The organism is Citreicoccus inhibens (genome assembly GCF_019039035.1).
In the GTDB taxonomy this organism is placed as follows: Bacteria; Myxococcota; Myxococcia; order Myxococcales; family Myxococcaceae; genus Citreicoccus; species Citreicoccus inhibens.
Genome location: NZ_JAHNZT010000002.1, coordinates 400,507 through 456,269, shown reverse-complemented (window position 1 = coordinate 456,269; position 55,763 = coordinate 400,507). Strand labels below are relative to the sequence as shown.

The following is a 55,763-nucleotide window of genomic DNA, read 5'->3' as shown; positions in this document are numbered from 1 at the left end:
CAGCGGGGCGGGGGAGTGGACGGTGAGCTGCGGACGCTCAGCGACCACAAGGTCCCCATCTTCTCGCTCGCGTCCGCGGTCTCTCGCCCGGATACCTACAAGGGCCGCTACGTGCTGCTGCGCGCGCAGGTCGCGGATCAACGGGAAGAGGGTGAGCGCCCCACCGTGTGGCTGGTCGAGCATGCGTTGGAGTCAGCGCCGTCGAACCAGGACCTCGGCGTCAGCTATCGCGTGGACTCGGACCGCACCACGTCCGGCGATGTGGCCGGGCGGAGCGAGCTCACGGGCGACGGCCACCTGGGCGGTGCGTTGTCCACGCGTGAGCGGGTCAGCCACTCGGCCAGCGTGAAGCGCTACGACAACCTCTCCGACGAGACGGGGCGCGAGGCGCTGGGACGTCTGGCCGCGCCGGATCCCTTCCTGGAACCGCGTCGCGATTACGTCATCCTCGCTCGCTTCGATGGCATGCGCCTGATGGCGGGCGCCGCCAGCGATGACGAGGAGGGCACCGGCATCCCAGTGCTCACCATCGTCAGCTATCACCTGCCGCAGTCGCTGGCCGTCTACTGACTCGCCCCCGCGGTGGGATGATCCGTCGCGGGAGTGCCGGGGTAGATCTCCACTTCCTCGGCGAGCCACTCGCCCTGCTCCTCGTCATAGAGCGTGTGGACCTGGGCGCCCGGTTGCAGCTGTGAGAGCTGCACGGGGTGCCCATCGAGCAGGAAGCGCGTGCTGGGGCCCACGACGAAGGGGCGCTCGACGCCGTCGATGTCCTCCGCGGAGAAGCCCGAGCCACCGGTGGCCGTGACTGTCCCCAGGAACTCCAGCTCCGCGGCGCCGCCACGGCCGGGCGCGAGCAACTCCTCCCAGGGAAGGGTCTGCGCCGTCGTTTGCCGCGCGCCTCGCGACCCTCCCGTGGCGTCTGCGATTGATCCCTGTCGCGTGCAGGCCGCGCCTGTCATTCCCACGGCCACGGCGACCAGCAATATCCACCCCGACGACCTCATGGCGCTCGCTCCTCCGGTGCATGCGAAAGATGGGAGGGGGAGGGTGGGAGACAATCCGACCGGGAGGCGCGTCGCCTCGTTCCGGACGAACGCGAGGAGCAGGCAGCCCCGACCGGCCCGAAGTGTTGACGGGCAGACATTCCAGCCACCCCCGGGGCACGCCTCGGGATTGGCGGATTCGCCATGGATGTCTCTAATTTCTTGAAAGGCTCGGATGTCTCCGGACAAGCCGCTATCGTCCCGAGGAATGGCAAGCACGGAGCGGGATCGGTTTGGCCGGTACGAGCTGGTGTCGCGGATCGGCCGTGGGGGTATGGCCGAGACCTGGCAAGCCCGATTGATGGGGGCCGCGGGCGTCACCAAGTCGGTGCTGATCAAGAAGGTGCTTCAGGAGTACGCCTCCGACGACGCATTCACCTCCATGTTCATCAGCGAGGCGCGCATCTCCGCGACGCTCTCGCACGGCAACATCGCGCAGGTCTTCGACTTCGGTGAGGTGGATGGCGAGTACTTCCTGGCCATGGAGTTCGTGGATGGCCAGCCGCTCAATCGCATCCTCAAGCGCGCGTTCCACTCAGGGCTGACCGCCATTCCCGCGCCCATCGCGACCTTCATCGCGATGGAGATGTGCCGAGGCTTGCACTACGCGCACACGCGAACGGCGGAGAACGGCGCGCCGCTGGGCATCGTCCACCGCGACATCTCTCCCGACAACGTCATCGTCAGCTTCGAAGGGCAGGTGAAGATCGTCGACTTCGGCATCGCGAAGGCGCGCTCGCTGAGTTCGGCGAACACCGCGCCCGGCGTGGTGAAGGGCAAGTACCTGTTCTTCTCGCCCGAGCAGGCGCGCGGCGAAGACGTGGACGGGCGCACCGATGTGTGGGCCACGGGCGTGGTCCTCTATGAAATGCTGTGTGGCAAGTTGCCGCTCGCCGGGCCGGAGTACCTGGTGATGCCCCGCTTGATGGAGGGGCAGTTTCCGCGTCCCCGACAGCTGCGTCCGGATCTGCCCGTGGCACTGGAGCGCATCTTGATGCGCGCGCTGTCCGTGGACTGGGAGCAGCGATACCCGTCGTGCCATGAGTTCGCGGATGCGCTGGCCGGGTTCCTCTACTCCGCCGCGCCGCGCTTCTCGGCGATGCACCTGGCCCATCTGCTGCGGATGCTCTTTCGCGAGGACCTCTCCGCGTTGGGCCGCGACACCAAGGTCCCCCCTTCGTTCGAGGAGGAGCTGTCGCTCTGGCGCGCCTCCGCGCCACCGAAGCCGCTCCCTCTCGAGCCTCCGTCCGCGCGTCCCACCACGGCGCGGGAGGAGGCGCGTGCGCTCGGCGCGCTGCCTCTCCCCGACACGGCCTCTCTCTCCGCGGCGCCCCATTCCATCGAGCCTGCGCAGTGGCGGTGGATCTGGCTGGGGACCGGCCTGTCCCTGGTCTTCCTGCTGGGGATGGCGGGGGTCTTCTCGGGGGCGCGTGAGTCCGCCGCGCCGCCCGCCGAGACGCGACCAGAGGAGCCTCGGCCCATCGCGCCGGCGCCCGCCCCCGATCCGCGCGCGCTCCTTCTGGCCGGAAACGTGGCGCCGGTCGCAGCCGCCGGACCAACAGCGACTCCTGTGAATGTCACGGCGCGCAGCGCGCCTCCCCCGAAAGTCGAGGAGCCAGACACGCTGACGTGGCCTGCGAACAGCATCCGCCTGGATGCGCAGCGCCACGTGCTCCTCGTGTCCGCGGCGAAGGCCGCCGTCATGGTCCTCAACGCGGACACGCACTATCTGCTGTCGGAGGCTGCGTCGGACTCCTCACGGGCCACGGAGTCGTCACCGCTCATCTACTTCCTGAAGGGCCCCCGCGTGTCCGCGGAGGACGCGGTGGGGGAACTCTCCCCACTGCCCACCGAAATCCATGGCGCCTCCATGTTGTACGTCTTCACCCTCGCGCCCGAGTTCGACCGCCCTCCCAAGAAGGAGCCCAGCTGGTCGATGAGCCTGACCCCGCCCAAGCTCGCCAAGGACCGGAACGTCAACGTCCTGAACACCGAGACCCACCGCAAGGCACAGCTTCGGGTGCAGCCCAATTGGATGAATGTGACGCACCACGGCGCCCTGTCGCTCGAGGGCCTCTCGGTCAGTGGGACCTTCCGTCTCAAGTTCGAGTCAGAAGGGAGCGGCGCGTTCACCGAGGGCCGCGGCAAAGGGGCGACGCAGGTGGTGGCCTGCCTGGAAGCGCCACCGCGCGCGGAGGAGTCACTCGCCAGGCCTGAACCGAAGCCGCACACCCTCCTGCTTCACGAGGGGATCGCGGGTGACATCACGGGCGTGAGAGCGCTTCGCTGCGGCGTCATCGATGATGACCCCGCCGACAACAAGGGGACCCTGCTGCTGCACGTGGAGAAGGTCACCCCAGGGGCGGACAAGGCGAGCGTGAATCGGGGGAGGGGAGAGGGGCCCGTCCCTACGGAGATCCAACAGCTGATCAACGAGGGGCGCGACCTCGTCCGCGCGAAGGAGTACTCGCTAGCGAACTCCGTGGCGAAGGACTGCGCGCAGAAGGCCCCGGACAACGCGGAGTGCCAGCTCCTGCTGGGACTCACTCACTGCCAACTCAAGAACCTGGAGGAGGGAACACGCCACTATCGGCGGTTCCTGAACCTCGCGCCCGCGAACCACCCGAAGCGGGGGTGGGTGAAGGCGCAGCTCTCATGGGCGCAGATGATGATGGGGCGTGGGCACTGATGGGGGGCCGGGCCCGGACGTGCGCCCGGCGAGGACTACGGCTGCTGCTGGCCCTTCGCGTGCTTGTAGAAGAGCACCATCGTGTAGCAGTGGAACTCGTTGTCGGAGGACTGGCACACGACGCGGTCCACGATCTCCAGATCCGCGTTGCTCTTGAGCCAACGGGTGACGTTCTCACCCAGCTCCTCCCGCTCCTTGGCCTTGGTGGCAGAGAACACCTTCACGCCCGTGAACATCGCCTGCCACTCCTTGTGCGGTGGTGAGAAAAGGCTGACCGAGGCTTATCGCACACGCCGTTCACAGGTGTCAAAAAGCCGGCTTCCTGGAACGTGAAGGCGGGGGGCGGCCCGGGGCGGGGGTGTGCAGGGCGCCGGGCGTGCCTAGATTTTCCCAGTCGTACCCGGTTCGGGTGGGGCAGCGCGGCGCACGGACGCACCGCGCGGGGGCGGGGGCGAAGGGGGAAGGCCGTGGACGTGAAGACCAAGAAGGACCTGGCGGTGGATTTCATCAACACCATCCGGACGATGGACCCGGGCGCGCTCAATGCCCTGATCGTCAAGGAGGCAGGGGAGGAGCTGGCCCAGTTCTTCCTGAACTACAGCGCCAACCTCATCTCCAAGGACCCGGCCCGCGTGCTGGAGAACACTTCCTCGCTGATGCTGATGGGCTACCTCATCCGCACCTACGAGGAGAAGAACACCCAGGCCAAGCAGGGCTCCTTCCAGGCCTACGCCTTCGCCTGAGCCTCGGGCAGCGCGCACGCGGCAGGCTCGACAGCTCCCAGGGAGCCTGTTAGGGAGCGGCGCCCATGCTCATCGACCTGCACGCCCATTCCCACCTGTCCAAGGGTTGCGAGTTGGATCCGCGCGCCGTGCTGGAGCGAGCGGCGCTGTTCGGACTGGATGGGGTGGCGTTCACCGAGACGAACACCCAGGACGGATGCGACGAGCTGTTCGACATGGCCGCCAGGTCGAAGCTCAAGGTCTTCGTCGGGTTGGAGCTGGTGACGGACCGCGGCCAGTACCTGTGCTTCTTCCCGAAGCCGGAGCTGGCACCCGAGCCCGTGCAGATGTGGGGCAGCAACCGCGAGAAGCCCTGGAGCGCCGCCGAGTGCCTGCCGAAGGTGAAGTCCCTGGGGGCCGCCATCGTCGCGGCGCGGCCGTATGATCGCGACAGCCCCAACCCCGCCATGGACTTCATCCGCACGCTCAACGTGCTGAGCGCGGTGGAGGGCTACAACGCCAAGGTGAAGCAGACCGCCAACGACCTCGCCGTCGAGGCCGCGGACGCCCTCAAGCTGCCCTGCGTGGGCGGCAGCGACGCGCGCGGCTCCCTGGACGAGGTCGGCCGCGGCGCCACGTTCTTCAAGCGCGACATCCAGACCCAGGCGCAGCTCGTCCAGGAGTTGCTCAAGGGCGAGTACTGGCCGGTGATGGCCGGAGAACTGCCCCGCCTCACGCGCCCAGGCGAGGCCCAGGCCGCGCGCAAGTCCGGAGGCGGCAAGCGCCGCCAGCAGCGCCGCCGCTAGGCCGTCACGGCAGCAGCGACTTCCCCGCCTCCTCGGCACGCACCAGTCGGCCGTCGGAGAGGTTCGCCACGCGACGCTGGGTGGGCCACGTCCACGCCTCGAGGCGCGCGGCTCCCTCCATGGAGCGACGCACCGTCTCGGGCGGGCCCCAGGCCATGCGCACCGCATCCGCGGGCATGGCCGCGACGAGCCGCTTCTCTCGCACCGCGTCCCTCACCAGCGCCGGCAGGGCCTCCAGCTCCGGCTTCAGGGAGCGCGGGGAGAGGTACTTCTCCAACTCGGCGCGGAAGTCCTCCGGCTTGTCGAGCTGCGGCGGCAGCACCAGGACGAGCGGCGGACCCTTGGGGGCGCCCTCCACCTCCAGATACACCCAGGGCCACGTGCGCGGCGAGTACAGGACGCGCTCCGTGACGACCCATGCCGTGGGGAACTCGACCTGGGTGATGCGCACGCGCGCCCCGGCAGGCACCGTGGCCTGGATGGGGCCCGGCGAGATGGGCTTGCCCTGGGTGTCGTTGAGGAACTCCACGTCCTCGGGGGAGTAGGGCGTCAGCAGGCGCCGGGACGCATCGCCGAAGAAGGGCGTGACGTAGCTGGAGACGCGCAGGTACTGCTCCGCGTCCACGCCCGTGAGGCGGTGCTCCAACGCCGAGCGATCCTCGGGGGACATCCGCGTGTACGACGCGCAGCCCGTTCCCAGGAGCATCGCGAGGGCGAGGAGAGAGAGTCGAAAGGAGCGAGCTGTCGGCATGGCACCTCCGCGCGAGGACAAGGGAGCGCGTGAGGTCTGCTTTAGCTCACCGCGCCGCGTGCGTCAGTGTCGCCGTGGAGGCGGCCGGCTTGCCTCGGCAGCCCCGCTGCGGAGGGCAGACGGGGCCTCGGCCCTGGAGGTCCGGCACGAGGAGGAAGCGACCGAGCCCCCGAGCGTCCGTCAGCTCCGGGTGACCGCACAGCGCGCAGTGGCGAGGGGGGCGACTGGAGGGCGGGAAGGGCACGCCCCCAGTCTGAGGCCCTCCGCGGGGCCTCGCGAGTTTTCCGCCAGGCCCTGCACGGAGGTCCAGATGTCTACGTCTTGGGCGTGGAGGACGTCGCCGCGGGAGCGGCCGCGGCCGTCGAGGACGACGCGCTGCTGCTCGAATCGCCGCCACCGCTGGTGCTGCTCGTCGACGTGGACGCCGAAGACGAGGAGGACGAAGACGACGAGGAGGAGCCCCCGTCCTTCTTGGTGGAGCCGTACAGGTCGGCGTACCAGCCGCCGCCCTTGAGCACGAAGCTGGAGCGGCTGACCACTCGGCTCAGCGAGCCGGCGGCGCCACACGCGGTGCAGGCCTCGGGAGTCGGATCCGAGATCTTCTGCAGCACATCAATGGTCTTTCCACAGCTCTGGCAGGAGTACTCGTAGATGGGCATGTTGCGTCCTCGTCAGGGCGAAGAGTGGGGAGTGCCGGGCGAGAGCTGCTTGCGCAGCGACTCACTCATGCCCAGGCGCTCGAAGGCGCGGGTGACCAGCTCGCCCGGGGCGCCATGCTTGCGGCCCACGGCCTCGGCGAGCGAGTGGAGATCCGTCGCGTCGGGCAGCTGATCGCGCACCAGCCGCTCCAGCTCCTTGCGGAGCGTGTCGGTGAAGCGCTTCTTGATGCCCAGGTCGACCAGGTACTTGTCCCGGCCGAGCAGGTCCAACCGCTGGGTGAGGTGGGAAGAGGTCGACAGGGCCTCGCGCCGGAAGCGCTCGCGCACCATCTCCACTTCCTCCGTCAGCAGCAGCGCGGCCGTCAGCCGCTGCAGCTCATGCGGGCTCAACCCGAGCGCCCAGGCCACGCGCCCCGAGGCGCCTCGGTGCGTGGAGTAGGCCTCGATGAGGTTGCCCTTCTCCTTGGCCTCCAGGGAGGCCATCAGGCCGTGGTCCCGGAGGACGTTCTCCATGTCCACCTGGGTCAGCTCGCCGCGCGAGCCGTTGAACCGGTGGGAGAGCGTCTTCAGGAGCGAGAAGCGGTGCTCCGCGGCCGCGATGGCCTCCTCCAGGAGGGCCTTGCCCTCCATGCGCGTCAGCTCGAAGAACGCGATGCGCGGGGCCTCCACGCGGGTGAAGCGCCCGCGCGGACGGGGCAGATCCTTCTTGGGGAAGGCGCTCTCGCTCGCCTCCTCATCCAGGGCCGCGACGGCCTCGGGCTCCGGCGCGATGCGCTTGCGCGGCGCGATCCGATCCGCGACCGACGGCTCGGGCTTGCGCGCCGCCTCGTCGGGATCGCCCGCGGGCACGGGCCGGGGGGCCGGAATCGCGAAGGTGGGCGCCTGGGGGGCCGGGGTGGGGGGAGGCGTCTTCTCCTCGCGCACGCGCGCCAGTTCCTGGACGACGTCGTAGTAGCCGCAGGTCTGTCGCTGAGCGGCCACTCCCGCGGCGGTGCCTCGGAGGATGTCCACCACGGCGAAGGGCCCCAACGGGGTCATCTCCGGGTCGACGTCGGTCAACGCGCGGACGCGGAAGTCATCCTCGTCTGCCAGGAGGGCAAGCGCCTCGCGGACATCGGCCGCGGGAGCCGGGGCCTTCGCGCGTCGGCAATAGTCCGACACGGCGACAGCCACGGGGGTGGGGACATCATCGGGCTGTCGTCTTCTCTGCCAGGGACTGGTCATGGAAAGTAGCGGAAAATTGCTCGTTTACGAGGGCGGTTGCCTCTATCTTCGCCGCCAGACAGGTGTCAATGAGCCAGTCCAACCTCAACTTAAACAGCCAGCGGACCGCGCAAGCCCTCGGCGGGGGCTTGCGGACGTTCTTGCGACCGGTCGCGCCGGCCGCATGGCCCCCCGGCGACCGGGGGATGACATCCTGCGTACAACACTCCGGGTCGCCATTTCCTTCGGCGTCTGGGGCATCCTTCCATGAAAGGTCCCCCCTCGCGCGGAGCACGGCACGTCGTTACAAGGGGGGCCGTCGGTCGGGGGGCGCCCGGCCGCTCCCCGAGGAGGCTCGATGCACGCTGGCACCCGTGGGGCGATTGAAGGCTCGCAGATGACCATGACTCACACTCACCCCGGACACGACGAGAACAAGGACGAGGTGCTGGCCCGCTACATGGCCCAGCATGGCCTGAAGAGCACCCGCCAGCGCAGCCTCATCATCGACACGTTCTTCTCGGTGGGGGGCCACCTGTCCGTCGAGGAGCTGTGGAACAAGGTCCGGGAGCAGGACGCCAAGGTCTCGGTGGCCACCGTCTACCGGACCATGAAGCTGCTCAACGAGTGCGGGCTGGCCCACGCGCGCAACTTCGGGGACGGCCAGACGCGCTACGAGGCCGCGGCGGGACGCGAGCACCACGATCACCTCATCTGCACGCGCTGCGGGACGATCGTCGAGTTCGAGAACGACCGCATCGAGGCGATGCAGGACGCGGTGGCGCGCAAGCACGGCTTCTCGGTGACGTCGCACAAGATGGAGCTGTACGGCCTGTGCCGCAACTGCCAGAGCGGGGGCCTGGGCCCGAAGACGGAGGCATGACGGTCATGCGGCGCGCGCTGGCGTGTGCCCTGGCCGGGCTGCTGCTGACGGCGTGTCACCTGCGCGCGAAGCCCGTGGACGCGGGGCCGGCCTTCCTCCAGGCCCTGGCCCTGCCCTCCGTGGGACCCACCCGGTACGACTACCGCAACCTGTCCGGCAAGGTCGTCCTGGTCTCCTTCTTCGCGACCTGGTGCTTCCCGTGCCTGGCGGACATGCCCACGCTGGAGGCGCTGCAAAAGCAGTACGGGCCGCAGGGCTTCCAGGTGGTGGCGGTGGGCATGGACATCGAGGAGGCCAAGGTCCTGGTGCCGTTCGCGGACCACTACGCGCTGAACTACCCGGTGCTCGTCTCGGATGCGTACATGCGCGCCGGGCAGACGGCCTACGGCCCCATCCGGGCCCTGCCCAGCACGGTGCTGCTCGACAAGCGGGGCAGGGCGGTGGCCGCGTGGCAGGGCATCGAGGGCCAGGCCGAGGTTGCCAAGGCCATTGAGAAGCTGCTGCGCCAGGACTGAGCGTCCGCGCACTCCCAGGTTGCTACAGGGCTGGAGCGGTTTTCTTGCGGGTGAGGGGACCGCTGGTACCTTCGCCAGCGTTCATGACGGCGCGGCGGAAACTCCTGGCGGTGGCGGCGATGGTGGCGGTGGCCTTGAGCCTCGCCTCGGTGGCGGATGCCAAGGGCTTCCGTCGTTACCTGTCCCTGCGTCAGGACGTCGAGTCGTTGCGGGAGCGCAACCGGACCCTGGCCGCGCAGAACGAGGTCCTCAAGCAGGAGATCAACGCCCTGCGCAAGGACCCCGTCGCGTTGGAGCGGGCCGTGCGCGAGGAGCTCGGCTATGTGAAGCCGGGCGAGATCGTCTTCCACCTGGAGTCGCCATGACCTCGCTTCCCGCGGTGCCCTCGCCTGGAAAGCTGCTGCGTCAACTCGTGCGGACGATTCCGGTGGCGGCCGCGCTGGCCACCTTCGTCCACCTGGCGCGCGGAGGCTTCCGCGGCCTCCAGACGCTGGGGTGGACCGAGGCCGCGCTGGTGGGCGTGCTCCTCGTGGGAATCGCGATGGCCGCGTGGCGCCGGGCGATGCGCGGCGCGGTGGGCGCGGTCATCGACTTGCGCGACGACCTGGAGCTGGGCGGTGGCCTCATCTCCGCGGCCTTCATCGTCGTGGCCATCGGCGGCGCCGAGCTGTTCCCCATCGTCTATCTGCTGATGGCGTTCCTGGTGGCGTTCCTGCCGCGCAACGCCGGGTTGACGCTGCTGGGCGTGGCGCTGGTGTTCGACGGGCTGGTGGTGACGCTGGCCGGGCCGGTGCCCAACCTCATGGGCTTCGCCACGCACGCGACGTTCCTCGCGCTGTTCGCGGGCCTCTATCACCTGGTGCTCGCGGCGCGCATCGCGGTGTCCCGCCGGGCCGAGAACGACGCGGTGCAGAAGCGCATCCGCGAGGTCGAGGAGCGCGCGCGCACGTTTCGCCTGGTGAGCTCCGGGACGCAGGACAGCTTCAGCGGGATGAACTCGGACGAGAAGTGGCTCGTCGCCTCGGTGAAGGAGATTGAGGGCGCGGTTCAGGCCGCCCTGGAGATCGCCGAGACGAGCCTGCGCACGCACACGTGCGCCGCGTTCCTCCTGACCTCCGATGACCGGAGCCTGAAGCTCTACGATTGCCGCTCGGGCTCCGAGCGCGTGCACCGCGAGAAGTTCAACGCGGGCGAGGGCGTCATCGGCGGCGTGCTCAAGCGCCGGGCGCCGGTGCGGATGAACTCGCCCCAGGGCCTCAAGGGCGTCACCTACTACGAGAGCGGCGGCCCCTCGGTGCAGGCGCTGCTCGCGGTCCCCATCCTGGAGGGCAGCGGGCTGGTGCGCGGCGTGCTCGTGGCGGACAAGCTGAGCAACGAGCCGTTCAGCGATCAGGACGAGAAGCTGCTGGCGACCATCGCGGGCGAGGTGCTGCGGTCCATCGAGGTCGAGCGGGTGATGAGCTACATCCGCAAGACGCGCGACGAGAAGGACCGGTTCTTCCGCGCCATCGAGGAGCTGAACCGCGCGGGCAGCCCGGATCAGGTGTTCGTGGCGGTGTTGGAGAGCACGCGGCAGCTCGCGGGCCTCGACTTCTGCGCGGTGACGCTGGTGTCCGAGCAAGACGGCAAGCGGGTGCACCGCGTGGCCCGGATGACCGGCGTGACGGCGCAGGGCAAGGCGCTGGAAGGCCGCACGTTCGTGGACAACAACGGGCTCGTGGCCAACGTGGTGCGCTACGGCGCGCCGCTGCCGGGCCGCGACATCAAGGCGATGGACCGCCAGGTCATCTTCGATGACGAGACGCAGATCCGCGGGCTCGGCGCGCTGAAGATCTTCCCGCTGGTGGCGGGCGACCGCATCCTGGGCACGCTGGTTGCGGGCTCGCGCAAGAAGTCCGTCTTCGAGCAGGACGTCCTGCGGATGATCGAGGTCATCGCCATCCAGGCCGCGCAGGCCGTGCTGCGGGCCCAGCTCTACGAGCAGATGGAGCGGATGGCCACGACGGACGGTCTCACCGGGCTGCTCAACCACCGCACCTTCCAGTCGCGGGCGGATGAGATCCTCGCGCAGGCGCGGCGCTACCAGCGCAAGTGCTCCATCGTCCTCACGGACGTGGACCACTTCAAGAGCGTCAACGACACCTACGGCCACCCGACGGGCGACCTCGTGCTCAAGGGCGTGGCGCGCATCATCAAGTCGATGGCGCGGGACACGGACGTGGTGGCGCGCTACGGCGGTGAGGAGTTCGTCCTCATCATGCCGGAGACGGACGTGCCGGGCGCCAAGGCCATCGCCGAGCGCATCCGCGAGGCCGTCATGGCCGAGGTCTTCCAGACCGAGATGGGCCCCCTCAAGGTCACGATGTCGCTGGGCGTGTCCACGTTCCCCGACAACGGCCTGGAGAAGCAGCAGCTCATCGACCTGGCGGACCAGTGCCTCTACCACTCGAAGCGCAACGGCCGGAACCAGTCCGTCACCGTCGCGCAGATGCAGGGCGGTCGGAAGCTCCAGGCCGTGGAGTCGTGAGCTCCTTCGTGGCGGTCCGCGCGTGATTCCCCTGGCGGTCACCACCAGCGCGAAGAAGGACGCGGAGCTGGAGCGCGATGCGCGCGCCGTGGCCCGTCGCTGGGGCCTTCCGTTCCTGCCCCGCAAGCCCAAGGAGGGCATCGCGCCGTGGCTGGGCACGAAGGCGGCGGCGCTCCTCGTGGTAGGCGGCGACGGCGTGACGCTGTGGGAGCCAGAGGGCACCTTCGGCTTCCATGCCGGCATGGCGCACCTGCGGCGCATGCGCTTTCGCGAGGGTGCGCGGGACGATGCCTTCGTGCGCTCGGCCGAGCTTCGCCCCGGTGATTCGGTGTTGGACTGCACCTTGGGGCTCGGGCAGGACGCGCTGATGGCGTCGCTCGCGGTGGGGCCCACGGGCCGGGTGGTGGGCCTGGAGAAGAGTCCGGCCTTGTGCGTCGTCGCGGGGGAAGGGCTTCGGCGCTATCCGCGTGGCGACGACTCGTGCGCCATCGACGTGCAGAACGTGGATGCCCACGCGTACTTGAAGACCCAGCCGTCGGGCGCGTTCGATGTCGTGTTCTTCGACCCGATGTTCGCGAAGCCGAAGAAGGCCCAGCCCGCGTTCGAGGTGCTCCGCCGGTTCGCGGACCACTCGCCGCTGACGCCAGAAGCCCTGGAGGAGGGGAGGCGCGTCGCGCGGCGGTGGGTGGTGGTGAAGGGGGCCAAGCACTCGGATGACCTGCAGAAGCTGGGGCTCACGCCCGAGCCCGGCTCCCGCTACACGGACGTCATCTGGGGGCGCGTGGCCGCGCGCTGAGCGCCCGGCCTACTCCCGGCCCGAGCCCTTGGGCGGGCCTTCGCTCCCCAGCGGGGACATCTTGCTGGACAGCGCGCCGGCCCGCTCATGTGCCATCTGGTCGCGCGGCGAGCGGTAGTACTGGATGGGCGAGTGGTGCAGGAAGTTCGACACGCGGCTCGTGTAGAGACACGCGTACTGCTCCACCTGATAGCCGAACCGGCTGTTCTCGTTGCCCTCCTTGAAGAGCAACCCCCAGTACGGATTGAAGCCCTCTTCGACGTCGCGCTCCAGGGTGTCCGCGATCTCCGTGGAGGACTTCAGGGCGCGGCGCAGCTTCTCCAACTCGGCCTTGGTTGCGCGGCGCTCCTCCTCCACGCTCGCTCGCGCGTCGCCCTCCAGCCCCTCGCGCTCCAGCTTGCGCTCCAGGACGTTCAGCCGCGACTTGTGGTGGCTCACCTCGTCGTCCAGGCGCGCGCGGGTGACCTCGACTTCGGACAGCGTGTTGATCTCCGCCTGTCGCGAGTCTGTGTAGGAAATCTCGTCCTCGATCTCCTGGACGACCATGCACGTGCGCCACAGCGACGACTTCTTGGACTTGAGGATGTCGCCATAGATGTGGTCGCCCACGTAGAGGATGTTCTCACCCCGGTGCCCGGTGAAGTCCTCGAACTGCGCCAGGTTTCCGCCCGAGTAGACCGCGCCACGCTCCAGGCTCGTGGCCTCGCGCAAGGGGCGCCCCTCCTCGGTGGACGTGTCCAGCTCCAGGAACGGCTTGCCCTCGGTGAAGAACGAGGGCTTGCGCGCGCTCGTCACGACGAAGTCGAAGTAGTTGCGCCAGCTTGGGTACTCGGGGAGCTGCCCTTCCAGCAGGTAGCGCATCACCGCGTCCGTGTAGTCCCACGCGGAGTTCGTCAGCAGGAACAGCCGCTTGCCGCCCGAGCGGAGCTTGTGCAGCGCGGGCCCCAACTCCGGATCCAGGAAGACGTAGCGCCCCAGGTCCTTGCGCACCTCGCGCTTGAGCGAGTTGTCGCGGTGGACCGTGTCGATGGCCTCGCGGATGTCGTCGTAGAGCTTCCCGTAGTCGACGCGTTGGCCGAGCGACTCCAGCAGTTCGATGATGCCCGAGTAGAGGTACGTCTCCGGCAGCGCGAACAGCGTGTCGTTCCAGGCGAACTGGGGGTTGCGCAGCCGCACGCGCTTGTAGCGGTACAGCTCGCGCCAGACGGACGGCTGGAGCGGACGCAGCCCGTGGTAGGCCCGACCCACGTGGCCAAACCGGTCCATCTTCAGGATGTTCCCGTTGACGCGGTCCACGGCGAGCCCGCGCATGACGAAGTGATGATCGTAGAGCAGGTGGCCGATGACGGGCGGATAGCCGTACTCGGTCATCAGCTTCGCCAACGTCATGTCATACGAGAGCTGCTCCAGCCGGCGCATGTGGTAGATGGCCAGCGTGTAGTCCATGTCGAAGCCGACAAGCTCGATGCTGGACATGCGCAGGTTGCGGTTGACGAAGATCTCCCGCGCGCGCGGCACCACCTCCCGTCGCTCGCGCGGCGTGGTCAGCAGGCGGCCGAGCCCTTCATCGGTGAGAAGCTCCTGGGCCCGGCGCGCGGCGTCCTCGGCGCGGTCGCGGCTCAAGGAGGAGCGGAAGCTGCCGTGCAGCGGATCCTCGGAGGGTCCGCCAGGGATGGGGTTCGCGAGAGGGCGGGTCGGTGACACGGGATCGCTAGACATAACACGCGGCCCGATGCGCGCGACGTCTCCTTGCCGGCCTCGGAGGGAGCATGGCACGCTCTCGAACCTAAGATGCGCTCCCCTGTCCGACGCCAGACCTCGGTGCCCGCCGAGGAGGTCCATGCGCGCTTGTCCGCTCGGATCGCCGCGCTCGAGGACCGGGTGCGTCGCCTCGAGGCCCGACTCCGGGCCGCCGCCCCACGTCCCGTCACGCGCGCGACCACCGCCTCGCGCACCGCGACCTTGAAGCCTGCCGCGGTGGATCGCGCCAGGCCTCGGTGCCCGGGTTGCACCTTGGAGCTCCCTCGGGGCCGACGCGGAGAGTCGTGTGTGTGGTGCGGGTTCGTCTTCGCCGCCGTGCGCCGGCGCCAGCCCTCGCGAAAGAAGTCATGAGCGCCTCCTACCGTCTCGTGGGCCGCGTCGAGTCCGGCGACCTCGCGGAGCTGTACGACGCCCTCCAGCTGCCCTCGGGCGAAGTCTCGGTGAAGCTGTTCCATCCCAAGACGTCGGATCCCGCCTACGCGAGGGATCTCGCGGACACCACGCGCGCGCTGCTGCCGGTGCGCCATCCCGGCATCCTGCACGTGCTGGACATGGGCTTCGTGAAGCAGCGGCTCGCGGTGGTGCGCCAGGATGTGGACGGCGCCACGCTGGGCGTCGCGCTCCAGCGCCTCAACACGAAGGAGGTGCTGCTGCCCACGCCCGTGGCACTGCACATCGTCATCCAGCTCCTGGATGCGGTGCAGCTCGCGCACGAGGCCGGGGTCATCCACGGCGCGCTCACCCCGGGCAACCTGCTGCTGTCGCGCGAGGGCCTCCCGGCCGTCTGTGACTTCGGCGCGCTGAAGGCCTTGCTCGCCGTGCCGCAGCTCAAGAAGAGCTTCGCGAACCGGGGGCGCAGCGCGTACCGCGCGCTGGAGGTGTCTCGTGGAGAGGCGCCCTCCGCGCAGTCGGACATCTACTCGCTGGGCGCCGTGGCGTATGAGCTGCTCACCCTGCGCGAGGCCGTGGTGCCGGGCAGCGGGGTGAGCACGCGCCGCGAGTCACTGCCGCCGCCCAGTCGGTTGGATCGCCGCCTCAACGCGCGCATGGATCCCATCATCATGCGCGCGCTGGATCCAACGCCGCAGCGCCGGTTCCGCTCGTGCGGGGAGTTCGCCGGCGCGCTCCGCAACTTCCTGTCCGCGAGCGGCGGAATGCCTGGCCCGGAGGATGTCCGCCGGTTCGTCGGCGAGCTGTTCCCCAACGAGGTGAGCGTGGCCACGCTGGGGCCCGTGCCGTTCTCGGACGATTTCACGCTCCTGCCCGTCTCCGGCGCCGAGGTGGAGTCCCTGCACGCCGAGGAGCTGGAGGCCTCCGTCGTCCAGCGCGCGCCCTACAGCCGCTCCCTCACCGACATGGAGGCCGTCGCCGAGACCCAGGAGGCGTCCCCGATGTTCGAGGAGTACCGCCCCCAGGACTTCGAGCCGCAAGAAGACGCGCCCATCGGCTCGCTGACCCACGCGGCCACGGCGCCCGTGGCGGAGGGGGAGGGGACCGCCTTCGAGAGTCCCGAGGCCATTGCCCAGGCGTGGGAAGCTCCGCCCGGTGCCGCGCCCGCGAAGTCGCGCCGCCCGCACCATGGCGCCGCCGGCGCTGTCTCCGCCAGGCCCGCGCAGCGCAATCCGCGCGTCAAGGTCATCGAGGACTTCGCGGAGCCGCTGCCTCCCGAGGATGACGACGAGCCGTCCATCTTCAGTCGGCGCGCGGCGGCCCTCGCCGCGGCCCGGGCGGGACCGCCGCGTGGCGCCGATGCAAAGGCCCGCAGCGACATCGCGCTGCCTCCGCCGTCCAGCGTCTCCAACCCCATCGTGGGCAAGCGCCTGGCCACGGAGGAGTTCGCGATGGCTCGGGCCGCGGAGCGGCGGGCGCGCCTGCGCGTGTTCGTGCTCTCCGCTTCCATGATTGGCGCCTGCGTCGTCGCGATCGGCGCGTGGCGCATGAGCAACCGCACGCCCTCGGGTGGCAGTGCGTTGGACGAGCGTCCGCCCATGATTCGCCGCGCGCCCACGCCCGCGCCGCCCAATCCTCCGGACGGAGAGTTTCGCAACCCGAGCGCCCTGCGCCCCATCACCGCGACCCCGCCCGCCGCCGTGCCGCTCCCCGCGGAGGATGATGGAGGTGAAGCCGAGGACGCCGCGACGCGCTCGCAGCGCGGCTACCTGTCCCTGCACACCAACGTGCCCGCCACCGTGTACGTCGATGGCGTTCGTCTCAACCGGCGCACGCCGTTGGTCCGCTATCCGGTGAAGGTGGGCTCGCGGCACATCCGCGTGGTGGCCAACGGCACGGGCGAGGACAAGTCGTTCGATCTGCGCTTCACGCGCGGGCAGCACCAGAAGCTGGAGGAGCACTTCCAGGCCCCGAGGCGATGACCATGGAACGCACCCGCATCTTCGTCGTCGAGGATCAGCCGCAGCTCTTGAAGAACCTGGTGAAGGTGCTGGGCACCTTTGCGGAGCTGGAGGTCGTGGGCACGTCGCAAGACGGCGAGCAGGCCGTGGAGGACATCGTCCGCGAGCGCCCGCAGCTCGTGTTGCTGGACCTGGAGCTGCCCGGCCTGCACGGCATCCAGGTCACCCAGAAGGTGAAGCGCCGCGCGCCCGAGGTGGAGATCCTCATCCTCACGTCGTTCGAGGACGAGCAGAAGGTCTACGAGGCCATCCAGGCGGGTGCCTCGGGCTACCTCGTCAAGCGCGTGGGCCCGGAGAAGATTCGCTCGGGCATCCAGGAGGTGATGGAGGGCGGCACCGTGCTGGAGCCCATCATCGCGCGGAAGTTCTGGAACTACTTCCACTCCGTCCAGGCGAAGCCCACGGAGGCCAGGCCCGAGAACCCCTGGGGCCTGACGCCCAAGGAGTTCGAGGTGCTGCGCTTCGTGGCCAAGGGGTTGTCGAACGCCGAGGTGGGGCAGGTGATGACGATGGAGCGGCGGACGGTGCGCACGCACCTGTCGCATATCTACCGGAAGATGGGCGTCAACTCCCATGTGGAGGCCGTGGTGATGGCCCTGCGTGTCGGAGCCGTGGATCTCTAGACACGGCGTGTATACGGTGGGGGCCTATGCCCAAGGCATCCCCGCGGTCCCCTGCCGCGCGCGCGGTGGACCCCGCTCTCCAGTCCCTCTTCGATGTGCATGAGGCAACGCTGCCCAACGGCCTCAAGGTCCGCCTGCTGGCGAACCATCAGGCCCCGGTGGTCAGCCTCTACACCTTCTTCCAGGTGGGCAGCCGCAACGAGCGGCCCGGCATCACCGGCATCAGCCACCTGTTCGAGCACATGATGTTCAACGGGGCCAAGAAGTACGGCCCCAAGATGTTCGACAAGACGCTGGAGTCCAACGGCGGTCGCTCGAACGCGTACACGTCCAATGACATGACGGTGTACTACGACGACTTCTCCGCGGACGCGCTGGAGACGGTCCTCGACCTGGAGTCGGATCGCATGCGCTCGCTGCGCATCTCCGACACCACGCTCGCCAGCGAGCGGCAGGTCGTCATGGAAGAGCGCCGCGTTCGCGTGGACAACGACATCCCGGGGATGATGGACGAGGAGCTGGGCACGCTCGTCTACAAGGCGCACGCGTACCGCTGGCCCGTCATCGGCTGGATGGCGGACATCGAGGCGATCACGCGTCAGGACTGCGAGGCGTACTTCCGCACGTACTACGCCCCCAACAACGCGGTGCTCTACATCGTCGGGGACATTGATCCGAAGAAGACGCTGGCGCTCGTGCGCCGCTACTACGGCGACATCCCCCGCGGCCCCGCGCCGGCGCCCGTGCTCAACGCGGAGCCCGCGCAGAAGGGCGAGCGCCGTGCCGTCGTGCACCATCCCGCGCAGTCTCCGTCCGTGATGATCGGCTTCCATGGCCCGTCCGCGCGCGACGGGGACACGCGCGTGCTGGACGTGGCCCAGTACGTCCTCACCAAGGGCGAGGGCAGCCGGCTCGTGAAGTCGCTCGTCTACGAGAAGAAGGAAGCCGTATCGGTGATGCTCGATTGGAGCTGGCGCATCGATCCGGGCACCATCCTCTTCTATCTGGAGCTGAAGCCGGACTCGGACCCCGCCAGGGTCGAGGGCCTGCTCTACGCGGAGCTCGAGCGGCTGGCACGCGAGGGCGTCAGTGAGCGCGAGCTGCAGAAGGCGAAGAACAACCTGCGCTCGGACCACGTGCGCGAGCTGGCCACGAACAGCGGTCGCGGGCACGCGCTCGGACACTATGAGGCGCTGCTGGGCGACTGGCGCGAGGGCCTGGCCCTGCCGTCGTACTACGCGTCCGTGACCAACGAGCAGGTGAAGGCCGCCGCCGCGAAGTACTTCGCGCCCGAGCGCCGCTCCGTGGTGACGCTCGTCCCAGAGGCCGGGGACGACGCGTGAGCCGCCCAACCCAAGGAAAGTCCCCGCGCATGGCCTCCCCAAAGACCGCCTCCTCGAAGAAGCCCGCCCGGAAGGCCGCGAAGGTCGCGCGGCGTGGGGCCTCCACGCCCTCGCGCCAGACTCGCGCCGCCGCGAAGAAGGCCCCGGCTCGCAAGGCCGCGCCGAGGCAGGCCACGCGTCAGGCCACCACCGGCGTGCTCAAGCTGCCCTCGCTGCACGAGAGCACCACGTCCAGCGGCCTGAAGGTCATCGCGGCCGAGCGTGGGCCTCTGCCGCTCGTGTCGATGCGGCTGGTGATGCGCGCGGGCAGCGCGGTGGATCCGGTGGGCAAGGCGGGACTCGCGGACTTCACTGCCCGCTTGCTGCGTCGGGGCACCGCGCGGATGAGCGCGGATGCGCTCGACGAGGCCATCGAGTTCGTCGGCGCCAGTGTCTCCACGGGCGTCAGCGAGGACTCGTTCTCGGTCTACGTCACCACGCCCGCCGAGCACTTCTCCGCGATGATGGAGGTCCTCGGCCAGATTGTTCGCGAGCCCTCGTTCCCTCAGTCGGAGGTGGACGACGCGCGCGACCGCGCCCTGGCCCAGTTCGCCAACGACCTGGATGATCCGTCCGTCATCGCCGACCGCGCGTTCTCCCAGGCGCTCTGGGGGGACCACCCCTACGGGCACGACGTGGGCGGATCCGCGCGAAGCGTGGGCACGTTCACCCGGGATGACGTCGTCCGCTTCCACCGCGAACACCTGGGCCCCCAGGTCGCGATGCTCGTGGTGGTGGGCGCGCTCGTCCCCGAGACGGTGGCCGCCGAGGCGCAGAAGGCCTTCGCGGACTGGACCGGAGGGCCGGACTCCGCGCCCGTCGTGCCCCCCATGGAGGGCATTGCCCGCGCGGGCCAGGTCCTGCTGGTGGACAAGCCGGATCAGACGCAGTCACAGGTGCGCGTGGGCGGCCCGGGCTTCCGGATGGGCCACCCGGACTACTTCTCCGCCACGGCGATGAACATCGCGCTGGGCGGTGGCTTCACCTCGCGCCTGATGAACGAGATCCGCGTCAATCGCGGCCTCACCTACGGCGTCAGCTCCTGGTTCGATCCGATGAACGCGGGTGGCACGTTCGCGGTGACGACCTTCACGAAGACCGCGTCCACGCGCGAGATCATCGACGTGGCGCTCGCGGAGGTCGGGGGCGTGCGGCAGAAGGGACTCAAGCCCCGCGAGCTGCAGGACGGCCAGAACTACCTGGCGGGCCTGTATCCGCTGCGCACCGAGACGAACGAGTCCATCGCGTCGATCATCTGCGACATCCGGATGTACGGATTGGGAGACGACTGGGTGGAGAAGTTCCGGGACCGGTTGCGCGCGGTGACGCCGCAGCAGGTGGCCGCCGCGGCGCGGAAGTACTGCTTCGCGGAGGCGCCCCTCATCGTCGTGCTGGGCAAGGCCGCCGAGGTCAAACCGCTCCTCGAAGGACTTGGCCCCATCACGGTGGTGTCCGCGTCGGAGTACGAGTGACCGAGGTCCGCATCCTCTTCGAGGGCGGCGGGGTGCTCGTGGTGGACAAGCCCGCGGGAGTCGTCGTCATCCCCGGGCGTGACGGCGGTCCCTCCCTGCGTGAGTCGCTGGAGGGCCGCCTCGGTCGCAAGGTCTTCGTGGTGCACCGGTTGGATCGGGACACCTCGGGCGCGCTCGTGTTCGCGCTGGATGCGGGCGTGCATCGCGCGCTGTCTCAGGCCTTCGAGTCCGGCAAGGTGCGCAAGCGCTACGTGGCGCTGGTGGAGGGGCGCGTCGAGTCACCGCGCATGGTGGACGCGCCGCTCATCGCCGGACGCAAGGGCCGCATGCGGGTGGCGCGTCCGGAAGAGCCTGAAGGGAAGCCCTCGCGCACGCGCATCCGGCCCGTGGAGACGTTCGCGCGCGCTTCATTCGTCGAGGCCGAGCCCCTGACGGGCAGGACGCACCAGATTCGCGTCCACTTGCTCTCGCAAGGGCATCCCCTGTTGGTGGATCACCAGTACGGGCGCGACGAGCCCCTCACTTCCACGGACCTGGGAGGGGAGGGTGGCGACGTGGTCCTCGCGCGAACGCCGCTCCATGCCGCGCGGGTGGAGTGGCCGGAGCTCCCTGGCGTGGCGGCTCGGGCGGTGGAGGCTCCGCTCGCGCAGGACATGGCCCAGGCGCTGGTGTTGCTGCGTCGCGCGGGTTGAGACGCGCTCAGTGGCGGTGCCGTACCTGGAAGCCATTGGAAGCACCGCGCGCGCCGAAGTAGTCGAACGCGATGAGCTTCACGTTGCCGCCGTTCACGTCCACCGAGACGCGCTGCGTGCAGCGGCCCTGCGTGAACGGGCCGATGAGGCTCGGCGTCACCGTGCCGCGCGTGCTGACGAGCAGGACCCAGTCATTGAACTCCGCGGCGCGCGGGCCCTGTGCCTCCACGGTGATGGTGAAGGACTCGTTGCGGTACTGCACGCTGTCCACGCTGGTGAAGACGTAGCCCGTCACATCGCCTCGGGCCAACGGGCGCGACGGGTCGTCCTCCTGCGCACCGGCATCGGAGGCGGGGCCTGCATCCACGGCGCCCGCATCTGGATGGTCCTTCGCGGGAGGATCCGACTCGCCCGGCGTTCGGATGGCGAAGACCTGCGGCGCCACCGCTTCTCGTCCATCCGCGAGCACGAGCTTCACCTCGTACTCACCGGGGCCAAGCTCCTCGGGGACGGTGACGACGACCGTGCCCGCCGCGTCGAATCGCACGACGCGTGCCTCGATGCCGCCCACCCACACGCGCCCGCTCACCACCTGCTCGAAGCTGACCTGCTCACGGCCGTAGTCCACGCGCACGGCGTAGACGGCGTCGAATGACACCGTGAGCTCTCCCTTCTCGTTGGTGCGCTGCGAGTTGGGGACGAGCGAGAGAATCTCCGGCGCGGGCAGCGGCGCGTTGCTGCTGCCACACGCGCACAAGAGGAGGAGGGCGAGCAGGGCACCGGCGCGGCTCATGGTGTGAACCTCATGCCCACCGCGAGCCCCGCGCCTCCGAGCTGCGCGTTCAGCGCCGAGGTGCGCGCGGGCGCCCACGCGCCCCGCAGCTCCACCAGCGCGCTGAAGCGCCCGAGCCGATATGCCCCCTGTGCGCTGAGGAAGGCCATGGCGCCCAGCTTGCTCTCATCGAGCTCCGTCTGGAAGGCGCTCGAACTGAGCCGGTGGCGGAAAGGCATCACTCCCACACCTGCACGGCCGTGTAGAGAGAAGGACTCTTGCTGCAAAAGGGTGACACGCATGGACGCCAGCACGGGGACCCCCAGGACGCGGGAGCTGACATCCTCGCGGCGCTCATCCAAGGCTTCGAGGGTGGCATGGCGCAGGCCCACTTCAAGCTCCGCGTCCAGCCCATGCCTGACAGGCAACGTTGCGCCCAACGCCAGCATGGGCCCTGCGTTCGCGCCCCGAGCGAGCGCGGCGCCGCTGAGCAAGTAGACCGAGGGTCTCCACGTGCGCACGTGAGACGGTTCGGCAGGGGCGCTGCTCACTCCGAAGGCTCGCACGGAGGCGTGCGCGCGGGACTCGGGCATGCCCTTGACCGAGCGCCGCACTCCGACCGAGACCTCCGACACCGAGTCGGACGGGCGGACGCGATAGCGAACGACCTCGCCCCATCGCTCGCCCGAGTCGAGCGTCGCGCCCTTGGGCGAGACGACCAGCGCCTCCGGGAGCGCGGGGGCGTCGCTCCGGGCCACGAGGAGCCAGCCGCCCTCAAAGGCGGGCAGGGGCTCTGGCGTGAGCGCCACGACGAGTGAGGACTCGCGAGGCACCTCCAGCGGGGTGAGTCGATCGGTGCGCAGCGTTCCCCGCGTCGCGAGCACGCGCGCTTCGCTGACTCCCGGAGGCACCTCGACAGGCACCTGGGCGCGCCCCTTGGCGTCGGCGCGCACGGGGCCGAAGCGCTGTGAGCCCACCTCGACGATGACCTCGGCGCCCGAGGCGGTGGAGATGTCCAGGGTGAGGCGCCCCCACAGCGGGAGGCGGAAGAGCGCCGGCTCGGGGAGGGGTTCGTCCTCGCGCCAGAAGACGAGCACGGCCTCGGCGGGGTGGCGCTGGCTCGGGGGCTTCCAGCGGAAGCGCCTCACCGAGCCCCCTTCGAGTCGGGACTGCTCGAAGGAACCCAAGGAAGCCGCGGCGCGCAGGGGGCCCGCGCCCTCGGGGACGCGAACCTCCAGCCAGACTTCCGACTCCTGCCCCAGGATTACGCGCGCGGGCTTGGCGCTGACCGTGGGCGGCGCCGCCGCGGCGGCGGAGGCGAGGAGCGCGAGCAGCGGGGCGAGGAGCGACGGACGCATGGAAGAGGACGTCCGCGAGACTTCACCGCCCCACCGGCTCCGGGTCAATCCTCGGCGGGGGCCGAGGTCTCGCTCGCGACGGGAACGGGCTTGTCCGCCGGCCCCGAAGGCCGAGACGTGGGCGGGCTGAAGGTGGGCTTCTCGGCGGGGGCGCCGCCGCGGCCGTGCACGAGCGTCTTCGTGTCCGCCTTGAAGGTGATGTCCACCTTGTCACCCCGCACGGCCGTCACCAGACCCACGCCAAACGTCGGGTGCTGGATGACCTGATCCACCTTGTAGGTGTCCTTGGGGCTGTAGCGGGGCGCGTTGGCGATGTCCTTGCCCGCCAGCTGCTCCTCGAAGGAGATGACGACCTTCTCCGACTTGGGGGTGGAGGATGAAGAGGAGGACGCGCGCGGCGCCCGGGTGGAGCTGGTGGTGCTGCTGGACGGGCGGTCCGTGGCGCCTGGGGCGCCTCGGTATGCGTGATCTCCGCCGCACGTGTTGCACCGCACGCGTGCGATCTTCGTCCCCACCATCGCGAGGATGGTGTGCGCGAGGGAGAGTTTGCAGCGGGTGCACTGGGCATCCACCTCGCCGCCGACCTTTAGAGTAGCCATCGGTTTGTGTCGCTCGGGCCCGACGCCCCAGGAGGGCAAGTCGGGAGTGAAGGAAAAGGGCCGCGGAACATAAACGCTTCACTCCACAGGGAGGAAGTCAGATCGCACCGCCTCTTGCTCCAGCTGCCGTGAAGGCGACGTCGCCCCGGTTGCCTGCCCGCTCCGCTGGGCGGGGCTTCCTTTCGTGGACATCCCTTGTGCCAGGGCCCCAGGGACGTAGAGTAGGCAACCGAACCGCATGAGCATCGATACCCCCAGCAAGCCCCAGCGCGGCCCCAGCATCCTCGTGCAGTCCGTGGAAGGCGTGGGGCAGGGCCTGATCGGCTTCGTGAGCAACATCGGCGGGGTGATGTCTCTGCTCGTCGACGTGGTCCGCTGGAGCCTGCGTCGCCCCCTGCGCCTCCAGAACCTGTTCGCGCAGCTCGACTTCGTGGGGGTGGGTTCCATCTTCATCGTCGCGCTCACCGGCCTCTTCACGGGCATGGTGTTCGCGTTCCAGTCCTCCACCGCCTTCGAGCTATTCGACGCCGAGAGCCTGGTGGGCCCCACGGTGGCGCTCACGCTCACCCGCGAGCTGGCCCCGGTGTTCTCCGCGCTGATGATCACCATGCGCGCCGGCTCGGCCATGTGCACCGAGCTGGGCACCATGCGCGTCACGGAGCAGGTGGACGCGCTGGAGACCATGGCCGTCAACCCGGTGCAGTACCTGCTCGTGCCCCGCATCCAGGCCGGACTCTTCATGACCCCGGCGCTCACCATGCTCTTCAACACGGCCGGCATGGGCGGCGCTTACGTGGTCTCCGTGGTCGTCAAGGGCATCTCCGCCGGCACGTTCATCTCGCGCACCCGCCAGTGGATGGACCCGATGGACGTGTGGGAGGGCATCATCAAGGGCGCCATCTTCGGCCTCTCCGTGGCGCTGATCTGCTGCTACAAGGGCTACAATGCGTCGGGTGGCGCCAAGGGCGTGGGCCAGGCCACCACCGAGGCCATGGTGTCCAGCGCGCTGTCCATCTTCATCCTCGACTTCATCGTCGGCGTACTGATGCACTGATGTCCGACTCGAACTCCACCGCGTCCGCGAAGCCGATGATCGACATCGTGGACCTGCACAAGACCTTCGGTGAGCACCGCGTGCTCACCGGCATCAATCTCACCGTTCCCGCCGGCTCCACGTGCGTCATCCTGGGCGGCTCGGGCTCCGGCAAGACGGTGCTGATGAAGCACATGATCGGCCTGCTCAAGCCGGACAGCGGGCAGGTCATCATCGACGGTGAGGACATCGTCCCGGTGGGCGTGGAAGAGCTGCAGCGCGTGCGCCGCAAGTTCGGCATGGTGTTCCAGGCCGCCGCGCTCTTCGACTCGATGACGGTGTACGAGAACGTCGCCTTTCCGCTCCGCGAGCACACCCGGCTGCCAGAGGAGCAGATCCGCGAGAAGGTCCGGGCGAAGCTCGACCTGATGGGGCTCAAGCGCGAGGCGGAGCAGAAGTTCCCCGCGGACCTGTCGGGCGGCATGCGCAAGCGCGTGGGCCTGGCGCGCGCCATCGTGTTGGACCCCAAGGTGGTGCTCTATGACGAGCCCACCACCGGCTTGGACCCCATCACCACGGACTACGTGGACGAGATGATCCTCGCGGCGCAGCGCGAGCTGGGCGTGACCAGCGTGGTCATCAGCCACGACATCGCGTCCGCCTTCAACGTGGCCGATCAGATCGCCTTCTTGTCCAAGGGCGTCATCGTCGAGCACGGACCGCCCGAGCAGCTCCGCGCCTCGGAACATCCCGCCGTCAAGGTCTTCCTCCAGACCTGGTTCGGGAAGAACTAGGGCGGTTCCATGAAAAGATGGCACTCGTCCTGCAAATCGCTAGAGTCGCGCGCGGCCGGTAGCCCTCGTCGGAGTGTCTCCAGGTGAAGAAGCTCGTCACGCCCTTCCGTGTTGGCCTGCTGGTCATCGCCGCGGGAGCATTCCTCGTCACGTTCATCCTGTTCGCGCGCAAGGGCGGCCTGAGCGACCGTGAGTCCACGAAGGTGTGGGCGTATTTCAAGGATGCGTCGGGCCTGAGCCCCAAGAGCCGCGTGCAGATCGCCGGCATTCCGGTGGGCGAGATCAGCGACATCAGCCTGGAGGGCACGCGCGCCAAGGTGTGGCTGAAGATCCGTCAGGGCGTGGATCTGCGCCAGGACGCCGCCATCACCAAGCGCTCCGAGTCGCTCCTGGGCGACTTCCTCCTGGACCTGAACCCTGGCACGGAGCAGTCACCGCCCTTGGAGAACGGCGGGCAGATCCGCCGCGTCATCGACACCCAAGGCGTGGAGGCGGTGTTCGAGTCCCTCACGCAGATCACCTCCGACATCCAACAGGTGACGGGGGCGCTGCGGCAGGTTCTTGGCGGTGAGAAGGGCACTGGGTCGCTCGAGCGCATCGTGGAGAACCTGGTCCGCGTGTCGGACTCGATGGACGCCACCGTGCGCCGCAACGCGGACCGGCTGGACACCATCCTGGCCAACTTCGAGGGCGTGTCCTCCGACGTGCGCAACATCACCCGCTCCAACCAGGCCGAGGTGGGGCGCATCGTCGACAACGTGGAGCTCATCACCCGCGATGTGCGCGAGGTGCTGGCCACGGTGAAGAACATCGTCGGCAGCGGGGAAGGGGAGTTCAAGGACAGCGTCGCCAGCCTCAAGCAGACGCTGAACAAGTTGGACAGCACCCTGGGCAACCTCGACGAGATCACGCGCAAGGTGAAGAACGGCGAGGGCACCGCCGGCATGCTGCTGACGGATGAGCAGCTTGGCCAGAAGTTCAGCGAGGCCGTCTCGGACGTGTCCGAGTTCGCCACCCGTCTCACCCAGCTGCAGACCGAGGTGGGCCTCCAGTCCACCTACCTAGTGTCGCAGGGCCGCTCGAAGAACAGCCTCTCGCTGCGCATCATCCCCAAGCCGGACAAGTACTACCTGCTGGAGATCATCGACGACCCGCGCGGCAAGGTGGAGACGCAGGTCGTGCAGACGAACCCGCCGTCGGACGGCGACCCGGTCATCCAGACGCAGAAGGTCACCAAGGAGACCTTCAAGGTCAGCCTCCAGTTCGCCAAGCGCTACTACTTCACCACCCTGCGCTTCGGCCTCATCGAGTCCACGGGCGGCGTGGGCGCGGACGTCCACCTCTTCGACGACGCGCTGACGCTGAAGATGGACGCGTTCAACTTCGCGGCGGACGAGCTGCGCTACCCACGTCTGCGCGCCACGCTGCGCGCCCAGGCGTTCGACCACCTGTTCGTGGTGGCGGGCATGGACGACATCCTGAACGCCCAGCAGCGCGACTCCGCCACCCAGCGCCTCATCGCGGGCCGCGACTTCTTCTTCGGCGGCGGACTGTTCTTCACGGACGACGACCTCAAGTCCATCATCACCGCCACGGGCGTCCCGTCGGTCCGCTGATCGAGAACACCCTCCAGGCTTGACGGGGCGGGGGGAGGTGTCGTACCCGGCTTCCGCACGGGGCTCTCCCGAGATTCGCCGTGCCCGGATGTCTCACGGCTGTTCTCTCAGGAAGCTCTCATGTCCCTCCTCGTCGTCGGCTCGGTCGCGCTGGATTCGCTGGAAACGCCCTTCGGCCAGAAGGAGGACGTGCTCGGCGGCTCGGCCACCTACTTCTCCACCTCCGCGTCGTTCTTCACCCCGGTGCAGGTCGTGGCCGTGGTGGGCGAGGACTTCCCCGAGGGGCACCTGACGTTCCTCAAGAGCCGGGGCATCGACCTGGAGGGCCTCACCCGTGAGCCCGGGCGCACCTTCCGCTGGCGCGGCCGTTACGGCTGGGAGCTGAACGAGGCGCAGACGCTGGACACCCAGCTCAACGTCTTCCAGTCCTTCTCGCCCAAGCTCCCCGAGGCGTACCGCGACACGCCCTACGTCTTCCTGGGCAACATCCACCCAGAGCTCCAGGCCCAGGTGTTGGATCAGGTGAAGGCGCCCAAGCTGGTCGCCGCCGACACCATGAACTTCTGGATCAAGGGCAGCCGCGCCGCGCTGCTCAAGACGCTGGAGCGCGTGAACCTCCTGTTCGTCAATGACGCGGAGGCGCGCCAGCTGTCGGGCGAGCACAACGTGGTGAAGGCCGCCCGCGCCATCCTCGGCATGGGCCCGTCGCGCGTGGTCATCAAGCGGGGCGAGTACGGCGCGCTCCTCTTCGACCATGACCACATCTTCGCCTGCCCGGCGTTCCCCCTGTCCGAGGTGTTCGATCCCACCGGCGCCGGCGACACGTTCGCGGGCGGCTTCATGGGCACCCTGGCCACGGCCCGAGGGGCGGTGGATCAGCCGCTGCTCCGCCGCGCCATGGTGATGGGCAGCGTCATGGCATCCTTCACCGTGGAGAAGTTCAGCCTGGAGCGCCTGCGCGAGGTCCAGCGCCCGGAGATCCACGCGCGCTTCGCCGAGTTCCGCCGGCTGACCCACTTCGACGACCTTGGCCCCATCGAGGCCTGAGCGCTCGATTTCCAGGGTAGGGCGACCTCTCACCTGGACTTGACGGGCTGCGCCCCCGCTCCGTAGGCTGGGGCAGCCGACGGAGCAGGCGGAAAAATCCGGCGCGGCCACCGGGGGACGGGCGCAGGCGGGCAGGCCACACCGGGAGGTCACGGGTTGAGCGACAATCGAAAGCACGCGCGGATTGCCACGCACCTGCGCTGCTGGTGCGAGGGCGAGAACGTCACGCTCTACGCTCGTATCGCCAACCTGAGCGAGGGTGGGCTGTTCGTTCGGACGAGCACGCCCTTGGCCGCTGGGACACGGGCACAGGTGCGGCTGTCCCCTGGCACGGAGCCGGAGATCCAAGCGGTGGCGACGGTGGTGTGGCAGCGCGAGGTGGAGGAGCCCGCCGGGCGCCTGCCTGGCATGGCGCTGCGCTTCGAGGCGATCGCCCCCGATGCGCTGGAAAGCTTGCGGCGTGTCATCACTCAGCAGCAGAAGTCTCAACCGAGCTTCCACAGTCCCCTGTGACGCCGCGCGGGGATGGGCCCGCGCGCGGCACCTGAGGCCCTCATGCGTATCGCGGTCATCAGCGACATCCACTCGAACATCGAGGCGCTCACGGAAGTGCTGCGCGTGGCGGAGCACCAGAAGGTGGACCGCATCGTGTCGCTGGGGGACATCGTCGGGTACGGCGCCTCGCCCAATCCGTGCTGCGAGCTGGTGCGCTCGGTGGCGGAGGTGACGCTGCTGGGCAACCACGACGCCGCGGTGGCCGGGCGCATGGACTACTCGTACTACTACGACGCTGCCAGGCACGCGCTCGACTGGAGCGCCAACGTCCTCACGGACGAGAACATGGCCTGGCTGCGCAGCCTCCCGTACACCTACAAGATTGGCGACGTGGGCTTCTGCCACGGCTCGCCCATCGATCCGAAGGCCTACGAGTACATCTTCGCGCTGGAGCAGGCCCGCGAGCTGACGCCGTACGTGGCGGAGCTGCCGGAGGTGACGTTCATCGGGCACAGCCACCTGTGTCGCGCCTTCGCCATCGGCAATGGCGAGGTGAACGACGTGGTGGCCCAGAAGTTCGGCGTGCGCAAAGGCTACAAGTACATCATCTCGGTGGGCAGCGTGGGTCAGCCGCGCGACTACGACAACCGGGCCTGCTTCGTCATCTGCGACACCGACGCGCGCACGGTGGAGTACCTCCGCGTCGAGTACGACATCGAGACGTCGGCGCAGCGCATCTTCGACGCGGATCTCGCGCTCAACTTCGGCAAGCGCCTGTTCCTCGGCGTCTGACGCGCCGCGCGCAAAAGGGCGGCGCTCCGGCGGGGAAGTTGTCATATACCGGGGCCGTGCGCTCCCTGGCCCTCCGCTCATCGCTCCGGCCCTTCGCGGGCCTTGTCGCCGTCCTCGCGCTGGCGCTCGCGCCTGTCGCATGCCGCCGCTCTCCTGGCCCCCCCTCCGCGGAGTACGAGGAGGCCAGCCGGCGGTGGCGCTCGCTCTACGCGCAGAAGCTGGATGACGCCTACCTCGACCCGAGCGTGGGCGAGATTGAAGCGCTCCTGCAGCGCGTTCCCGCGGACAGCCTGGATGCGGCCTCCGCGCGGGAGCTGCAGAACCGCCTGGAGGAAGGCCGCACCCGCATGACCCAGGCCGCCTCTGAGCGCGACCGCGCGGTGGCCAGCGCGACTGCTCCCTCGAACGAGGATCCGACTCGGACGAACTTCCCCCGCGCGCAGGCCGCGAGCCCGGACGCGGGCGCTCCGGATTCAGGTGCCCCCGATGCGGGGGGGCCAGGTCCCCAGGTGGGCTCCCCGGCGTCCGAGCTGGTGGCGGGCTACCGGGGCTGCTTCCGGCGGGGCTCGCCCATCACCGTGGAAGGGCGGGGCGACCGTGAGAGCTGGGAGCTGGCGGACCGAGCGTCCTGCCAGCTTGAGTACCCCGGCCACGTGAACTCGCTGCTCGTGGTTGAAGAGGGAAAGGTGCTCGCGTTGTTCCCTCGCAGTGCCCTGCGCACCGTGCAGAAGCTCGCCGATGGCGGCACGGTGCCAGTGCCAGGGGACGCGGGCCGCTGAAGGCCCGGTCGGTCCCCACTCACTTTCTCGTCACCCCTGCCGCTCGCCGCCGAATGAACGATCAGACTTTCATGAAGTTGATGCGCGTGTTGCCCAAGTCGGCCCTGTCCTCCGCCGTGGGCCTCGCCACCCGCCTGCCCGTACCGGCCGCCCTGCATCAGGCGGTCATGCGCTCCTTCGCGCGCTCGTACAACGTCGACATGGAGGAGGCCGAGCACTCCTTCGAGCACTACCCGACGTTCGCGCAGTTCTTCACCCGCGCGCTCAAGCCGGGCCTGCGCCCCATCGACTCGGACGCGAAGGCCGTCGTGTCCCCCGTGGACGGGCGCGTCTCGCAGGTGGGCTACTCCGAGGGCGGCCGCTGCTTCCAGGCCAAGGGCATCGAGTACTCGGTGGACGAGCTGCTCGGTGACGCGGAGGCCGGCAAGCCGTTCCACGGCGGCGCCTGGACGACCATCTACCTGTCTCCGCGCGACTACCACCGCATCCACTCGCCGCTGGCCGGCACCATCACGGGCTACGCGTACCTCCCCGGCGAGTTCTGGCCGGTGAACCCCGCGTCGGTGATGAACAAGCAGGCGCTGTTCTGCGTGAACGAGCGGCTGGTGACGTACCTGGACACGCCCGCGGGTCGCTGCGCGGTCGTGAAGGTGGGCGCCACGTGCGTGTCGCGCATCAAGGCCGCCTATGACGACGTGCTCACGCACACGGGCCAGCCGGGCAAGGTGCACCAGTACGCGCAGGCCATCCCCGTGGAGAAGGGCGGGGAGCTGGGACGGTTCGAGATGGGCTCCACCGTCATCCTCCTGTTCGAGCAGGGCCGGGTGACGTGGGACGCCGCGATGCAGCCCGAGGCCGTGGTGCGGCTGGGGCAGCGCATTGGAGTGATGACGTGAGCCAGAAGATCAGCGGCGTCAAGGGGATGAACGACCTGCTGCCCGGGGACATCGAGACCTGGCAGCACGTGGAGAAGCTGGCCCGCGACATGTTCGGCCGCTTTGGCTACGGCGAGATCCGCACGCCCATGGTGGAGGACACCGCGCTCTTCGTGCGCAGCGTGGGCGAGGAGACCGACATCGTCGGCAAGGAGATGTACACCTTCGAGGACAAGGGCGGGCGCAGCCTGTCCCTGCGCCCCGAGGGCACCGCGCCCTCCGCGCGCGCGTACATCGAGCACTCCATCCTCAACCAGGAGCCAGTGACGCGCTGGTTCTACATCGGGCCGATGTTCCGCTACGAGCGCATGAAGACCGGGCGCTATCGCCAGTTCTTCCAGATCGGCGCGGAGGCGTACGGCGCGAAGGAGCCGGCGCAGGACGCCGAGATCATGGACATGGTGGCGCAGTTCCTCAGCGCCCTGGGCCTGAAGGACGTGACGCTGAACCTCAACTCGCTGGGAGACGAGGCGTGCCGTCCCGCCTACCACGCGAAGCTGGTGGAGTACCTCCAGGCGCACCGCGCTGAGGTGTGCGCGGAGTGCCAGGCGCGCATGGATCGCAATCCGCTGCGTGTGCTCGACTGCAAGAACGAGAAGTGCCAGGCGATCGCCGCGGCGGGCCCCAACGTGCTCGACTTCCTGTGCGAGCCGTGTCGCGCGCACTTCGGAGATCTGCAGCGCAAGCTGACCGCGCTGGGGATCCCCTTCGTGGTGAACTCGCGGCTCGTGCGCGGCCTGGACTACTACACGCGCACCGTCTTCGAGTTCGTCGCTGCCCACCCCGCGCTTGGCACCGCCAGCACCGTGGGCGGCGGCGGACGCTATGACACGATGATGAAGGGGCTGGGCGGCCCGGATGTGCCGGCGGTGGGCTTCGCCATGGGATTGGACCGACTGGTGCTCCTGCTCAAGGAGACCGGACAGGCGTTCGGTGCGCCGGTCGACCTGTTCGTCGCCGTGGCCGATGAGGGCTCGCACGACGCGGGCCTCGCGCTCGCCAGCCGCCTGCGCCGAGAGGGTCTCCATGTCGCGTTCGACACGCGCGGAGGCAGCCTCAAGAGCCAGATGAAGCGCGCGGACAAGACGGGCGCCCGTTTCACCCTCGTGCTGGGTGAGGCCGAGCGCTCCAGCGGCAAGGCGAACCTCAAGCCCATGGCGGGGGGCGATCCCATCCCCGTGGCGCTCGATGCCGTGGCCCAGGCGCTCCGCGCGCTGCCGTCCGCGTCCTGACGCACCCGGGCGCCCCCTCTCTGTGGGGGGGGGGCTTATTCTGGGAAGACCTGCCCTCGTCGCAAAGCCATACAGACCCGGGCAGGTCTGTAAGTCCTGAGAAGTCTTGAGGATTGCAGCGCAGTTCGTTCGCGGTGCGACAGCGCTTGAGTTAGACTCAAGTTCTGATGCCGCGAGAGTCTTCTAGCCTCTCTGCTCCCATGGGGGTGAGCTGGCTCCCTGTTGAGGGGGACAGCATGTGGCCCTCGTTGCGGGAAGGCGACACGGCCGAGGTGGAGCCGCTGTCGGGTCCGCCTCGCGTGGGCGACGTGGTGCTGGCGAGGTTTCCCCACGCGTTGGTCCTGCACCGCGTGTGCGAGTTCGATGGGCGCACCTGCTCACTCCAGGGCGACAACGTCGCGCGGGTGGATCCGCTGCTGCCCGCGTCGCGCATCCTCGGCAAGGTGCGGCGGGTGTGTCGCGCGGGCGCGGTGCTGGAGCACTGGGACGTGGGCCCCACGCAGCTGGGTTGGCTCCGAGTTCGGGTGAAGCGGAAGCTGGCCGCGTGGTGGGGGAAGGGGAGGCGCGCATGAGCTTCCCCGAGGACGGCATTCCGCGTCACCGCGCGGGAACGGATGGCAAGCCGTTCGGCGCCGACTATTTGTTGCTGGACGCGGAGGGGCGCACCCTGCGGGGGCTCAACGCGACGGCGGCGCGCATCTGGGAGCTGTGCGATGGCTCGCGCAGCGCGAGGGAGCTGGCGCAACAGCTCGTGCGCGAGGTCGACACCGCGCGAGGTCCCGGGCTCCCGCTGGAAGCTGTGTTGCGCGACACGTTGGGGTTTCTCTCGGAGTTGGTGCGCTTGGGGTTGATTGAAGATGGTCGCGCGGGCTCCAAGCCGGCGCGCGAGGAGTGAAGATGCGACCGCTCATCGTGGCCCTGTCGGGTGCCTTGTGGCTCACCGCGTGTACGGAAGCGAAATCCCCACAGCCGCCCGCGGTCCAGCCGCCGACGTCCGAGCCCAAGCCGGTGGACCCCACGGATGTCCTCGACGGCGGAGCCGAGGCGACGCAGCCACCGCCAGCACCCGAGGAAGAAGCGGTCCCGGTGCTGCCTCCGGCGTTCGCGCCCGTGGAGGGCCACGCGACGGTGCAACTGCCCACGGGCGAGCCGGGCATGCAGGGGCTCGACGAGGTGCGGATCCAACTGGACATCCTGAACCTCGCAGCGGCGGGGAAGGTGGAGGTCGAGTTCGTCGCGCCCGATGGGTTGCCGTACGAGAAGCGCGCTCGCGCGGTCGAGGCCGCCGCGGGCGAGCCGGTGTCGGTCTCGTTCACGTTGCCTGTGGCGGGGACCGCCATTGCGTCGTCGGGCATGACAGGCGTGTGGGGCGTGCGTTTCTTCCTGGACGGCGCGCCGCTCACCACCACCTCGTTCACCCTGGAGCCATGAGGCCCGCCATGCACGCCCTGAATGCTCGCTTCACTGCGTTGCTCGCGCTGGTCCTCGTGCCGGCCTCGGCGCTCGCGCTGTCGTGGACCGCGACCGCCATCACCGCGCCGAACGAGAGCTCGCCGCGGGTGGTGATGGACGAGGTCTCCGAACTGGTCATCGACGTCACCAACACCACTCCGGCGCAGGTGAATCAACGCTTGTCCGAGGTGTCCTTCGTGCTGCCGAAGGACTACATGGTCATCAGCGCCGCGCCGGATCCCTCGAACCCGGATTGGCGCATCACCGACCTGGACAACACCACGCGGCGAATCGCCTTCCAGTCGACCATTTCCTGCTCGGGGAGCACCTACGGGTTGCCTCGCCTGGGCAAGGCCCGGTTCATCCTGAACGTGGTGGCGCCCTCGGCCAATCGAGACACGGCCAACGAGCGGTTCGTCACGTCCGCGGGCACGACCGTCGCGAGAGATCACTGCCAGAGCATGACGGCCGTCACGCCCGCGACCAACGCAAGCTGGTTGCGCGTGGGCCTGGTGGCCAATGTCACCGTGCTCCCCCGAGCGATGGCGATGAGCGACACCGCCGCCGTGCGCGTCGTCGTGGAGAATCGCACCACGCAGTCGCAGCCAAACATCACCCTGGTGGGGCCGACGGCCTCGGGGAATGTCTCGTTCCAGATCGTCGGCACGCAGCCGTCCCCGTTCCAGGTGACCCTGCCTCAACGCGGCGCCGGCATCCTGGTGGCGAACGTACAGTCGTCCTCCGCGGGGACCGCCGTCGCGCAGGTGCGCGCCGCGGACTTCCCGAGCAGCCCCGCGGACTCCTCGCTGCTCGCGGAGTCGCTGCTGCTGGACGTGGGCAACTTCGGCGCCGCGATGGACATCGACACGCTCCAGGCGTTCACGGGCGAGGAGGTCCAGGTGCGGCTCACCGTGAGCAATCCCTCCACGTCCAACACCTATCTCAACGTGGTGCCGCGCACGCCCCTTCGCACCGGCACGGCTTCCACGTCGCTGGTCTCGGGGCCTGTTCCCGCGAGCACTCCCCGCCTGGCCCCTGGCGCTTCCGCGCAGTTCGTCTGGCGCTACCAGGTCTCCGGGACTCCGGGCTCCAGCTACGTGTTCCAGGCACAAGCGGATGGGACGCTCAATGGTTCGGCGGTGACGACGGATCAAGTCCCCGCGGCCACGGGGCGCGTCGTCGAACAGCGCGTTCGCATCACCCCGGACGCGGTGTCGGCGAGCAGCACCAACCGGCCCCTCGTCTACACCGTGCAGAACCGCGGCTCGCAGCCCATCTACGAAGTGAAGCTGCTCCGCCCGGCGACCAACTTCTTCGGCGTCCTGTCGTCGGGCACGCCGCCCGCGGGTTGGTCTCTGACGGGGAACGACGCGTCGGGCTACACGTGGGCGTCCACCCAGGGCATCCCGACGGGGGGCGAGGCGTCCTTCGCTGTGACGTATTCGAGCTTCGGCGCGGTGGGCGCGGACACGGCCTTCCGGCACCGCCTCCAGCTCAATCAGGGAGACAATGATCCGCGGATCCGCATCGAAGCGCCCGTGACGTTGCTCACCACCGCGACCGCGTCCGACGTGCAGCAACTGACGGCCACGGCGCGGGATGGCTCCGTGGCGCTGACGTGGGACAATCCGCCGGCGCACAGCGGCGTGGTCGTGCTGCGCGCCGAAGGGACCGCGCCGACGACGGCGCCCACGCCGGGCTTGCGTTACGCGGCGGGCGACACCGTGGGCAATGCCCGCGTCGTCTACTCGGATGCGTTCAGCGTGGCCTCCGCGTTCACGGACAGCAGCGTCACCAATGGCACGACGTACGTGTACCGCGTGTTCAACGCGGAGGATTCACGCCGGTATGGCAGTGGCAACCAGCCCACCTCGGCGGGGTTGATCGCCACGCCGGTGGCGCGAGGCGCCGGGGCTCCGCTCTGGTGCTACTCCGTGGGGCTGGATGCGCGGCTTCAGCCGATTACTGAGCTGGGCGTAGGCATCTTCAGTTCGTTCAATGACTCGGTGGTGGCCAGCAACACGAACACCGTGAACCCCTCGGTGGATGGTGGCGAGCGCTGGCGGCCGGTGAAGCTGTCGGGGCTCGTGGGGAGCCGCTTCCCCGTGGTGCCGCTGCACGGGCTGACGGGGCAGTTCATCCTGGTGGGCGATCAGTCCGGCGTGCCCTCGGCCATCCGGGCGACTTCGGGTGAGGTGCTGTGGCGCGGCGCCAATGTGGGCACGGTGCAGTCCTTCCCCGTCACCCAGCTCTATGACTACGCGGACGCGGCCTACCGCGCGGCGAACCCCGACCGGGACCTCGTCTTCTTCGCCACTCGGCTCTCCAATGTGGGGCAGAACCAGGTGGTCGCGCTCAACGCCGCCACGGGCGCCGTGGTGTGGACCTACCGCCCCGGGGACATGGGGATGGTGAGCGGCGGCATGCTGGTCGACTACACGAGCAACCGCTTGTACGTGGGCTCCAAGACAGCCGCGGGCGCGACGAATACGCTGCGAGTCCTCAACACGCTCACCGGGGCCGAGGTCGGTCGCCGGGCGTTGGGCGACATCGAGTTCGGCGTGGTGCGCAATGCGGCCAGCGGGCACATCCTCGTCACCTCCAGCGACGGCACCGTCTATGGCATCGATCCCGTGACACTCGCCCCGGTCTGGACCCAGGTCGTCGCCTCGCGGCCGTCCGTCAACACACCCGCGTTCACCAGCTTCGTGCGGCCCCAGGGGCGCGGCTTCGTGGCGAGCGTGGCGCGAAATGGCGCGTCCGTGGGCAAGGTCGAGCGCTATGACGTGGGCACGGACAACGTCGTGACCCGCGCCTGGAGCCTCCCCATCGCCGACCCCTCCGGAACCTTCTCCATCAATCAGGCCGGCGTGGCGCGCATCTACGTGGGCAGCTCGGACGGGAAGGTGCATCAGCTCGAGGTGGAGGGCATCGACTCGCGTCAGGTCGCGATCGGCGGCGCCCAGCGCATCGGCACACCCACCATCGATCACACCGTCAGCCGCCTTCACGTAGGCTCGGCCGACGGCCGCATCTGCGCCTACCCGGTACCGTTCCCGTGAGTCCTCGTCCTGAACAGGCGCCTGTGCCGCCCTCCGTGGTCACTCCCATCCCGGGAGCTCGGCTCGAGGTGTACACGCCACCCGCCATCCTCTGGGAGCAGCCCTTCGTCGCGCTCGCCCAGACCTCCATGTGCACCATCCCCGGCGAATCGGAGTGCGTGCCGTGAGCGCCGCGGGCCCCTCACCGGGCCCCGACCATTCCCTGCAGGCGACCCTCGCCGGATGGACGGTGGCGCTGGAGCTGGCGACCGCGGAGAGCGCCGCCGCGACCCGGAGACTCCTGGCCCGTTTCCCCGCGCGGGTGGGGGACATCCCTGCGGCGACGTTGGCCCAGTGCGCGCCAGGCGCTCCACGTCCCGCGCCGGCCCAGCGCGTACTCCCCGAGGTACGCAGGGCCCCAGACGGTGGGTTGCGCCTGGAGGCGGAGGACTACACGGTTCAACTCTCGGGCGACGGCGCGCGGGCCCTCGTGACGGGAGCGGGGATGTTTCCCGTGGAGACCGCGCTCAAGGTGATGCTCGGCGCCGAGCTGGCTCGGCGCGGCGGTCTGCTCATCCACGGGGTGGGCGTGGCCCATTCGGGACGGGCCGCGCTGTTCGTGGGGCACTCCGGCGCGGGCAAGAGCACGCTGGGCACGCTCTGGCGCGACGCGGACGGGCTCGTGCTCGCGGATGAGTTGGTGGCGCTCTGGCCCGACGCTGACGCTGGGACCTGGCGGGCCGCGGGCACGCCGTGGAACCTCTTGGGGACGCAGTCCGAGGCAACGCTGACGGCCGTGGGGACCCTGGCCTGGGATGCCCCGTCGCGCTGGGAAGCCCAGGGCGCCGGGGACGTGGCGCGCGTGCTGCTGCTCAACGCGCTGCTGCCCGAGTCCTCGTCAGCGGGGCGGAGCGCGATGATCGCCTCGGCGTCGCGGCTGCTGTCGGAGGTGCCGACGGGCCGGCTGCACTTCTCGCGCGACAGCTCGGCGGCGACGGTGCTACGCGCGCGCCTGGAGGCGACGCTTGGGTGAGGCAGCAGGGCCACGGCTCACGGTGATTGCGGGCCCCACGGCATCGGGCAAGACGGCCCTCGCCGTGCGGTTGGCCACGCGCGCCGGTGGCGAGATTGTCAGCGCCGACTCGCAGCAGGTGTACCAGCGCTTCGACATCGGGACGGCCAAGCCCTCCGCCGAGGAACTGGCGGCGGTGCCGCACCACCTGGTCTCGGTCGTCGAGCCGAGCCAAACCTTCTCCGCGGCCGAGTACCAACGGCGCGCGGACGCGGCCATCGCGGACATCACCGCCCGCGGCAAGCCCGTGTTCGTCGTGGGGGGCACGGGGCTGTACCTGCGCATCCTGCTCCACGGGGTGGTGGATGCGCCCGGCGCACTGCCGGCGCTGCGGGATGAACTCGAAGCCCTGGCCTCCGCCGAGGGCCGCGAGGCCGTGCACCGCCGGCTCGCCCAGGTGGATCCAGAGACCGCGGCGAAGCTGCCGTCCCAGGACCTGCTGCGCGTCATCCGAGCGCTGGAGATCCACGCGCAGACGGGCGTGCCTGCGTCGGAGTTCCGCCGCGCCCACGCCTTCGCGCCGGACCGCTATCCCTTCGCGCTGTACGTGCTGGAGCCCCCGCGAGACGCGCTGTACCGGGCGATCAATGCGCGCACCGAGGCGCTGTTCTCCCGAGGGCTCGTGGAGGAGACGCGCGAGCTGTTGGCGCTCGGCTATGGCGACGCGGCGCCCATGCGCAGCGTGGGCTACGTCCAGGCGCGCGCGGTGGTGGAGCAGCGGATGTCGGTGCAGGAGGCCATCCACGACACCGCCCAGGAGACGCGCCGCTACGCCAAGCGGCAGCTGACGTGGTTTCGCAAGGAGCCGGGCGCTCGCTTCATCGCTCCGCCTTATGTGGAGCTGAGCCCCGCCGCGCCCTGAGTCCCGCGCCGGGTCGAGGGGGAGGGGACCGGCCCGGCCCCTGAGCCGCTTCTCGGGGCACCCGATTGTGCGCCTCGGAGGAGGAGCCCAATGTTTTCCGCGCAAAGGCCCTCGGCCCTGGATGCCGTGGCCTCCAACGCGGGAGCGGCGTCATGGCAACCACACAATTGGACCGAGGCCCGGAGACGAATCAGGGCCGGCTGTCGCGCAACGCCTCCGCCGTCTGGGGCGGGACGTTCCTGCTCGGCCTCCTCATGGCGGTCCTGGGCTTCATCATGCTGGGAGAGGCGGCCTTCGCGAGCGTGCTCTCGATTGTCTTCGTCGGCGCGCTGCTGACCGTCGGCGGCATCGCCGAGATTGTCGCGGCCTTCCGGAGCCGGTCCGCGGGAGGCCCATTCCTGTCCTTCCTGCTGGCGGGCATCCTCACCATGGTGGTGGGGCTCCTGGTGCTCCGCTATCCCGGCGCGGGCCTGGGGACCATCACCCTCCTGCTGGCGGGCTTCTTCTTCGCCAGCGGCCTGTTCCACGCCATCACCTCGGTGGTGGACCGCTATCCTCAGTGGGGGTGGGACCTCGCCTACGGCCTCGTGTCCATCTTCCTGGGCATCACGGTCATGTCCCAGTGGCCCATCTCCTCCGCGTGGCTCTTGGGCACCCTGGTGGGCGTGGGCCTCCTGATGCGCGGCGTCGCCATGATGTCCGGGTCGCTCGCCATTCGCCGGGGCATGCGCGCCCTGTCGCACTGAGTCCGCCGGCTCGATTTCACTCCCAGTTATCGAAACTGGGAGTGAAATCGACGCTTGACGCATGGTTGCGGCTCTTTCACGCTCTTCCGGGATTTGACCCGCCGCCCAGGAGCGCGACCAAGACGCGAGCGTTGATTGCAGGACTGATGGCCCTGGCCCTGACGGCCTGTGGCGCGGCGCGGGAGGACGGCCAGGAGCCCGGGCCGGGTGAACTCGCCACGAGCGAGGCGGGCCTGAGCACATACCCACAGTGCTGCTCGGCCATCCCCGGTCCGGGCTACACCGAGGCCTACTGCGACGCCGTGGCGTACTCGCCGGGCCGCTGCAACCAGGTGGTCCAGGGCACGGCCTGCCAGTGGTCGAACACGGCCTGTCCGGTGACGTGCTGCCAGCCCAAGAGCTCCGCGTCCGTGCCGTGGACGTATTGCAATCCGTACGCGACGTCCGCCGCCACCTGCAACGCGGTGAACGGCGGGACGACTTGCGCGTGGGCCTGCTGAGCTGGGCCCCCATCCGGCGCTCGGGCGCAGGATGCGCCCCCTCAGGAAGCGTAGCGATCCGTTCCGAGTCCATCCCCGCCCGCGGGCGCCCGCGTCTCGCTGGAGCGAGGCGACTCGGGGCCCGTGCGGCCCAGGAGCTGCCGCAGCAGCCGCTCGGGTTCGACGGGCTTGGGGAGGAACGCCTCCGCGCCGGCATCCAGCGCGCGCTGGCGCACGTGAGGACGGTTCAGCCCGCTCATCACCACCACGCGGGTGCCTCGGGTGAGGGGATGCTGCTTGAGTCCCTCGCACAGGCGCAGGCCGTCCACCCAGTGCAGGACCACGTCGAGGAGGATGGCGGTCGGCGGACGCCGTGCCACGGCGCAGAACAGCGCCAGCTCATCCGCGAAGGCCACCACCTTGGCGCCCGTGCTCTCCAAGAGCGCGGTGAGCGCCTCGCGCGCGTCGGGATCGTCGTCCACGACGTAGTAGAGGTCCGGCTCCAGCTCCGGCACCACGGTGGGCACGGGCTCCATGGGCGTGCGAAGCCACGAGCCCACCACTTCCTTCATCCCCGCCCAGCGCGCCGCGGAGAGCAGCGCCTGCGGCGAGGGCCCGCCCAGCCCGAGCACCCCCACGCCATACGCGCCCACCACCGGCCGCCGCTCGTTCGCCGCGGAGAAGGCCGCGGGGGCTCTGCGTCCCGCGCGCCGCAGCCAGGCCACGGCGCGGGACGCGGCGGCCGCGTCCTCCATCAGCTCGGCCAGCCCCTCGCGCACATAACGGCGCTCCAAGCTGGACGCGCCCGGCCCCCCATCGAGCAGGGCCACCGCCGCGCGGCTGCACGAGGCCAGCGTCTCCGACAGGCCCATCTGGAGGGGATGCCCGGACGCCGCCGGCCCCACCGCGAGCTGCCCAGGCGCCACCAGGACTCGTCCCGGGCCAAAGGGCAGGCGCGTGGTTTCCAGCGCCGCCAGCTCGAAGCCTTCCTCCACCAGCCCGTCGCGCGCCGCCATCATCAGCGCCTGGCACAGGTCCGCCGGCGTCACCGCGGGCCCGAAGGCGAGCGCGTACAGCGAGCCCGCGCCCGGCAGCAGGAGCAAGCCATCCATGGTGGGCAGCGGAGCGAGCCATAGCCGCGCCACGGGAGACAGCTCCAGGCGCGACGCGGACTGCCGCAGCCGAGCCTGCACCGCGGGCATCACCGGCGCCGGACGGAACCCCTTGAAGAAACCATCGCCCAGCAGCGGCCCGGCGCCCGCCGCGAGCGCCACCGCGTGGAAGCGCTCACCGCTGCCCTGGGCTCGGACCACCAGCGGGCCCGAGTTGCGCACTGTCACGGGCGCATCCGGCGCGGGAGCCTGTCGCTCCACGCGCTCGACATGGCGAGGGATGAAGCGGGCCCCCTGCGTGCTGGATGCGGTGGCGAGCAGCGTGCGCACCTGGGCCAGCCCTCCGTCGCCCTGCGGCCAACCATCGACGACCCACAGCCCTCCAGAGGCCGCGGGCAAGAGCGCCCGCCGGCCCTCCGAGATGACCTCCACGCCGCGCAGCTCGTGCGTCCGCCACTCGGCCGGGATGCGGCAGCCCAAGGCCGCTAGGCGAGAGCGACACTCGGGTGTCAGCACGGCGGGGGGCGCCGTGCGCTCGGACGTCCCGCCCGAGTAGACCCTCACATCCAGAGACACCCCGCGCGCCCGCCCGTTGAAGAGGAGCGAGGCCGCCAGCCCCGCTCCGGCGATGCCGCCGCCGACTATCGCCACCCTCGAACCACTCGCCAGCCTGCCGCTCCCAGTCATCCGCGCCCTCGCTCGCGCCCGCCAAGTACCCACGTGCCACGTCTCAATGTCGGTGCGCGGGCGACGCATGGAGCGGCTGGCCGAACACCACCACCCGGTCGCGTCCCTCGCGCTTGGCCTCGTACAGCGCCGCGTCCGCTGCCTGGAGCAGCGACTCGGTGCTGCCGCGGGCTGTCTCCAAGGTATGGTCGGCCACGCCCGCGCTCACGCTCAGCCCGAAGGGAGCGGGCCTTCCATCGCTCTTGTGGACGCTCACGCCGTGCATGCCGGTGCGGATGCGGTCGGCGAAGACGGACGCCTCTTGCGCCGTCTGGTGCGGCAGCAGCACCACGAACTCGTCCCCTCCAAAGCGCGCCGCGAAGTCCGACTCCCGCAGGTTCGTCTGGAGCAGGGTGGCCAGCGCGAGGATGGCCTGGTTGCCCACGTCATGGCCCAAGCCGTCGTTGAGGGCCTTCAAGTGGTCCAGGTCGATGACCACCACGCTCAGCGGATAGCCGTAGCGATCGGCGCGGCGAAACTCCTCGTCCAGTCGCACCGACAGCGCGCGGAAGTTGGCCAATCCCGTGAGCGCATCCGTCTGCGCCAAGATTTGAAGCCGCCGCTGCTGCTCACTCTGCCGCAGCGCTCGATCGATCCGAGCCGTCAGCTCCCGCGCGCTCGCCGGCTTGTGGATGAAGTCCACCGCGCCCATCTCCAGGCAGCGCTCGAGCGTCGCTTCATCCGCGTCCCCCGTCAGGAAGATGACGGGCAGGGGCTGGGTGCGCGCGTCGCGCTGGAGCGTCTCCAGCACGGACAGGCCATCCGCGTTCGGTAGGAAGCGATCCAACAGCACCAGGTCCGGCCGGTGCTCGCGCGCCAGCTCGACCCCCGCGCCGCCCTCGGAGGCGCACAGCACCTCGAAGCGCGGGGTCAGCAGCTCCCGGAGGCTGTCGCGGACACCGGCGTCGTCCTCGATGATGAGGAGAAGGGCGCGTCCATGGCTCCGGCCGAGACGTTCCATGTCCCTGCCTCCCTCAACGCGAGCTTCGGCGGTGGGAGGCGTTGGGGCGCCACCAGGGTTTCCCGGCACGACCGGAGGCCGCGCCGTCCACTCCTCCGCCCGTTGCCGGTCCTCCGCGCACCCGATTCCCCCTGCACCCATCACCCGAGACCTCCGGACACCCGACCCACGCGCCTGGGCGCCGTGGCCGATGGGGTGCGTCCCCCGCGTTGCGAGCCCGCACGGAGAGCAAGCAGCGTGCCCTTTCGAGCACGCCGCGGCGGAAGTCTTTTCAAGTGCTTGCGGTGAGAGCCGGCGCCTCGCGGGGGAACGAGCGGAAGTCGTTGCAGCAGCCCGCGAGGAGGAGCGGTAGGAATTGCCGGGCCCCTGGGCCCGGCGTGACACGAGGGCGCCTCCGCCCGTCAGCGTCGGCTGGTGAACTGGACGCGGCGGCCACCCCCCATGGGGGGCATGACCGGCGGGGCCTCGAGGCCGAACTGCCACCACAGCGGCTCGTAGGGCTTCATCTTCAGGCGCTTGTCGTTCTGGAGCTGGGCCAGGCTGGACTTGAGCTTCTCGTCGGACGGGTTCTGCTCCACGCCGCGCGCGAGCACCTGCTGGGCGCCATCCTTGTCCTTCTGTTGCAGCAGGCACCAGGCGTACACGGCCCAGACGATGGACTCCTTCTTCCCGCTCTTCACGGCGGCCTCGAAGGCGGCCTTCATCGCGGCGGTGTCCTTGCGCTGGTAGTGCAGGGCGCCCTCCATCGCCTTGGCCATGTAGTTGCGCGCGCTGCCCTTGTCGAAGTGGGCCTTGGCGCCATCCATGTCCTTGACCATGTACTTGAGCATGCCGATCTGCGCGTGGATCTCCGGCCCCACGAGGAACTGCCACTTCTCGTAGGCGAGCCCCTGCTCCAGCGTCTTCACGGCGCGGTCCACCTTGGCCTGCGCCTCCTTCTGACTGGCGGGCTGTCCTTGGAGATCCTGCTGGACGACCGTCATCAACGCCTGGATGCGGTTGGCGACCCGCCGGGCCAGGAGGAGGAAGGACGCGAAGAAGGCGATGATGCCCGGGATGAGGCAGGCCCACCACGAGAAGCCCGTCAGGTGCACGAGCACGCCGACCACGAGCCCCACGGCCAGGGAGATGATGAGGTTGTACATGGGGTGCCCCTTTAGCGATGTGCGTGCACCACCGCAATCTTCGGATGCATCTCGGAGCAGAGCGCGGTATACGTCTGCCCGTCCCAGCGTCGAGGGGCCCTCTGTCGAAATTGGTAGACGAGGCGGACTCAAAATCCGCTGCGGCTGACCCCGCGTCCCGGTTCGAGTCCGGGGAGGGCCATTCACTCGAGACCGGTTGGATGACGGTGCGCCCAGGTGGGAGTGACCCCATGAAGGTGCTGCTGGTCGAGGACGACGCGAGCCTCCGGGAGGGAATGGCGGAGCTGGTCGAAGAGCTCGCGACGGTGCGAGCGACCGGCGGTGTCGACGAGGCACTGGCCGCCCTGGAGCACGAGCGATACGAGCTGGTCATCACGGACCTGCGGATCGGCGGCGGCGAGCGGGACGGCCGGACCATCCTGGAGGCGGCTCGGAGCAAGCTCCAGGCCGTGGCGGTGGTCAGCGCGGCGACCCCCGACGAGGTGGGCCGCACGCTCGGAACCACCAGCCCCGATGGCCTGCTGACCAAGCCCTTCCAGCTCGAGGACATCCTCGCCCTGGTCAATCGCTTCCTGTCGCTCCGGCGCGCGGCGGACCAGGCCGCCTTCGGAGGGCCTCGCCCGGGATGCGGGTCGTGGTCGCCGCTCAGCCCGGGCGTGGAAGTGGCGCGTCCCTCGGGGGCCGAAGCTTCCGGGTATTCCTGGGTACGCATGGGTCCAGGAGCCTCCACCGCGTGGGGGCACCGGGGCGAGCGGCACGGCGTGGTGGTGGTGGAAGGTGAACTGACGGTGGGGGGCGAGCGGTTCTCCAGTCCCCACTATTTCTTCGTGTCCGCGGGGCAACATCCCGAGGCACGGACGCACGCGGGCTGCCTGGCGGTCTGTGTCCCCTTGAGAGAGTAGGTTTCACGCCGTGGATTCCTCTGTCTGGCCCTCGCCGCATCCTCCGGAGCGGTTGGGGCGACCGTCTCGACGCGCGGCCACCGCCGCCCTGGAGACGCACATCGAGGTGATGAAGGGCGAGCCGCTCAAGGCCGCGCTGGCCAACGCCCTCCGGGACGCGGACGGGTTGGGGGGCCAGGAGCGCCGCTTCGCGGCCTTCGCGGCGCGCGAGCTGTCACGACACCAGCGGCTCTTGGATCTGGCGGCGCGCACGCTGGGCCATACGCCGGGGAAGATCGGGCTCAATGAGGACCAGGCGCTGGTGCGGTACGCGCTCTGGCGCCGCCTCTTCTGTGGAGAGGACTGGGCGCGGATTGGCCCGGAGGTCCGTCTGCCCGGGCCGGTGCGGCCTCGGACCATCAACGACACGCTCCTGTCCAGCGTGGTGACCGCGCCGCTGTCGGAGCCGGCGTTGCCGGAGGCGCTCCCCGAGCGGCTCGCGGTGCGCCACTCATTCCCGAGCTGGCTGGTGCAGCGGCTCGCCGAGGCCTACCCGGAACCCGTGCTGGAGGGGTTGCTCGCCGCGTTGGATGAGGAGCCGTCGCTGCACTTCCGCGTCCGGCCCCCGGGGACGCGCGACGCGGTGTTGGCCGCGCTGTTGGAGGAGGGCGTCCAGGCCGAGGCGGTCGCCGCGGCGCCGGACGCGCTTCGCGTGACGGACTCCAGCCACCGCATCTTCGAGACCCGGATGATGAAGTCGGGGCGGCTCCAGGTCCAGGACGTGGGCAGTCAGCTCATCGTCGAGGCCTGCCGTCCCGAGGGCGGCGCCCTCACGGGGCTCACCGTGGCGGATGTCTGCGCCGGAGCGGGTGGCAAGACGCTGGCGTTGGCGGATCTGGTGGGGCCCACGGGCAAGGTGGTGGCGGGAGATCGGTCGCGACGGCGGCTGTCGGACGCGAGGGATCGCGTGCGCGAGTGGCACCTGCGTCAGGTCGCCTTCCCGCACCCGCTGCCGCTGAGCGAGGCGGACGTGCTGTTGGTGGATGCGCCGTGCAGCGGCTCGGGCTCGCTGGCGCGCGAGCCCGATCAGAAGTGGAAGCTCTCCGCGAAGGCCGTCACCGAGTTCAAGACGACGCAGGGGTCATTGCTGGCGGAGGTCGCGCGGCAGGCGAAGCCGGGTGCGCGCATCGTGTATGCGACGTGCTCGGTGTTGCCCGAGGAGAACGATGTCGTGGTGCGGGAGTTCCTGGCCCAGCACCCGGACTTCTCGCTCGAGCCGGTGGGGCAGGGGATGCCGCCCGAGCGCGCCGCGCTCCTCTGTGATGGCCCCTTCCTGCGCGCGGTGCCTCCGCGGGTCCCCGGAGGCGGGTTCTTCGCGGCCCGACTGCGCAAGGCCCAGGGTTGACAGCCAGCGAGGCGCCACGCTACGCAAAACCCGGACTTCCTCTCTGAGGTGGCGAAACGTGGCGGCCGACGCGAAGCAGACCGAGATCATGAAGCAGATCCAGGAGGCCTTCCAGGCGTCCCAGGCCCGGCTGAACCAGCTCCGCGAGGCCGTCGAGCGCAACACCGAGCTGGCGCGCGCGCACGGCCGGGCCACGCTCCTGAAGGATCAGAAGGAGCAGGCGTACCGGGAGCTGGGCGAGGCCGTCTGGCGCCAGGTGCAGAAGGGCAAGCTGGAGTTGCCGGCCGCGTTCGCGCGGGTGCTCAAGCAGGTGGAGGACGCCGAGCAGGCGGCCGAGGCCCACGCGCGGGAGATCACGGACATCCTCCGGGAAGGGGAGGAAATCGCCGAGCGGTTGAAGGGTGGAAAAAACGTCGCGAAGCCGCAAACAGTTCTGGTGTCTGGAACGAAGAAGCGGTAGAAGTGCGCCGCCTCGCGGCACGAACCGCTCCCCACGGCGGATTCGGGTGGTTGCAGTAGATTCTGGGGCTATAGCTCAGCTGGGAGAGCGCTTGAATGGCATTCAAGAGGTCACCGGTTCGATCCCGGTTAGCTCCACACTGAAGTGAACGAAGCCCGCTGGGGAAACCCAGCGGGCTTTTTGTTTTCCGCCACATCGCCTCGGGCTCGAGCGCGCAGGCCGCCAGACACGTGAACGGCCGGACTCCCGTGGGAGCCCGGCCGTCTGGTGCGGCAGGTCGCGAACGCGCGGGCTACTTGCCGGCGAAGATGCCCATCACGTCCTTGAGCAGCTTCACGGACTCGGCGTGGGGGCGCTGGAAGGCGTTGCGGCCCATGATGGAGCCGAAGCCGCCGCCCGCGTTGATCTGGCGGATCTCCTCCAGCAAGGTGGGCGTGTCCTTTGCCTCGCCGCCCGAGAATATGACGATGCGCTTGCCGTTGAACGCGGAGCGCACGACCTCGCGGACGCGGTCCGACAGCGTCTTGGTGGCGATGCCGGCCTTCTCGAAGGCCTTCTTGGCCTCGGCCTGCTCGAGGAAGTCCGTCGGAGGCTTCACCTTGATGATGTGCGCGCCGAGCTGCGCGCTGATCTGCGCCGCGTACGCCACCACGTCGATGGCCGTCTCGCCCTCCTTGCTGACGCTGCCACGGGGATAGGCCCACAGGACGGTGGGGAGGCCGTAGGACTTGGCCTCGGCGATGATGTCGCGCAGGTCCTCATACTGCTCGTTGCGCGCGGCGGACCCTGGATAGATGGTGTAGCCGACGGCCGTGCACCCCAGGCGGACGGCGTCCTTCACGGAGCTCGTCACCGCGGACATGGGGGCGGCCACCTTGGCCAGCGAGTCCGAGTTGTTCAGCTTGAGGATGAGCGGAACCTCGCCCGCGAACTTGCCCGCGACCGCCTCCAGGAAGCCGAGCGGCGCCGCGTAGGCGTTGCAGCCCGCGTCGAGGGCCAGCTGCACGTGATACTCCGGGTCATAGCCCGCCGGGTTCGGCCCGAAGGAGCGCGCGGGGCCGTGCTCGAAGCCCTGATCCACGGGGAGGATGACCAGCTTGCCGGTGCCCGCCAGGGTGCCCGAGTTGAGCAGGCGGGACAGGTTGGTGAGCGTGCCGGGGTTGTCGGAGGGGTACCAGGACAGGATCTGCTTGACGCGGTCGGTGTGTGCCATGCGGTGTGCCTCGGGACTCGGGCGGGCGGGCCCGCTCCGGAAAAAAGTCGGCGGGATTCTGCGATGCGGACTCTTCCCGACCAAGCACTGTCTTCGGCGAGTGTCTGCGAGTGGCATCCGCTTGCGCGCGGGGACGCGACCGCATGAAAAGAAGGGCCCAAGAAGAAGAGCGGTGACGTCGCGAACTGGAACAGAAATGCTGCACCGGTGCGTGCTTCCATGTATGCGAGCCGCACACGAGGCGGACTGATGCGCAGAGAAGCGGGTAGGGTCGTCGCAGTGGGGTTGATGCTCTCGGCCGGGATGGCGGGAGCGCAGATCGCGCCAACTCCGGCGCCAGGGCTCGCGCCTGGGACGGCCGCGACGGGCACCACCTCGCCCACCCCGGGGAGCATGTCCCCGGGCGCGTCGCCATCCCCCGGTTCTCAGGGGGCGGGCGCCTCCACGCCCAGCACCAGCCCCGCCACGCCCTCGACGGACACGGGCACCTCGACGAGCCCGTCATCTGCCTCGGGAGCGAATGCTCCGGCGACGAACACGTCGTCCATCAAGCCGGGAATCGCCACGCCCCGCCTTCCTCCGGGACCGCCGGCCATCGCGCCGCAGCCCGCGGGCGAGCCGGGCAATGCCGTGCAGACCCAGCTGGCCCCCGCCGCGCAGCCGGAGGGCACCGCGAACGAGGGCGCACAGCCGCCGGCCGTGCCGGACTCCACCGCGCCCGCGGCGAAGCACCAACCGCTGACGCTCGCCCAACTGGTGGCGCGGGCCCGCGCCACGGACTCCCGCGTGGCCGAGGCCACCGCCGAGCTGCGCAAGTTCCAGGCGCTCTACCAGCAGGCGAAGTGGGCGTGGTTCCCCAAGTTCGAGGTCACCCTGGGCGCCGGCGGCCCCATCCCCGAGGCGCGCAACAACGGCCTGGGCGGTCCCCCCACCACCAAGGCCTCGCTCGAGGGCGACTGGAACTTCGGGAAGGTGGGCGTGACGGTCTTCTCCACGGGCAACGCCGTGCTGCCGCTGTACACGTTCGGCAAGCTCTCCGCGCTGAAGAAGGCGGGTGAACAGGGCCCCATCGTCGGCGCGGCGCTGCGTGAGCGGGCGCGCGACGAGGCGGGCTACCAGGCCGCGCAGGCGTACTACGGCTACCAGCTGGCCCGCGCCGGGGTTGAGCAGATCAACGACGTGTCCAAGCGCCTGGAGGACGCGGGCCGCCGCATCGACGCGCTGCTGGCGGAGGACTCGGCGCAGGTGTCCAAGCTGGACACGTACAAGGTCCGCTACTTCCGGCAGCTCGTGGAGGCGCGCAAGGCCGAGGCCCAGCAGGGCATGGAGTTCGCGCTCACGGCGATCCGGCTGCTCGCCAACGCCGCGCCGGGCGAGTCCGTCACGGTGGTCTCCGAGGAGCTCGCCCTCGACTCCGAGGTGAAGCCGCCCACGCTGGAGGCGTCCGTCCGCGAGGCGGAGTCCCGCCGCCCGGAGATCAGCGCCATCACCGCGGGCATCATCGCGCGCGAGCAGGAGGTCAAGATTCGCGAGATGAGCTACTACCCGGATCTCGGGCTCGCGGGCTTCTACGACATCCGCTGGACGTCCAGCGCCACGCGGCAGCTCAGCCCCTTCGCGTACGATCCCTACAACGAGCGCACCGCTGGAATCGGGCTGGTGATGCGCGGCACCTTCGACATCCCCGTCAAGGACGCGCAGCTGGAGCAGGCCCGCGCGGAGCTGGACAAGCTGCGCGCGCAGGAGCTGCAGATCCACGCGGGCATCCAGTTGGAGGTGACGCAGGTCCACGGGCAGCTGGTGGCCGCCTACGCCCGGGCCCAGGCCTTCAACGAGGCGGAGAAGAACGCGCGTCGCTGGGTGACCGCCGCGTTCGCCGCCTTCGACCTGGGGACGGGCGACACGCGCGAGCTGGTGGATGCCTTCACCGCGCTGGCCCAGGCCTCCTCGGACAAGGCCAAGAGCTGGCATGACGTTCGTCTGGGTCTGGCCGGCCTGGCCCGAGTGACAGGTCACGGCTCCAGCGGTGAATAAGCATCTTCCCCTTGCTGTCCTGACTCTCGTTCTCCATCCCGGAGCCATACGCAATGATTGCTTCCCTGCTCGCCGCCACGCTGCTCGCCGCCGCGCCGGCCGCCCCGCTCACCGTCGTCAAATCGGGTAACGCGGATGTCCAGAAGGCCGCCAACGCGCCTGGCGCCACCGTGCAGTCGCTCGCCAGCGTCGTGGAGAAGTTCGTCGACTTCTCCGAACTGGCGAAGCGCGCCCTCGGCGAGAAGGCCTGGGAGGGTCTGACGCCGGCCCAGCGCAAGGACTTCACCGAGACGATGACGGGCCTGCTGCGCGCCTCCTACGCCCAGAAGGCCATTGGTCAGGCCAAGGCCGACGTGAAGTACGGCAAGGAGACCATCCAGGGGAACGAGGCCACGGTCGTCACCACGCTGACCGTGAAGAAGGATGAGATCCCCGTCGACTACAAGCTCTTCCGCACCACGCCCAAGGCCGAGTGGCGCATCTTCGACGTCGTCACCGACGAGGTGTCGCTGGTGGAGACCTACAAGGGGCAGTTCCGGAAGATCCTCAACGACAAGGGCTTCGAGGGGCTGCTCTCCACGCTGAAGGCGAAGCGCGCGCAGTTGGAGAAGGAGAACGCCAACACCAGCGCCGCGTCCGTGAAGCCGAGCGCCGCCGAGTCGACCGGGGCGCCCGGTCAGCCGAAGTAAGCAGTGGCGTGAGGTGTGGGCCCGGGCCTCGCGTGCCCCGCTCCCGAAAGGTGAGCGGGGCAGGGGCCCCGAGGCCGAAGTGCTACAGGGACCGCTGGAAGACGCGATACGTCTTTGACCGCCGGCCACCCATGCTCTCGATGGCCCGGTTCACGAGGGTGTTGTCCTCGAGCGTCCAGGAGATCTCTCCGCCCGTGTAGCCGAGCTGCTTCGCCGTCCGGAGCGTGTCCAGGTAGAGGATCGCGTCCAGGCCCCGGCGACGGTAGCCCTCCTTGATGCCCAGGGTGATCAGGCGCAGGCGCCGGATCTTCCGCGAAGCGAGGAGCAGCTTCACCAGACCAATGGGCAGACCGAACTGCGTCAGCCGCCCGCCCGCCGCCTTGAGCGCCTCATTGGCGTCCGGCAGCGTCATGGAGAAGGCCACCGGCTCGCCCTTCACCTCGGCGATGAGGACCAACTCCGGCCGGACGACCGTCTTCATGTCCTTGGCCAGATGGTCGAACTCCTTCTCCGTCATGGGGATGAAGCCCCAGTTCTTCTCCCAGGCCGCGTTGTAGATGGCCTTGACGCGCGACACCTCGGCGGCGAAGTCGCTCATCCGGATCGCGCGCACGGTGATGCCGTCACGCTGACGGATCTTCTCCGCGATGCGCACCACCTTCTCCGGCGGCTCCGCGGCGGACGACAGCTCCCACGCCCACAGGTCCTTCGCCTTGGCGCAGCCGCACGCCTCGAGGAGCGCGGCGTAGTAGGGCGGGTTGTAGGGCATCATGATCGCGGGCGGCGTCTCGTGCCCCTCGACCAGCAAGCCCCAGTCCTGGTTGGACGAGAAGTTCGCCGGCCCGAGCATCGAGTCCAGCCCGCGCTCCCGCAGCCAGTTGGCCGCGGTGTCGAGCAGGGCCCGCGCCACGCCCGCGTCGTTCACGCACTCGAAGAGGCCGAAGAAGCCCTCCTTCGTGCCGTGGTACTCCATGTGGTGCGGGTTCTTGATGGCGGCGATGCGCCCCATCACCTGATTGCCCCGCCGGGCCAGGAACAGCTCCACGTCCGCGTACTCGAGGAAGGGGTTCTTCTTCGGGTCGAGGAAGTCCTTGCGCTCCATCTCCAGCGGCGGGACCCAGTTCGGATCGTTCCGATAGACGGAGTAGGGGAACCGGATGAAGGCCATCCGGTCCGCCGCGCTCCGCACGGGGGAGATCTGCACGTCCACGGGCATGGGCGGAAGGGCGGGGGAAGCTGCGTCTTGCTCGGCGGGGAGGGCCATGGAGGGGCTCAGTTCCTTTCGGCCTGGTTGCCGTCAGCGCCGGCGTCCGCGCCGTTGCGCAGGAACAGGTGGGCGCCCTTCTCCAGCAGCAGCCCGCCCAGCTCGCCGCGCTTCTCCCAGAGCTTCATGGGCGCCTCGCCCAGCTTGCGCAGGTCCTCCGGCTGGAGGTTCGCGGCGCGCCACGTGAGCTGCTCGACGGCGTCAAAGAGCTTGCCGGCCATCTCGCGCGACGACATGCGCGAGAGCTGATCCAGCGAGAAGCCACGATCCGCGAGCTGGCCCGCGCTGCCGGCCGCCCAGGTGTCGCTGGCGCGGTTGCCGCGGACCATGGAGCCCGGACGGGCGATCTTCACCGGCTCGTACACCGTGGGGCGCGTCTCCGGGATGACGCCCAGGCGGCGGCCAATCTTCTCAAAGGTGTCCAGCACCTGATCGAGCTGCGCGTCGGTGTGCGTGGCCATGTAGCTGGTGCGGATGAGCGCGTGGCCCGGCTCGACCGCCGGCGGAATCACCGGGTTGGCGAACACGCCGGCCTCGTGCAGCGCGCGCCAGAAGCGGAAACACTTCACCTGATCGCCGATGTGCACGGGAACCACGGGCGTCACCGAGACACCCGTGTCAAAGCCCATGGCGCGGAAGCCGTTGTGCATCTTCTCCGCGATGTCCAGCAGGCGCGCGCGCCGCTGCGGCTCGGCCTCGATGATCTCCGTCGCCTTGAGCGCCGCCGCGATGGAGGCGGGCGTCATGGACGCGGAGAAGATGACCGAGCGCGCCTTGTGGCGGATGTAGTTGATGACCTCGAACGGACCGGCCAGCACGCCGCCGAGCGACGCGAAGCTCTTGGAGAACGTCCCCATCACGAGGTCCGTCTCCTTCTCCAGCCCGAAGTACTCGGAGGTGCCCCGGCCCAGCTCGCCCAGCACGCCCATGGCGTGGGCGTCATCCGTCATGACCCGCGCGTTGTACTGCGCAGCCAGCTCCACGATGCGGGGCAGGTTGCAGATGTCGCCCTCCATGGAGAACACGCCGTCCGTGACGATGATCTTCCCGGCGTCTGGATCCGCCGCCGACAGGAGCTGCTCCAGGTGCTCCATGTCGTTGTGGCGGAACTTGCGCTCGGTCGCGAACGACAGGCGGATGCCGTCCACCAGCGACGCGTGGTTCTGGCGGTCGCTGAAGACGATGTCGTGCCGGCCGAGGATGGAGGCCAGCGCCAGGTTCGTCTGGAACCCGGTGGAGATGACGATGGCGGCCTCGCGGTTGAGGAACTTCGCCAGCCGCGCCTCCAGCTCCTCGTGCAGCGCCAGGGTGCCGTTGAGCAGGCGCGAGCCGGAGCACGTGGTGCCGAACTTCTCGGTGGCCTTGATGGCCGCTTCCTTCACGCGGGGATCCGCGGACAGGCCCAGGTAGTTGTTGGAGCCGACCATGATGACGCGCCGACCCTCGATTTCGACCTCCGTGGCGCCATGGGACGCTTCGATGGCGCGAAAGTACGGGTAGAGCCCGGTGGCCTTCGCGATCCGGTAGTCCTTCCAGGTACGGCACTTTTCGAAGACGTCGCTCATGGTGCTCTTTCTCTGCGTCGGGGGGAGTGATCCTTGGGTGGAAACGGGATCGGGTCGCTGTTCTGTATGCAGGGCTCGTTCCGTCCCGGATGCCCAGCGTGCGCGACCACCCAGCAGGACGACGCCGGCCGTGAATAAAGAGGGAACTCCACACTGTCAAGGCGCGGACTGACACCTCGCATGGCCCTCGGCCACCCCCGACAGCCAGCCACTTGACACAGGTGTGGCATCGGTGGCACGCCGCCGCCCCAGGCATGCCCGTCAGCCAGGAGATAGTGGAGTCCCCTGGGCTTACATGGGGGCACATGTCTGGGGTCGCGCAAGCCCCCGGAAGGCTTCCACTTCTCCCGCTGTTGGGGGGTGCCGGTACAGGTGGCTGGGGATTTGCTTGTGCCGGCCAATTTCGAGGAGTGGACGGTGTCCAAGTCTTGGCGGCAGCGGTGGTTCGATGGGTTCATCCAGGGAGCCATGGCGCGCCCCTGGCAGGTGCTGGTGGTCTTCGCCCTGGTGACGGCCGTTTGCGGGCTGCTCGCGTCGAGGCTGGAGTTTCGCGGGTCCTTCGTGGAGCTTCTTCCCGAAGGGGCTCGCGAGGTGCGAGATCTGACACGCGTGTCAGAGAAGGCGGGGGGTGACGGGTACCTCGTCGTCATGGCGAAGGGGACCACCCCCGAGAAGCTGCGCGCCTATGCCGGGGAGCTGAAGTCGCGGCTGGAGGCGCTCCCGGAGGTCCGCTACGTCGAGTACCACTTCGACGTGGAGTTCTTCCGCAAGCACGGCCTGCTGCTCCTGCCGGCCGAGAAGCTGGCGGCGCTGCGCAGCGACATTGAAGCCCGGGTGCACTACGAGCGGCAGCAGTTCAACCCGCTCTACATCGACCTGGGCGCCCTGCCCAAGCCGCCCTCCTTCGAGGAGATCGCGAAGAAACACACGCCCGAGACGCCGATGCGGGAGTTCCTGACGAACGCGGACGGCTCGGAAGTGTATTTGATGATCAAGCCGTCGGGGACGGCGGGCGACCTCGACTTCGCGCGGCGCTTCGTGGACAAGGCCCTGGGCACGGGGCGGGAGCTGGCGGCGGCGAGCTACCCGGGCGTCACGCTGGAGGCCACGGGCAACTTCCAGAACCGCATCGAGGAGGACGCGGTGATGCGCCGCGACCTGTCCAACGCGGGCCTGCTGTCCGGCCTCATCGCGGTGGCCCTCATCCTCCTGGCCACCCGGCGCATCTCGGCGCTGTTCGTGGTGGGCCTGCCCGTCATGGTGGGACTCGTCTTCACGTTCGCCTTCGCGCAGGTCGCCATCGGGCATCTGAACATCGTCACGGGCTTCCTCGTGGCCATCCTCATCGGCCTGGGAATCGAGTACGGCGTCCACCTGTCGATGCGTTACTGGGAGGAGCGGCAGGAGCACGGCGTGCGCGAGTCGCTCGCGGCGACGGTGCGTGGCACGTTCAGCGGCGCGCTCACCTCGGCGCTCACCAACGCGGCGGCGTTCCTGGTGCTCCTGCTGGCGCAGTTCCACGCGTTCAAGCAGTTCGGCCTCCTGGCCGGGTTGGGCGTGATGCTGGCGGTGCTCGCGGCCTACGCCATTGGCCCGTCGCTGCTCACCATCGCCGAGCGCATCCGGCCGTTCCGCCGCGACGAGGCGCCCGCTCCCGGCGCCGCGCCGGCCGCTCCTGCCGCCCCCGAGAAGGAGTGGCGGCGCTGGCCCACCTGGCTCATCGCGGGCATCGCGCTCATGGTGGTGGGGTTCGCGGCCTACTCGGTCGTCATCGCGCCGCGCCTGGGCTTCGAGACGAACCTGCGCAACCTCAAGGGTGACTCGCCGGCCTCTCGCCTGGACGACCACATCACCGAGCAGATCGGCTCGCCGCTCAACCCGGCCATCCTCTACGTGGACAACCTGGAGCAGGTCCACCAGGTGGAGGACATCATCGCGCGGGTGAAGGTGAAGAACGGGAAGGACTCCGTCTTCCTGCGCACCGCGTCCCTGAGCGACCTGGTTCCCTATGACCTGGAGCACCGCCAGGCGGAGATCGGGAAGATCAAGGCCATCCTCGACAGCCTGCCCTCCGAGGTCCAGGCCGACGCGAAGGTGAAGCAGTTCCGGGAGCTGGTGGAGGCCAAGCCCTACGCGCTGGAGCAGGTGCCGGTGGAGGCGCGCCGGCGCTTCGAAGCGCTGGACGGCAAGGGCATGTTCCTCCTGTTGTTCCCGTCCGTGTCCAACTACGACACCCAGGACCTGCAGCGGTGGGCGGCGCAGATCG

54 protein-coding genes and 2 tRNA genes (2 of these 56 only partly in view) are annotated in these 55,763 nt (G+C 69.4%); 40 read left to right on the top strand and 16 right to left on the bottom strand.

Annotated features, from left to right (window positions below):
* A protein-coding gene (locus KRR26_RS04385; protein WP_120209500.1) for a hypothetical protein crosses the window boundary here: on the top strand, positions 1 to 570 show its 3' portion. It extends 387 nt beyond the left edge of the window; the window shows 570 of its 957 coding nt (coding positions 388-957); the start codon falls outside the window, past its left edge; the stop codon is at positions 568 to 570.
* Here KRR26_RS04385 and KRR26_RS04380 read toward each other — a convergent pair.
* A complete protein-coding gene (locus tag KRR26_RS04380) occupies positions 564 to 1,007 on the bottom strand; it encodes a hypothetical protein (RefSeq protein ID WP_147423054.1) in 444 nt (147 codons plus the stop codon). The genes KRR26_RS04385 and KRR26_RS04380 overlap by 7 nt on opposite strands.
* Before the next feature lie 247 nt (positions 1,008 to 1,254).
* Here KRR26_RS04380 and KRR26_RS37580 point away from each other — a divergent pair, with 247 nt between their 5' ends.
* Entirely contained in the window at positions 1,255 to 3,735 is a 2,481-nt protein-coding gene (locus KRR26_RS37580) for a serine/threonine protein kinase (protein ID WP_217079179.1), read from the top strand.
* 35 nt (positions 3,736 to 3,770) lie between these two features.
* Here KRR26_RS37580 and KRR26_RS04370 read toward each other — a convergent pair whose 3' ends face one another.
* Positions 3,771 to 3,971 carry a hypothetical protein gene (locus KRR26_RS04370; RefSeq protein ID WP_120209497.1) on the bottom strand — a complete coding sequence of 67 codons (201 nt, stop codon included), beginning with the start codon at positions 3,969 to 3,971 and terminating at the stop codon, positions 3,771 to 3,773.
* Positions 3,972 to 4,202: 231 nt separating this feature from the next.
* Between KRR26_RS04370 and KRR26_RS04365 the strand changes: the two genes are divergently transcribed.
* Both KRR26_RS04365 and KRR26_RS04360 read left to right on the top strand, forming a co-directional pair.
* Entirely contained in the window at positions 4,203 to 4,478 is a 276-nt protein-coding gene (locus KRR26_RS04365; RefSeq protein WP_120209496.1) for a hypothetical protein, read from the top strand.
* A 65-nt stretch (positions 4,479 to 4,543) separates the two neighbouring features.
* Entirely contained in the window at positions 4,544 to 5,263 is a 720-nt protein-coding gene (locus tag KRR26_RS04360; RefSeq protein WP_120209495.1) for a PHP-associated domain-containing protein, read from the top strand.
* A 4-nt stretch (positions 5,264 to 5,267) separates the two neighbouring features.
* On the opposite strand, the gene KRR26_RS04355 is transcribed toward KRR26_RS04360, so the two are convergent.
* The 3 genes from KRR26_RS04355 to KRR26_RS04345 all read right to left on the bottom strand — a co-directional run bounded on the left by KRR26_RS04355 (position 5,268) and on the right by KRR26_RS04345 (position 7,846).
* Positions 5,268 to 6,014 (bottom strand): hypothetical protein, encoded by a 747-nt coding sequence (locus tag KRR26_RS04355; protein ID WP_217079178.1) that lies wholly within the window; start codon positions 6,012 to 6,014, stop codon positions 5,268 to 5,270.
* Between the two features lie 314 nt (positions 6,015 to 6,328).
* Entirely contained in the window at positions 6,329 to 6,673 is a 345-nt protein-coding gene (locus KRR26_RS04350; RefSeq protein ID WP_120209492.1) for an FmdB family zinc ribbon protein, read from the bottom strand.
* A 12-nt stretch (positions 6,674 to 6,685) separates the two neighbouring features.
* Positions 6,686 to 7,846: a hypothetical protein gene (locus KRR26_RS04345; protein WP_233577389.1), complete on the bottom strand. Its 1,161-nt coding sequence runs from the start codon at positions 7,844 to 7,846 to the stop codon at positions 6,686 to 6,688.
* A gap of 433 nt (positions 7,847 to 8,279) precedes the next feature.
* Between KRR26_RS04345 and KRR26_RS04340 the strand changes: the two genes are divergently transcribed.
* The 5 genes from KRR26_RS04340 (at position 8,280) to KRR26_RS04320 (ending at position 12,597) form a co-directional block, all read left to right on the top strand.
* Complete coding sequence (locus KRR26_RS04340) at positions 8,280 to 8,759, top strand: Fur family transcriptional regulator (protein ID WP_199723908.1); 480 nt, start codon at positions 8,280 to 8,282, stop codon at positions 8,757 to 8,759.
* Positions 8,756 to 9,274, top strand: coding sequence for a TlpA family protein disulfide reductase (locus KRR26_RS04335; RefSeq protein ID WP_120209491.1), 519 nt, complete (start codon positions 8,756 to 8,758; stop codon positions 9,272 to 9,274). The genes KRR26_RS04340 and KRR26_RS04335 overlap by 4 nt, the downstream gene beginning before the upstream one ends.
* 83 nt (positions 9,275 to 9,357) lie before the next feature.
* Positions 9,358 to 9,639, top strand: coding sequence for an FtsB family cell division protein (locus tag KRR26_RS04330; protein ID WP_120209490.1), 282 nt, complete (start codon positions 9,358 to 9,360; stop codon positions 9,637 to 9,639).
* On the top strand, positions 9,636 to 11,801 hold the full coding sequence (locus tag KRR26_RS04325; RefSeq protein WP_120209489.1) for a sensor domain-containing diguanylate cyclase: 2,166 nt from the start codon (positions 9,636 to 9,638) through the stop codon (positions 11,799 to 11,801). Before KRR26_RS04330 ends, KRR26_RS04325 begins: the two co-directional genes overlap by 4 nt.
* A 22-nt stretch (positions 11,802 to 11,823) precedes the next feature.
* Positions 11,824 to 12,597 (top strand): class I SAM-dependent methyltransferase, encoded by a 774-nt coding sequence (locus tag KRR26_RS04320; RefSeq protein WP_217079177.1) that lies wholly within the window; start codon positions 11,824 to 11,826, stop codon positions 12,595 to 12,597.
* Between the two features lie 9 nt (positions 12,598 to 12,606).
* Here KRR26_RS04320 and KRR26_RS04315 read toward each other — a convergent pair whose 3' ends face one another.
* Positions 12,607 to 14,316, bottom strand: coding sequence for an HAD-IG family 5'-nucleotidase (locus KRR26_RS04315; RefSeq protein ID WP_120209487.1), 1,710 nt, complete (start codon positions 14,314 to 14,316; stop codon positions 12,607 to 12,609).
* Between the two features lie 389 nt (positions 14,317 to 14,705).
* Here KRR26_RS04315 and KRR26_RS04310 point away from each other — a divergent pair, with 389 nt between their 5' ends.
* The 5 genes from KRR26_RS04310 to KRR26_RS04290 are packed head-to-tail and all read left to right on the top strand — an operon-like array spanning position 14,706 to position 20,938.
* The gene (locus KRR26_RS04310) at positions 14,706 to 16,730 is read left to right on the top strand and encodes a serine/threonine protein kinase (protein ID WP_199723907.1); all 2,025 of its coding nucleotides are present in this window, start codon (positions 14,706 to 14,708) and stop codon (positions 16,728 to 16,730) included.
* A 2-nt stretch (positions 16,731 to 16,732) separates the two neighbouring features.
* Positions 16,733 to 17,392, top strand: a complete 660-nt coding sequence (locus KRR26_RS04305) for a response regulator (RefSeq protein ID WP_199723906.1) — start codon at positions 16,733 to 16,735, stop codon at positions 17,390 to 17,392.
* Positions 17,393 to 17,418: 26 nt separating this feature from the next.
* Positions 17,419 to 18,735, top strand: coding sequence for a M16 family metallopeptidase (locus KRR26_RS04300; RefSeq protein ID WP_217079176.1), 1,317 nt, complete (start codon positions 17,419 to 17,421; stop codon positions 18,733 to 18,735).
* Positions 18,736 to 18,764: 29 nt separating this feature from the next.
* The gene (locus KRR26_RS04295; RefSeq protein ID WP_120209482.1) at positions 18,765 to 20,246 is read left to right on the top strand and encodes a M16 family metallopeptidase; all 1,482 of its coding nucleotides are present in this window, start codon (positions 18,765 to 18,767) and stop codon (positions 20,244 to 20,246) included.
* The gene (locus tag KRR26_RS04290) at positions 20,243 to 20,938 is read left to right on the top strand and encodes an RluA family pseudouridine synthase (protein WP_217079175.1); all 696 of its coding nucleotides are present in this window, start codon (positions 20,243 to 20,245) and stop codon (positions 20,936 to 20,938) included. Before KRR26_RS04295 ends, KRR26_RS04290 begins: the two co-directional genes overlap by 4 nt.
* A gap of 7 nt (positions 20,939 to 20,945) precedes the next feature.
* Here KRR26_RS04290 and KRR26_RS04285 read toward each other — a convergent pair whose 3' ends face one another.
* From KRR26_RS04285 to KRR26_RS04275, 3 genes are read right to left on the bottom strand one after another with little or no spacing between them, the layout of a single operon-like run.
* Positions 20,946 to 21,731 carry a hypothetical protein gene (locus KRR26_RS04285; RefSeq protein WP_120209480.1) on the bottom strand — a complete coding sequence of 262 codons (786 nt, stop codon included), beginning with the start codon at positions 21,729 to 21,731 and terminating at the stop codon, positions 20,946 to 20,948.
* Positions 21,728 to 23,068: a hypothetical protein gene (locus KRR26_RS04280; protein ID WP_217079174.1), complete on the bottom strand. Its 1,341-nt coding sequence runs from the start codon at positions 23,066 to 23,068 to the stop codon at positions 21,728 to 21,730. Before KRR26_RS04280 ends, KRR26_RS04285 begins: the two co-directional genes overlap by 4 nt.
* A 44-nt stretch (positions 23,069 to 23,112) precedes the next feature.
* Positions 23,113 to 23,667, bottom strand: a complete 555-nt coding sequence (locus KRR26_RS04275; protein WP_120209478.1) for a hypothetical protein — start codon at positions 23,665 to 23,667, stop codon at positions 23,113 to 23,115.
* A gap of 238 nt (positions 23,668 to 23,905) precedes the next feature.
* Here KRR26_RS04275 and KRR26_RS04270 point away from each other — a divergent pair, with 238 nt between their 5' ends.
* The 18 genes from KRR26_RS04270 to KRR26_RS04190 all read left to right on the top strand — a co-directional run bounded on the left by KRR26_RS04270 (position 23,906) and on the right by KRR26_RS04190 (position 40,063).
* Positions 23,906 to 24,721 carry an MlaE family ABC transporter permease gene (locus KRR26_RS04270; RefSeq protein WP_120209477.1) on the top strand — a complete coding sequence of 272 codons (816 nt, stop codon included), beginning with the start codon at positions 23,906 to 23,908 and terminating at the stop codon, positions 24,719 to 24,721.
* A 35-nt stretch (positions 24,722 to 24,756) separates the two neighbouring features.
* A complete protein-coding gene (locus KRR26_RS04265) occupies positions 24,757 to 25,494 on the top strand; it encodes an ABC transporter ATP-binding protein (RefSeq protein ID WP_120209565.1) in 738 nt (245 codons plus the stop codon).
* 83 nt (positions 25,495 to 25,577) lie between these two features.
* Entirely contained in the window at positions 25,578 to 27,110 is a 1,533-nt protein-coding gene (locus tag KRR26_RS04260; protein ID WP_120209476.1) for an MlaD family protein, read from the top strand.
* Between the two features lie 120 nt (positions 27,111 to 27,230).
* A complete protein-coding gene (locus KRR26_RS04255; RefSeq protein WP_120209475.1) occupies positions 27,231 to 28,157 on the top strand; it encodes a PfkB family carbohydrate kinase in 927 nt (308 codons plus the stop codon).
* Positions 28,158 to 28,313: 156 nt separating this feature from the next.
* Positions 28,314 to 28,670, top strand: a complete 357-nt coding sequence (locus KRR26_RS04250; RefSeq protein ID WP_120209474.1) for a TIGR02266 family protein — start codon at positions 28,314 to 28,316, stop codon at positions 28,668 to 28,670.
* A gap of 42 nt (positions 28,671 to 28,712) precedes the next feature.
* Positions 28,713 to 29,444 (top strand): metallophosphoesterase family protein, encoded by a 732-nt coding sequence (locus KRR26_RS04245; protein ID WP_120209473.1) that lies wholly within the window; start codon positions 28,713 to 28,715, stop codon positions 29,442 to 29,444.
* Between the two features lie 56 nt (positions 29,445 to 29,500).
* Positions 29,501 to 30,223 (top strand): hypothetical protein, encoded by a 723-nt coding sequence (locus KRR26_RS04240; RefSeq protein ID WP_120209472.1) that lies wholly within the window; start codon positions 29,501 to 29,503, stop codon positions 30,221 to 30,223.
* Between the two features lie 53 nt (positions 30,224 to 30,276).
* Positions 30,277 to 31,119 carry an archaetidylserine decarboxylase gene (gene asd, locus KRR26_RS04235; RefSeq protein WP_120209471.1) on the top strand — a complete coding sequence of 281 codons (843 nt, stop codon included), beginning with the start codon at positions 30,277 to 30,279 and terminating at the stop codon, positions 31,117 to 31,119.
* 26 nt (positions 31,120 to 31,145) lie between these two features.
* Complete coding sequence (hisS, locus tag KRR26_RS04230; RefSeq protein WP_217079204.1) at positions 31,146 to 32,390, top strand: histidine--tRNA ligase; 1,245 nt, start codon at positions 31,146 to 31,148, stop codon at positions 32,388 to 32,390.
* Between the two features lie 167 nt (positions 32,391 to 32,557).
* On the top strand, positions 32,558 to 32,962 hold the full coding sequence (locus tag KRR26_RS04225; RefSeq protein ID WP_268905759.1) for a S24/S26 family peptidase: 405 nt from the start codon (positions 32,558 to 32,560) through the stop codon (positions 32,960 to 32,962).
* On the top strand, positions 32,959 to 33,285 hold the full coding sequence (locus tag KRR26_RS04220; protein WP_120209564.1) for a PqqD family protein: 327 nt from the start codon (positions 32,959 to 32,961) through the stop codon (positions 33,283 to 33,285). Before KRR26_RS04225 ends, KRR26_RS04220 begins: the two co-directional genes overlap by 4 nt.
* 2 nt (positions 33,286 to 33,287) lie before the next feature.
* The gene (locus KRR26_RS04215; RefSeq protein WP_120209468.1) at positions 33,288 to 33,821 is read left to right on the top strand and encodes a hypothetical protein; all 534 of its coding nucleotides are present in this window, start codon (positions 33,288 to 33,290) and stop codon (positions 33,819 to 33,821) included.
* Positions 33,822 to 33,829: 8 nt separating this feature from the next.
* Positions 33,830 to 36,904, top strand: a complete 3,075-nt coding sequence (locus tag KRR26_RS04210) for an outer membrane protein assembly factor BamB family protein (protein WP_236068261.1) — start codon at positions 33,830 to 33,832, stop codon at positions 36,902 to 36,904.
* A 35-nt stretch (positions 36,905 to 36,939) separates the two neighbouring features.
* Entirely contained in the window at positions 36,940 to 37,071 is a 132-nt protein-coding gene (locus KRR26_RS37345) for a hypothetical protein (protein WP_268905758.1), read from the top strand.
* Positions 37,068 to 37,916 (top strand): hypothetical protein, encoded by an 849-nt coding sequence (locus tag KRR26_RS04205; RefSeq protein ID WP_328707055.1) that lies wholly within the window; start codon positions 37,068 to 37,070, stop codon positions 37,914 to 37,916. Before KRR26_RS37345 ends, KRR26_RS04205 begins: the two co-directional genes overlap by 4 nt.
* On the top strand, positions 37,909 to 38,817 hold the full coding sequence (gene miaA, locus KRR26_RS04200) for a tRNA (adenosine(37)-N6)-dimethylallyltransferase MiaA (protein WP_217079170.1): 909 nt from the start codon (positions 37,909 to 37,911) through the stop codon (positions 38,815 to 38,817). Before KRR26_RS04205 ends, miaA begins: the two co-directional genes overlap by 8 nt.
* Positions 38,818 to 38,969: 152 nt before the next feature.
* Positions 38,970 to 39,563 carry an HdeD family acid-resistance protein gene (locus tag KRR26_RS04195; protein ID WP_120209465.1) on the top strand — a complete coding sequence of 198 codons (594 nt, stop codon included), beginning with the start codon at positions 38,970 to 38,972 and terminating at the stop codon, positions 39,561 to 39,563.
* A 146-nt stretch (positions 39,564 to 39,709) separates the two neighbouring features.
* Positions 39,710 to 40,063, top strand: coding sequence for a hypothetical protein (locus tag KRR26_RS04190; protein ID WP_217079169.1), 354 nt, complete (start codon positions 39,710 to 39,712; stop codon positions 40,061 to 40,063).
* A 41-nt stretch (positions 40,064 to 40,104) separates the two neighbouring features.
* Here KRR26_RS04190 and KRR26_RS04185 read toward each other — a convergent pair whose 3' ends face one another.
* From KRR26_RS04185 to KRR26_RS04175, 3 genes are all read right to left on the bottom strand, one after another.
* Positions 40,105 to 41,841: a response regulator gene (locus KRR26_RS04185; RefSeq protein WP_217079168.1), complete on the bottom strand. Its 1,737-nt coding sequence runs from the start codon at positions 41,839 to 41,841 to the stop codon at positions 40,105 to 40,107.
* A gap of 43 nt (positions 41,842 to 41,884) precedes the next feature.
* Positions 41,885 to 42,841, bottom strand: a complete 957-nt coding sequence (locus KRR26_RS04180; protein WP_120209463.1) for a diguanylate cyclase — start codon at positions 42,839 to 42,841, stop codon at positions 41,885 to 41,887.
* Positions 42,842 to 43,242: 401 nt separating this feature from the next.
* Positions 43,243 to 43,986: a tetratricopeptide repeat protein gene (locus KRR26_RS04175; protein ID WP_120209462.1), complete on the bottom strand. Its 744-nt coding sequence runs from the start codon at positions 43,984 to 43,986 to the stop codon at positions 43,243 to 43,245.
* 95 nt (positions 43,987 to 44,081) lie between these two features.
* Here KRR26_RS04175 and KRR26_RS04170 point away from each other — a divergent pair.
* The 5 genes from KRR26_RS04170 to KRR26_RS04150 all read left to right on the top strand — a co-directional run bounded on the left by KRR26_RS04170 (position 44,082) and on the right by KRR26_RS04150 (position 46,869).
* Positions 44,082 to 44,167: transfer RNA gene (locus KRR26_RS04170), tRNA-Leu, on the top strand.
* Between the two features lie 49 nt (positions 44,168 to 44,216).
* Positions 44,217 to 44,888, top strand: a complete 672-nt coding sequence (locus KRR26_RS04165; RefSeq protein WP_120209461.1) for a response regulator — start codon at positions 44,217 to 44,219, stop codon at positions 44,886 to 44,888.
* Between the two features lie 106 nt (positions 44,889 to 44,994).
* Positions 44,995 to 46,272, top strand: coding sequence for an RsmB/NOP family class I SAM-dependent RNA methyltransferase (locus KRR26_RS04160; protein WP_217079203.1), 1,278 nt, complete (start codon positions 44,995 to 44,997; stop codon positions 46,270 to 46,272).
* Positions 46,273 to 46,330: 58 nt separating this feature from the next.
* Positions 46,331 to 46,732: a hypothetical protein gene (locus KRR26_RS04155; protein WP_217079167.1), complete on the top strand. Its 402-nt coding sequence runs from the start codon at positions 46,331 to 46,333 to the stop codon at positions 46,730 to 46,732.
* Between the two features lie 64 nt (positions 46,733 to 46,796).
* Positions 46,797 to 46,869, top strand: a tRNA-Ala gene (locus KRR26_RS04150).
* Between the two features lie 155 nt (positions 46,870 to 47,024).
* Here KRR26_RS04150 and KRR26_RS04145 read toward each other — a convergent pair.
* Both KRR26_RS04145 and KRR26_RS37575 read right to left on the bottom strand, forming a co-directional pair.
* Positions 47,025 to 47,945: a class I fructose-bisphosphate aldolase gene (locus KRR26_RS04145; protein WP_120209459.1), complete on the bottom strand. Its 921-nt coding sequence runs from the start codon at positions 47,943 to 47,945 to the stop codon at positions 47,025 to 47,027.
* A gap of 425 nt (positions 47,946 to 48,370) precedes the next feature.
* Complete coding sequence (locus tag KRR26_RS37575; RefSeq protein WP_233577400.1) at positions 48,371 to 48,511, bottom strand: hypothetical protein; 141 nt, start codon at positions 48,509 to 48,511, stop codon at positions 48,371 to 48,373.
* Between the two features lie 64 nt (positions 48,512 to 48,575).
* Here KRR26_RS37575 and KRR26_RS04140 point away from each other — a divergent pair, with 64 nt between their 5' ends.
* Both KRR26_RS04140 and KRR26_RS04135 read left to right on the top strand, forming a co-directional pair.
* Positions 48,576 to 49,979, top strand: coding sequence for a TolC family protein (locus tag KRR26_RS04140; RefSeq protein ID WP_328707054.1), 1,404 nt, complete (start codon positions 48,576 to 48,578; stop codon positions 49,977 to 49,979).
* 53 nt (positions 49,980 to 50,032) lie between these two features.
* Positions 50,033 to 50,668 (top strand): MlaC/ttg2D family ABC transporter substrate-binding protein, encoded by a 636-nt coding sequence (locus tag KRR26_RS04135; RefSeq protein WP_120209457.1) that lies wholly within the window; start codon positions 50,033 to 50,035, stop codon positions 50,666 to 50,668.
* 82 nt (positions 50,669 to 50,750) lie between these two features.
* Here KRR26_RS04135 and KRR26_RS04130 read toward each other — a convergent pair whose 3' ends face one another.
* Positions 50,751 to 51,932 (bottom strand): N-acetyltransferase, encoded by a 1,182-nt coding sequence (locus KRR26_RS04130; protein WP_120209456.1) that lies wholly within the window; start codon positions 51,930 to 51,932, stop codon positions 50,751 to 50,753.
* An 8-nt stretch (positions 51,933 to 51,940) separates the two neighbouring features.
* The gene (locus KRR26_RS04125; RefSeq protein ID WP_120209455.1) at positions 51,941 to 53,497 is read right to left on the bottom strand and encodes an aminotransferase class I/II-fold pyridoxal phosphate-dependent enzyme; all 1,557 of its coding nucleotides are present in this window, start codon (positions 53,495 to 53,497) and stop codon (positions 51,941 to 51,943) included.
* A 417-nt stretch (positions 53,498 to 53,914) separates the two neighbouring features.
* Here KRR26_RS04125 and KRR26_RS04120 point away from each other — a divergent pair, with 417 nt between their 5' ends.
* On the top strand, positions 53,915 to 55,763 hold the 5' portion of the coding sequence (locus tag KRR26_RS04120; protein WP_328707053.1) for an efflux RND transporter permease subunit. Its footprint extends 650 nt past the window's final position; 1,849 of the gene's 2,499 nt are visible here — the first part of the coding sequence; it begins with the start codon at positions 53,915 to 53,917; the stop codon falls past the right edge of the window.

Bases quoted from the DNA above. Each gene is read 5' to 3' on its own strand.
- KRR26_RS04380 (WP_147423054.1), bottom strand. From the start codon at position 1,007: ATGAGGTCGTCGGGGTGGATATTGCTGGTCGCCGTGGCCGTGGGAATG.
- KRR26_RS37580 (WP_217079179.1), top strand. From the start codon at position 1,255: ATGGCAAGCACGGAGCGGGATCGGTTTGGCCGGTACGAGCTGGTGTCG.
- KRR26_RS04370 (WP_120209497.1), bottom strand. From the start codon at position 3,971: ATGTTCACGGGCGTGAAGGTGTTCTCTGCCACCAAGGCCAAGGAGCGG.
- KRR26_RS04360 (WP_120209495.1), top strand. From the start codon at position 4,544: ATGCTCATCGACCTGCACGCCCATTCCCACCTGTCCAAGGGTTGCGAG.
- KRR26_RS04355 (WP_217079178.1), bottom strand. From the start codon at position 6,014: ATGCCGACAGCTCGCTCCTTTCGACTCTCTCTCCTCGCCCTCGCGATG.
- KRR26_RS04350 (WP_120209492.1), bottom strand. From the start codon at position 6,673: ATGCCCATCTACGAGTACTCCTGCCAGAGCTGTGGAAAGACCATTGAT.
- KRR26_RS04340 (WP_199723908.1), top strand. From the start codon at position 8,280: ATGACTCACACTCACCCCGGACACGACGAGAACAAGGACGAGGTGCTG.
- KRR26_RS04335 (WP_120209491.1), top strand. From the start codon at position 8,756: ATGACGGTCATGCGGCGCGCGCTGGCGTGTGCCCTGGCCGGGCTGCTG.
- KRR26_RS04330 (WP_120209490.1), top strand. From the start codon at position 9,358: ATGACGGCGCGGCGGAAACTCCTGGCGGTGGCGGCGATGGTGGCGGTG.
- KRR26_RS04325 (WP_120209489.1), top strand. From the start codon at position 9,636: ATGACCTCGCTTCCCGCGGTGCCCTCGCCTGGAAAGCTGCTGCGTCAA.
- KRR26_RS04315 (WP_120209487.1), bottom strand. From the start codon at position 14,316: ATGTCTAGCGATCCCGTGTCACCGACCCGCCCTCTCGCGAACCCCATC.
- KRR26_RS04310 (WP_199723907.1), top strand. From the start codon at position 14,706: ATGAGCGCCTCCTACCGTCTCGTGGGCCGCGTCGAGTCCGGCGACCTC.
- KRR26_RS04305 (WP_199723906.1), top strand. From the start codon at position 16,733: ATGGAACGCACCCGCATCTTCGTCGTCGAGGATCAGCCGCAGCTCTTG.
- KRR26_RS04300 (WP_217079176.1), top strand. From the start codon at position 17,419: ATGCCCAAGGCATCCCCGCGGTCCCCTGCCGCGCGCGCGGTGGACCCC.
- KRR26_RS04295 (WP_120209482.1), top strand. From the start codon at position 18,765: ATGGCCTCCCCAAAGACCGCCTCCTCGAAGAAGCCCGCCCGGAAGGCC.
- KRR26_RS04285 (WP_120209480.1), bottom strand. From the start codon at position 21,731: ATGAGCCGCGCCGGTGCCCTGCTCGCCCTCCTCCTCTTGTGCGCGTGT.
- KRR26_RS04280 (WP_217079174.1), bottom strand. From the start codon at position 23,068: ATGCGTCCGTCGCTCCTCGCCCCGCTGCTCGCGCTCCTCGCCTCCGCC.
- KRR26_RS04275 (WP_120209478.1), bottom strand. From the start codon at position 23,667: ATGGCTACTCTAAAGGTCGGCGGCGAGGTGGATGCCCAGTGCACCCGC.
- KRR26_RS04270 (WP_120209477.1), top strand. From the start codon at position 23,906: ATGAGCATCGATACCCCCAGCAAGCCCCAGCGCGGCCCCAGCATCCTC.
- KRR26_RS04265 (WP_120209565.1), top strand. From the start codon at position 24,757: ATGATCGACATCGTGGACCTGCACAAGACCTTCGGTGAGCACCGCGTG.
- KRR26_RS04255 (WP_120209475.1), top strand. From the start codon at position 27,231: ATGTCCCTCCTCGTCGTCGGCTCGGTCGCGCTGGATTCGCTGGAAACG.
- KRR26_RS04245 (WP_120209473.1), top strand. From the start codon at position 28,713: ATGCGTATCGCGGTCATCAGCGACATCCACTCGAACATCGAGGCGCTC.
- asd (WP_120209471.1), top strand. From the start codon at position 30,277: ATGAACGATCAGACTTTCATGAAGTTGATGCGCGTGTTGCCCAAGTCG.
- hisS (WP_217079204.1), top strand. From the start codon at position 31,146: ATGAACGACCTGCTGCCCGGGGACATCGAGACCTGGCAGCACGTGGAG.
- KRR26_RS04225 (WP_268905759.1), top strand. From the start codon at position 32,558: ATGCCGCGAGAGTCTTCTAGCCTCTCTGCTCCCATGGGGGTGAGCTGG.
- KRR26_RS04220 (WP_120209564.1), top strand. From the start codon at position 32,959: ATGAGCTTCCCCGAGGACGGCATTCCGCGTCACCGCGCGGGAACGGAT.
- KRR26_RS04215 (WP_120209468.1), top strand. From the start codon at position 33,288: ATGCGACCGCTCATCGTGGCCCTGTCGGGTGCCTTGTGGCTCACCGCG.
- KRR26_RS04210 (WP_236068261.1), top strand. From the start codon at position 33,830: ATGCACGCCCTGAATGCTCGCTTCACTGCGTTGCTCGCGCTGGTCCTC.
- KRR26_RS04195 (WP_120209465.1), top strand. From the start codon at position 38,970: ATGGCAACCACACAATTGGACCGAGGCCCGGAGACGAATCAGGGCCGG.
- KRR26_RS04190 (WP_217079169.1), top strand. From the start codon at position 39,710: ATGGCCCTGGCCCTGACGGCCTGTGGCGCGGCGCGGGAGGACGGCCAG.
- KRR26_RS04185 (WP_217079168.1), bottom strand. From the start codon at position 41,841: ATGACTGGGAGCGGCAGGCTGGCGAGTGGTTCGAGGGTGGCGATAGTC.
- KRR26_RS04180 (WP_120209463.1), bottom strand. From the start codon at position 42,841: ATGGAACGTCTCGGCCGGAGCCATGGACGCGCCCTTCTCCTCATCATC.
- KRR26_RS04175 (WP_120209462.1), bottom strand. From the start codon at position 43,986: ATGTACAACCTCATCATCTCCCTGGCCGTGGGGCTCGTGGTCGGCGTG.
- KRR26_RS04165 (WP_120209461.1), top strand. From the start codon at position 44,217: ATGAAGGTGCTGCTGGTCGAGGACGACGCGAGCCTCCGGGAGGGAATG.
- KRR26_RS04145 (WP_120209459.1), bottom strand. From the start codon at position 47,945: ATGGCACACACCGACCGCGTCAAGCAGATCCTGTCCTGGTACCCCTCC.
- KRR26_RS04135 (WP_120209457.1), top strand. From the start codon at position 50,033: ATGATTGCTTCCCTGCTCGCCGCCACGCTGCTCGCCGCCGCGCCGGCC.
- KRR26_RS04130 (WP_120209456.1), bottom strand. From the start codon at position 51,932: ATGGCCCTCCCCGCCGAGCAAGACGCAGCTTCCCCCGCCCTTCCGCCC.
- KRR26_RS04125 (WP_120209455.1), bottom strand. From the start codon at position 53,497: ATGAGCGACGTCTTCGAAAAGTGCCGTACCTGGAAGGACTACCGGATC.